Origin of the sequence: Micromonospora sp. NPDC048905 (genome assembly GCF_040649655.1) — a bacterium.
Lineage (GTDB): Bacteria > Actinomycetota > Actinomycetes > Mycobacteriales > Micromonosporaceae > Micromonospora.
On the sequence record NZ_JBEZFV010000006.1, the window covers coordinates 1 to 55,929 of the forward strand.

At 71.8% G+C, this 55,929-nt stretch carries 60 protein-coding genes (1 of these 60 only partly in view); 41 read left to right on the forward strand and 19 right to left on the reverse strand.

Going from position 1 to position 55,929, the window contains the following annotated elements:
* Positions 1-201: 201 nt before the first annotated feature.
* The 4 genes from AB0C01_RS16915 to AB0C01_RS16930 all read left to right on the forward strand — a co-directional run bounded on the left by AB0C01_RS16915 (position 202) and on the right by AB0C01_RS16930 (position 5,156).
* Positions 202-1,428, forward strand: a complete 1,227-nt coding sequence (locus tag AB0C01_RS16915) for a histidine kinase (protein ID WP_357242722.1) — start codon at positions 202-204, stop codon at positions 1,426-1,428.
* Positions 1,425-2,183 (forward strand): LytTR family DNA-binding domain-containing protein, encoded by a 759-nt coding sequence (locus tag AB0C01_RS16920; protein ID WP_357242725.1) that lies wholly within the window; start codon positions 1,425-1,427, stop codon positions 2,181-2,183. The genes AB0C01_RS16915 and AB0C01_RS16920 overlap by 4 nt, the downstream gene beginning before the upstream one ends.
* A gap of 78 nt (positions 2,184-2,261) precedes the next feature.
* Positions 2,262-2,918, forward strand: a complete 657-nt coding sequence (locus AB0C01_RS16925; RefSeq protein ID WP_357242728.1) for a DUF5701 family protein — start codon at positions 2,262-2,264, stop codon at positions 2,916-2,918.
* A 165-nt stretch (positions 2,919-3,083) separates the two neighbouring features.
* Complete coding sequence (locus AB0C01_RS16930) at positions 3,084-5,156, forward strand: carboxypeptidase-like regulatory domain-containing protein (protein ID WP_357242730.1); 2,073 nt, start codon at positions 3,084-3,086, stop codon at positions 5,154-5,156.
* 55 nt (positions 5,157-5,211) lie between these two features.
* Here the strand turns inward: AB0C01_RS16930 and AB0C01_RS16935 are convergent, their stop codons facing one another.
* Positions 5,212-5,763, reverse strand: a complete 552-nt coding sequence (locus tag AB0C01_RS16935) for a Uma2 family endonuclease (RefSeq protein ID WP_357242733.1) — start codon at positions 5,761-5,763, stop codon at positions 5,212-5,214.
* Between the two features lie 183 nt (positions 5,764-5,946).
* On the opposite strand from AB0C01_RS16935, the gene AB0C01_RS16940 reads away from it, so the two are divergent.
* Positions 5,947-6,624 carry a response regulator transcription factor gene (locus AB0C01_RS16940; protein WP_357242736.1) on the forward strand — a complete coding sequence of 226 codons (678 nt, stop codon included), beginning with the start codon at positions 5,947-5,949 and terminating at the stop codon, positions 6,622-6,624.
* 68 nt (positions 6,625-6,692) lie between these two features.
* Positions 6,693-7,694, forward strand: coding sequence for a HAMP domain-containing sensor histidine kinase (locus tag AB0C01_RS16945; protein ID WP_357244030.1), 1,002 nt, complete (start codon positions 6,693-6,695; stop codon positions 7,692-7,694).
* 91 nt (positions 7,695-7,785) lie between these two features.
* Here AB0C01_RS16945 and AB0C01_RS16950 read toward each other — a convergent pair whose 3' ends face one another.
* Entirely contained in the window at positions 7,786-8,328 is a 543-nt protein-coding gene (locus tag AB0C01_RS16950) for a hypothetical protein (protein ID WP_357242740.1), read from the reverse strand.
* A gap of 52 nt (positions 8,329-8,380) precedes the next feature.
* Between AB0C01_RS16950 and AB0C01_RS16955 the strand changes: the two genes are divergently transcribed.
* Genes AB0C01_RS16955 through AB0C01_RS16965 form a run of 3 tightly spaced genes read left to right on the forward strand, consistent with a single transcriptional unit; the run spans position 8,381 to position 11,712 of the window.
* Positions 8,381-9,613, forward strand: a complete 1,233-nt coding sequence (locus tag AB0C01_RS16955; RefSeq protein WP_357571564.1) for a DUF4173 domain-containing protein — start codon at positions 8,381-8,383, stop codon at positions 9,611-9,613.
* Between the two features lie 44 nt (positions 9,614-9,657).
* Positions 9,658-10,071, forward strand: a complete 414-nt coding sequence (locus tag AB0C01_RS16960; RefSeq protein ID WP_357242746.1) for a hypothetical protein — start codon at positions 9,658-9,660, stop codon at positions 10,069-10,071.
* Positions 10,072-11,712, forward strand: coding sequence for a cation acetate symporter (locus tag AB0C01_RS16965; protein WP_357571565.1), 1,641 nt, complete (start codon positions 10,072-10,074; stop codon positions 11,710-11,712). It abuts the gene before it with no gap.
* A gap of 25 nt (positions 11,713-11,737) precedes the next feature.
* Here the strand turns inward: AB0C01_RS16965 and AB0C01_RS16970 are convergent, their stop codons facing one another.
* Together AB0C01_RS16970 and AB0C01_RS16975 are read right to left on the reverse strand one after the other, a co-directional pair.
* Entirely contained in the window at positions 11,738-12,091 is a 354-nt protein-coding gene (locus AB0C01_RS16970; RefSeq protein WP_357242752.1) for a hypothetical protein, read from the reverse strand.
* Complete coding sequence (locus tag AB0C01_RS16975) at positions 12,088-12,549, reverse strand: hypothetical protein (RefSeq protein ID WP_357571737.1); 462 nt, start codon at positions 12,547-12,549, stop codon at positions 12,088-12,090. Before AB0C01_RS16975 ends, AB0C01_RS16970 begins: the two co-directional genes overlap by 4 nt.
* Before the next feature lie 121 nt (positions 12,550-12,670).
* On the opposite strand from AB0C01_RS16975, the gene AB0C01_RS16980 reads away from it, so the two are divergent.
* Positions 12,671-13,435, forward strand: coding sequence for an ABC transporter ATP-binding protein (locus AB0C01_RS16980; protein WP_357242754.1), 765 nt, complete (start codon positions 12,671-12,673; stop codon positions 13,433-13,435).
* Entirely contained in the window at positions 13,420-15,123 is a 1,704-nt protein-coding gene (locus AB0C01_RS16985; RefSeq protein ID WP_357571566.1) for an ABC transporter permease, read from the forward strand. The genes AB0C01_RS16980 and AB0C01_RS16985 overlap by 16 nt, the downstream gene beginning before the upstream one ends.
* On the opposite strand, the gene AB0C01_RS16990 is transcribed toward AB0C01_RS16985, so the two are convergent.
* Both AB0C01_RS16990 and AB0C01_RS16995 read right to left on the reverse strand, forming a co-directional pair.
* The gene (locus tag AB0C01_RS16990; RefSeq protein ID WP_357242760.1) at positions 15,120-15,326 is read right to left on the reverse strand and encodes a DUF397 domain-containing protein; all 207 of its coding nucleotides are present in this window, start codon (positions 15,324-15,326) and stop codon (positions 15,120-15,122) included. The two genes, AB0C01_RS16985 and AB0C01_RS16990, sit on opposite strands and share 4 nt — an antisense overlap.
* The gene (locus AB0C01_RS16995; RefSeq protein WP_357242763.1) at positions 15,323-16,108 is read right to left on the reverse strand and encodes a helix-turn-helix transcriptional regulator; all 786 of its coding nucleotides are present in this window, start codon (positions 16,106-16,108) and stop codon (positions 15,323-15,325) included. The genes AB0C01_RS16990 and AB0C01_RS16995 overlap by 4 nt, the downstream gene beginning before the upstream one ends.
* Positions 16,109-16,526: 418 nt before the next feature.
* Here AB0C01_RS16995 and AB0C01_RS17000 point away from each other — a divergent pair, with 418 nt between their 5' ends.
* From AB0C01_RS17000 to AB0C01_RS17055, 12 genes are all read left to right on the forward strand, one after another.
* Positions 16,527-17,279, forward strand: a complete 753-nt coding sequence (locus AB0C01_RS17000; protein ID WP_357571738.1) for a flavin reductase family protein — start codon at positions 16,527-16,529, stop codon at positions 17,277-17,279.
* Between the two features lie 174 nt (positions 17,280-17,453).
* Entirely contained in the window at positions 17,454-17,819 is a 366-nt protein-coding gene (locus AB0C01_RS17005; protein WP_088950720.1) for a DUF485 domain-containing protein, read from the forward strand.
* Complete coding sequence (locus AB0C01_RS17010; RefSeq protein WP_357242765.1) at positions 17,797-19,488, forward strand: cation acetate symporter; 1,692 nt, start codon at positions 17,797-17,799, stop codon at positions 19,486-19,488. The genes AB0C01_RS17005 and AB0C01_RS17010 overlap by 23 nt, the downstream gene beginning before the upstream one ends.
* An 84-nt stretch (positions 19,489-19,572) precedes the next feature.
* On the forward strand, positions 19,573-20,550 hold the full coding sequence (locus tag AB0C01_RS17015; RefSeq protein WP_357242768.1) for an NAD-dependent epimerase/dehydratase family protein: 978 nt from the start codon (positions 19,573-19,575) through the stop codon (positions 20,548-20,550).
* A gap of 75 nt (positions 20,551-20,625) precedes the next feature.
* Complete coding sequence (locus AB0C01_RS17020; RefSeq protein ID WP_357571567.1) at positions 20,626-21,852, forward strand: LCP family protein; 1,227 nt, start codon at positions 20,626-20,628, stop codon at positions 21,850-21,852.
* A 326-nt stretch (positions 21,853-22,178) separates the two neighbouring features.
* Positions 22,179-23,297 (forward strand): LCP family protein, encoded by a 1,119-nt coding sequence (locus AB0C01_RS17025; RefSeq protein WP_357242774.1) that lies wholly within the window; start codon positions 22,179-22,181, stop codon positions 23,295-23,297.
* Between the two features lie 182 nt (positions 23,298-23,479).
* Positions 23,480-24,442 carry an LCP family protein gene (locus tag AB0C01_RS17030; protein ID WP_357571568.1) on the forward strand — a complete coding sequence of 321 codons (963 nt, stop codon included), beginning with the start codon at positions 23,480-23,482 and terminating at the stop codon, positions 24,440-24,442.
* 58 nt (positions 24,443-24,500) lie between these two features.
* On the forward strand, positions 24,501-24,836 hold the full coding sequence (locus AB0C01_RS17035) for a rhodanese-like domain-containing protein (protein WP_357242780.1): 336 nt from the start codon (positions 24,501-24,503) through the stop codon (positions 24,834-24,836).
* 10 nt (positions 24,837-24,846) lie between these two features.
* Positions 24,847-25,635, forward strand: a complete 789-nt coding sequence (locus AB0C01_RS17040) for a glycerophosphodiester phosphodiesterase family protein (RefSeq protein ID WP_357242783.1) — start codon at positions 24,847-24,849, stop codon at positions 25,633-25,635.
* Between the two features lie 45 nt (positions 25,636-25,680).
* Positions 25,681-27,135: a PAS domain-containing sensor histidine kinase gene (locus tag AB0C01_RS17045; protein ID WP_357571569.1), complete on the forward strand. Its 1,455-nt coding sequence runs from the start codon at positions 25,681-25,683 to the stop codon at positions 27,133-27,135.
* A gap of 69 nt (positions 27,136-27,204) precedes the next feature.
* Complete coding sequence (locus AB0C01_RS17050; RefSeq protein ID WP_357571739.1) at positions 27,205-27,621, forward strand: ATP-binding protein; 417 nt, start codon at positions 27,205-27,207, stop codon at positions 27,619-27,621.
* Between the two features lie 59 nt (positions 27,622-27,680).
* Complete coding sequence (locus AB0C01_RS17055; RefSeq protein WP_357242789.1) at positions 27,681-28,568, forward strand: DUF5926 family protein; 888 nt, start codon at positions 27,681-27,683, stop codon at positions 28,566-28,568.
* 40 nt (positions 28,569-28,608) lie between these two features.
* On the opposite strand, the gene AB0C01_RS17060 is transcribed toward AB0C01_RS17055, so the two are convergent.
* Positions 28,609-29,814: an arginine deiminase gene (locus tag AB0C01_RS17060; protein ID WP_357242792.1), complete on the reverse strand. Its 1,206-nt coding sequence runs from the start codon at positions 29,812-29,814 to the stop codon at positions 28,609-28,611.
* 163 nt (positions 29,815-29,977) lie between these two features.
* On the opposite strand from AB0C01_RS17060, the gene AB0C01_RS17065 reads away from it, so the two are divergent.
* The 5 genes from AB0C01_RS17065 (at position 29,978) to pheA (ending at position 33,477) form a co-directional block, all read left to right on the forward strand.
* Positions 29,978-30,715, forward strand: a complete 738-nt coding sequence (locus tag AB0C01_RS17065) for a hypothetical protein (protein ID WP_357242795.1) — start codon at positions 29,978-29,980, stop codon at positions 30,713-30,715.
* A 168-nt stretch (positions 30,716-30,883) separates the two neighbouring features.
* The gene (locus tag AB0C01_RS17070; RefSeq protein ID WP_357242797.1) at positions 30,884-31,342 is read left to right on the forward strand and encodes a hypothetical protein; all 459 of its coding nucleotides are present in this window, start codon (positions 30,884-30,886) and stop codon (positions 31,340-31,342) included.
* Positions 31,343-31,408: 66 nt separating this feature from the next.
* Positions 31,409-31,798: an ACT domain-containing protein gene (locus AB0C01_RS17075; RefSeq protein WP_357242800.1), complete on the forward strand. Its 390-nt coding sequence runs from the start codon at positions 31,409-31,411 to the stop codon at positions 31,796-31,798.
* A 220-nt stretch (positions 31,799-32,018) separates the two neighbouring features.
* Positions 32,019-32,510 carry a hypothetical protein gene (locus AB0C01_RS17080; RefSeq protein ID WP_357571740.1) on the forward strand — a complete coding sequence of 164 codons (492 nt, stop codon included), beginning with the start codon at positions 32,019-32,021 and terminating at the stop codon, positions 32,508-32,510.
* A gap of 10 nt (positions 32,511-32,520) precedes the next feature.
* Positions 32,521-33,477, forward strand: coding sequence for a prephenate dehydratase (gene pheA / locus AB0C01_RS17085; RefSeq protein ID WP_357242803.1), 957 nt, complete (start codon positions 32,521-32,523; stop codon positions 33,475-33,477).
* A gap of 62 nt (positions 33,478-33,539) precedes the next feature.
* Here the strand turns inward: pheA and AB0C01_RS17090 are convergent, their stop codons facing one another.
* The 3 genes from AB0C01_RS17090 to AB0C01_RS17100 form a co-directional block, all read right to left on the reverse strand.
* Entirely contained in the window at positions 33,540-34,262 is a 723-nt protein-coding gene (locus AB0C01_RS17090; RefSeq protein ID WP_357242806.1) for an AIM24 family protein, read from the reverse strand.
* Between the two features lie 104 nt (positions 34,263-34,366).
* On the reverse strand, positions 34,367-34,714 hold the full coding sequence (locus tag AB0C01_RS17095; RefSeq protein WP_357244045.1) for a metallopeptidase family protein: 348 nt from the start codon (positions 34,712-34,714) through the stop codon (positions 34,367-34,369).
* Positions 34,715-34,882: 168 nt separating this feature from the next.
* Complete coding sequence (locus tag AB0C01_RS17100; RefSeq protein WP_110564777.1) at positions 34,883-35,314, reverse strand: OsmC family protein; 432 nt, start codon at positions 35,312-35,314, stop codon at positions 34,883-34,885.
* 130 nt (positions 35,315-35,444) lie between these two features.
* Between AB0C01_RS17100 and AB0C01_RS17105 the strand changes: the two genes are divergently transcribed.
* The 3 genes from AB0C01_RS17105 (at position 35,445) to AB0C01_RS17115 (ending at position 37,984) form a co-directional block, all read left to right on the forward strand.
* The gene (locus AB0C01_RS17105) at positions 35,445-36,185 is read left to right on the forward strand and encodes a hypothetical protein (protein WP_357242810.1); all 741 of its coding nucleotides are present in this window, start codon (positions 35,445-35,447) and stop codon (positions 36,183-36,185) included.
* 165 nt (positions 36,186-36,350) lie between these two features.
* Positions 36,351-37,172, forward strand: coding sequence for an HAD family hydrolase (locus tag AB0C01_RS17110; RefSeq protein ID WP_357242813.1), 822 nt, complete (start codon positions 36,351-36,353; stop codon positions 37,170-37,172).
* Positions 37,172-37,984: an HAD family hydrolase gene (locus tag AB0C01_RS17115; RefSeq protein ID WP_210787440.1), complete on the forward strand. Its 813-nt coding sequence runs from the start codon at positions 37,172-37,174 to the stop codon at positions 37,982-37,984. Before AB0C01_RS17110 ends, AB0C01_RS17115 begins: the two co-directional genes overlap by 1 nt.
* A gap of 5 nt (positions 37,985-37,989) precedes the next feature.
* Here the strand turns inward: AB0C01_RS17115 and AB0C01_RS17120 are convergent, their stop codons facing one another.
* Complete coding sequence (locus AB0C01_RS17120) at positions 37,990-38,592, reverse strand: bacterial proteasome activator family protein (RefSeq protein ID WP_357242817.1); 603 nt, start codon at positions 38,590-38,592, stop codon at positions 37,990-37,992.
* 83 nt (positions 38,593-38,675) lie between these two features.
* Here AB0C01_RS17120 and AB0C01_RS17125 point away from each other — a divergent pair, with 83 nt between their 5' ends.
* Together AB0C01_RS17125 and AB0C01_RS17130 are read left to right on the forward strand one after the other, a co-directional pair.
* Positions 38,676-39,473 carry an alpha/beta hydrolase gene (locus tag AB0C01_RS17125; protein ID WP_357571570.1) on the forward strand — a complete coding sequence of 266 codons (798 nt, stop codon included), beginning with the start codon at positions 38,676-38,678 and terminating at the stop codon, positions 39,471-39,473.
* Between the two features lie 79 nt (positions 39,474-39,552).
* Positions 39,553-40,740: an ABC transporter substrate-binding protein gene (locus AB0C01_RS17130; protein WP_357242823.1), complete on the forward strand. Its 1,188-nt coding sequence runs from the start codon at positions 39,553-39,555 to the stop codon at positions 40,738-40,740.
* Positions 40,741-40,807: 67 nt separating this feature from the next.
* On the opposite strand, the gene ddaH is transcribed toward AB0C01_RS17130, so the two are convergent.
* Positions 40,808-41,641, reverse strand: a complete 834-nt coding sequence (gene ddaH / locus AB0C01_RS17135) for a dimethylargininase (RefSeq protein WP_357242826.1) — start codon at positions 41,639-41,641, stop codon at positions 40,808-40,810.
* Between the two features lie 59 nt (positions 41,642-41,700).
* On the opposite strand from ddaH, the gene AB0C01_RS17140 reads away from it, so the two are divergent.
* Together AB0C01_RS17140 and AB0C01_RS17145 are read left to right on the forward strand one after the other, a co-directional pair.
* Positions 41,701-42,165, forward strand: a complete 465-nt coding sequence (locus AB0C01_RS17140; RefSeq protein WP_357065971.1) for an Lrp/AsnC family transcriptional regulator — start codon at positions 41,701-41,703, stop codon at positions 42,163-42,165.
* Positions 42,166-42,190: 25 nt separating this feature from the next.
* On the forward strand, positions 42,191-43,192 hold the full coding sequence (locus AB0C01_RS17145; RefSeq protein WP_357242829.1) for a zinc-binding dehydrogenase: 1,002 nt from the start codon (positions 42,191-42,193) through the stop codon (positions 43,190-43,192).
* 46 nt (positions 43,193-43,238) lie between these two features.
* On the opposite strand, the gene AB0C01_RS17150 is transcribed toward AB0C01_RS17145, so the two are convergent.
* The 3 genes from AB0C01_RS17150 to AB0C01_RS17160 form a co-directional block, all read right to left on the reverse strand.
* On the reverse strand, positions 43,239-44,345 hold the full coding sequence (locus tag AB0C01_RS17150) for a hypothetical protein (protein ID WP_357242832.1): 1,107 nt from the start codon (positions 44,343-44,345) through the stop codon (positions 43,239-43,241).
* 82 nt (positions 44,346-44,427) lie between these two features.
* Positions 44,428-44,694 (reverse strand): DUF6457 domain-containing protein, encoded by a 267-nt coding sequence (locus AB0C01_RS17155; RefSeq protein ID WP_357571571.1) that lies wholly within the window; start codon positions 44,692-44,694, stop codon positions 44,428-44,430.
* A complete protein-coding gene (locus AB0C01_RS17160; protein ID WP_357242838.1) occupies positions 44,691-45,320 on the reverse strand; it encodes an NTP transferase domain-containing protein in 630 nt (209 codons plus the stop codon). Before AB0C01_RS17160 ends, AB0C01_RS17155 begins: the two co-directional genes overlap by 4 nt.
* Positions 45,321-45,420: 100 nt before the next feature.
* Between AB0C01_RS17160 and fdhD the strand changes: the two genes are divergently transcribed.
* A complete protein-coding gene (gene fdhD, locus AB0C01_RS17165) occupies positions 45,421-46,287 on the forward strand; it encodes a formate dehydrogenase accessory sulfurtransferase FdhD (protein ID WP_357242841.1) in 867 nt (288 codons plus the stop codon).
* 3 nt (positions 46,288-46,290) lie between these two features.
* Here fdhD and AB0C01_RS17170 read toward each other — a convergent pair whose 3' ends face one another.
* Together AB0C01_RS17170 and AB0C01_RS17175 are read right to left on the reverse strand one after the other, a co-directional pair.
* Positions 46,291-46,998 (reverse strand): GAP family protein, encoded by a 708-nt coding sequence (locus AB0C01_RS17170; protein ID WP_357244048.1) that lies wholly within the window; start codon positions 46,996-46,998, stop codon positions 46,291-46,293.
* Between the two features lie 194 nt (positions 46,999-47,192).
* The gene (locus tag AB0C01_RS17175; protein WP_357571572.1) at positions 47,193-48,239 is read right to left on the reverse strand and encodes a DUF4192 domain-containing protein; all 1,047 of its coding nucleotides are present in this window, start codon (positions 48,237-48,239) and stop codon (positions 47,193-47,195) included.
* Between the two features lie 174 nt (positions 48,240-48,413).
* Between AB0C01_RS17175 and AB0C01_RS17180 the strand changes: the two genes are divergently transcribed.
* From AB0C01_RS17180 to AB0C01_RS17200, 5 genes are all read left to right on the forward strand, one after another.
* A complete protein-coding gene (locus AB0C01_RS17180) occupies positions 48,414-49,328 on the forward strand; it encodes a fructosamine kinase family protein (RefSeq protein ID WP_357571573.1) in 915 nt (304 codons plus the stop codon).
* Positions 49,325-50,338: a GTP 3',8-cyclase MoaA gene (gene moaA, locus AB0C01_RS17185; protein ID WP_357242851.1), complete on the forward strand. Its 1,014-nt coding sequence runs from the start codon at positions 49,325-49,327 to the stop codon at positions 50,336-50,338. Before AB0C01_RS17180 ends, moaA begins: the two co-directional genes overlap by 4 nt.
* Before the next feature lie 3 nt (positions 50,339-50,341).
* Complete coding sequence (locus AB0C01_RS17190; RefSeq protein WP_357571574.1) at positions 50,342-50,590, forward strand: MoaD/ThiS family protein; 249 nt, start codon at positions 50,342-50,344, stop codon at positions 50,588-50,590.
* A 10-nt stretch (positions 50,591-50,600) separates the two neighbouring features.
* A complete protein-coding gene (locus AB0C01_RS17195) occupies positions 50,601-51,848 on the forward strand; it encodes a metallophosphoesterase (RefSeq protein WP_357242857.1) in 1,248 nt (415 codons plus the stop codon).
* Positions 51,849-51,909: 61 nt separating this feature from the next.
* The gene (locus tag AB0C01_RS17200; protein WP_357571575.1) at positions 51,910-55,095 is read left to right on the forward strand and encodes a UvrD-helicase domain-containing protein; all 3,186 of its coding nucleotides are present in this window, start codon (positions 51,910-51,912) and stop codon (positions 55,093-55,095) included.
* 114 nt (positions 55,096-55,209) lie between these two features.
* Here AB0C01_RS17200 and AB0C01_RS17205 read toward each other — a convergent pair whose 3' ends face one another.
* The gene (locus AB0C01_RS17205) at positions 55,210-55,863 is read right to left on the reverse strand and encodes a prepilin peptidase (protein ID WP_357571576.1); all 654 of its coding nucleotides are present in this window, start codon (positions 55,861-55,863) and stop codon (positions 55,210-55,212) included.
* A 10-nt stretch (positions 55,864-55,873) separates the two neighbouring features.
* Positions 55,874-55,929, reverse strand: the 3' end of a protein-coding gene (locus AB0C01_RS17210) for an EamA family transporter (RefSeq protein ID WP_357571577.1). Its footprint extends 949 nt past the window's final position; only the last 56 of its 1,005 coding nucleotides appear in the window; the start codon falls outside the window, past its right edge; it ends in the stop codon at positions 55,874-55,876.

Here is a 55,929-nt window from a genome sequence, read left to right on the forward strand (position 1 = left end):
ATCCCGTTGAGGACCCGCCGGTCATCGACCCGAGGCCGACCACCGGTCACCACCGACGGCAGATACCGCGATAGCGCATCCCACTCGACGTCAGATAACTCGTAGCGACGACCCACGCCCTACATCATCCGACACCATGATCCTTTGAAGACACTGCCTAGGGGTCTTGGCGCACCGGCTCCCAGGGGCAAGGATCACTGCGTGGGCGCCAACCTCTCCGCCGTGGTCGGCGTCGTGTCACTCGTCACCGCGTTGACCGCCGCCCTGCTGGCGGTGCTGCGGCTGCGGGCCCGCCGGGGCATCGCCACCGCCACCCAACGAGCCACCTACGAGGTCCTGCACACCGCCGGTCTCGCCGCCGAGCCGCTGCGTGCGGGGCTGAGCGCGGCGGGCGCGGCGAAGGCCGTACGCCATCTGCGTGCCCTGGTGGGCGCGGTCGGGCTGGCCCTCACCGACGTCGACCGGCTGCTGGCCCTCGACGGGCGGGGCACACACCACGGCGACCAACTGCTCGCGGCGGCCCGGCGGACGGTGGACACCGGGCGGTCGGCGGTGCTCGGCGAGCAGGAGCTGCACTGCGACCGGGTCGACTGCCCGATCCGGGGGGCGGTGGTCGCGCCGTTACAGGGGGCGGACGGCCGGGTGGTCGGCGCGTTGGTGGCCATCGCCGACAGCCCGCCCGCCCCCGGGTTGGTGCAGGCCACCCTGGAGACGGCGCACTGGGCCGGCAACCAGCTCGCCCTGGCCGAGCTGGACTCGTCGCGGGAGCGGCTGGCCCGCGCCGAGATCCGCGCGTTGCGGGCGCAGATCAGCCCGCACTTCATCTACAACGCGCTGACGGCCATCGGTTCGTTCGTCCGCACCGACCCGGAGCGGGCCCGGGAGCTGATCCTGGAGTTCGCGGAGTTCACCAGGTACTCGTTCCGGGCGCACGGGGAGTTCACCACCCTCGCCGAGGAGCTGCGGTCGATCGACCGGTACCTGACCATCGAGCGGGCTCGATTCGGCGACCGGTTGCAGGTGCGGTTGCAGATCGCCCCGGAGGTGCTGCCGGTGACGCTGCCGTTCCTCTGCCTCCAGCCGCTGGTGGAGAACGCGGTTCGCCACGGGTTGTCCCGCAAGCCGGGCACGGGCATGGTGAGCATCGAGGCCCGGGACGCGGGCGCCGAATGCCACATCACGGTGGAGGACGACGGAGTGGGAATGGACCCGTCCACGCTGACCGCCGGCATCGCCGAGCTGGCCCGGGGCACCGGCGACCCGGGCGACGACCCGGGTCAGCACGTCGGCCTCTCGAACGTCGACGAGCGGCTGCGCTCGGTCTTCGGGGACCGGTTCGGCCTGGTGGTGGAGACCGGGCTGGGCTCGGGCACGAAGGTGAGCATGCGGATCCCGAAGTTCCACCCCGGCGTACGGGCAGGCTCGTGACTACTGGCTTTCTCCGGGTCCTGGCGGTGGACGACGAGCCACCCGCGCTCGACGAGTTGGCGTACCACCTGCGGGCCGATCCCCGGGTGGCCCGGCTGCACACGGCCGGGGATGCCACCGAGGCACTGCGGCTGCTGCGCGACGGCGACGTGGACGTGGTCTTCCTGGACATCCGGATGCCCGGCCTGGACGGGATGGAGTTGGCCCGGGTGCTGCGCCGCTTCGCCCGGCCACCGGCGATCGTGTTCGTCACCGCGTACGACGACGGCGCGGTGGACGCCTTCGACCTTGGTGCCACGGACTACGTGCGCAAACCGGTGCGCGCCGATCGGCTGGCCGAGTCGCTGCGGCGGGTGATCGGGTCGCGGGTGGTGCCGTCGCATCCGGCGGCGCTGGCCCGCACCGAGGAGGACCCGACAATTCCCATCGAGTTGGCCGGCACCACCCGGATGCTGCCCCGCTCGGCGGTGCGGTGGGTGGAGGCGCAGGGCGACTACGCCCGGCTGCACACGGCGGACGGGTCGCACCTGGTGCGGGTGTCGCTGGCCACGTTGGCGGAGCGGTGGGCCGATGCCGGCTTCGTCCGGGTGCACCGGTCGTACCTGGTGCAGCTGAAGCTGATCGCGGAGCTGCGGCTGGTCAACTCCGGTTATGTCGTGGTGATCGACGCCACCGAGCTGCCGGTGAGCCGGCGGCACACCCGGGAGTTGAAGGACAAGCTGGTCCGGGCGGCGAAGCAGGACTGGGGCCGCTGACCCCGGCTCTCCTCGTTGCGGCGGGAATAAGCGCGCCTCTCCGTACGTCGTACGGTACGTTGCTTACGACGAACGGAGATGCCCGTGTTCGACGCTGCCACCGAATTCGACCGCCAGGTCGACCACCTGGTGCACCTTGGCTACCCCGATCTGGCGGGGCAGTCCGAGAACGCCTTCCGCGACCTGGTCGCACCGCTACGGGCCAGGGCGATCGACGGCACCGCCGACCTGTCCGCCCCCACCGACGCCCGGGTGCCGTTCCTGCTGGTCATCACCCGGGACCTGATCGGGGTGCCGGAACGAGTCAGCCGCACCACCCTGGCCGGCAAGCGCAAGCCCGGCGTCGTCGACCGCAACTACGCCGACGACGACCTGCCGCGCTTCGATCCGATCAAGGAACTGGAGACGCCGGCCGGGCCGGCCTACCTGCTCTTCGACGTCGACCGGGGCGAGGAGTTCCGCAACCTGCCCCCGATCACCGCCATGGAGGGGATCACCGCCCAGGGCCGGCTGCCGCTCACCATCGACGAGGGTCTCGCCTTCGTCACACTGCACCCGGCCGCGCTGGCGAGCAACAGGTGCTTCTCGCTGATCGGATCCCGCTGCGGCGACAAGCGGGTGCCGGCGATCTGGATCAGCCAGGGGGCACCGAAGCTGGGTTGGTGCTGGTACGGCAACCCGCACACCTGGCTCGGCTCCGCCTCGGCCCGCCCGGAGCGCGTCGGCCTGGAGTGACAGTCCGCTGAGGAGGGATGACCGGTCGCGCGGATCCGCCCGACCGGCCCTGCCGGCGGATATCGCCGTTGGCCTATTCTTCTGCTACCGATTCCGGTACGGGGCGCAGGGTCGGGGTGGGCGAAGCCTGCGCGGGCGCCCCACCACCCTTACCTGGGGACGCCGATGCAACTATTCTCACCCCGCCGCGCCCTACTGGCCACCGCCGTCGTGGCCGCACTCGTACTGCCCGGGGCCACCCCGGCTCAGGCCGCGGCCACCGGCGCGGTCAGCGGACGACTGACCACCAGCACCGGCACCGCCGCCGCCGAGGTCCAGGTGCTGGTCTACGACCCCGACAGTTACTCCTACGTCGACCACACCAGCACCGACGCCGACGGCAACTTCACCCTCGCCGGGCTGCCCGCGGGCCCGTACCTGGTGGGCTACTTCCCGCTCGAGCAGCCTGGGCAGTACTACCGTCAGCACGCGACGATCTGGAACGCCGACCCGGTGACCGTCACCGCCGGTGGCACCGCCAGGGCCGACGACCAACTCTTCGCCATCGGCACCTTCACCGGTCAGATCGTCAACACCGCGGGCGACCCGATGCCGAACCTGTCCGTCAACGCCCGCGAGGTCGACACGGGTGCCGTGACCGGGGGCCAGACCGACGACCAGGGTCGATACACCTTCGCCACCCAGCCGGGCCGCTACGTCCTGAGCCTCCAGCCGATCGCGGGCGTCGACCAGGTGCAGTACGTGCCCGGGAAGCTCGATCGGGAGAGCGCCACCATCTTCGAGGTGAAGGCCGACGAGGCGACAGTGGTCAACGAGACCGCGCTGCCGGCGGGCACCCTCAGCGGCCGGTTCACCACCGCCGCCGGTGCCCCGCTCGCCGACGCGCAGGTCTCCATCGACACCGGCACCGGATCCAGCGGGGCGTACACGCAGACCGACGCGAACGGTGAGTTCTCCGTACAACTACTGCCGGCCTCCTACATCGTCAGCCTGTACGCCGGTGATCGCCAGCAGTACTACCGCGGCAAGTTGACCTCCGAGGACGCCGACCGCGTCGAGGTACGCGGCGGGCAGCAGACGAGGATCACGGACAGCCTGCTCGGCACCGGTTCGGTCACCGTGAGCGCGGTCGACTCGGTCAGCGGAGCGCCCATCGCCGACTTCTGCGCCCAGTCGGTCTGCAGCAACGGCACCGGCACGGTGACCGTCACCGGCCTGCCGCAGGGCAGCCACACCCTCTACCTGGACGTGGCAGACCGGCTCCACTTCAACCGCGAGGTGACCGGGGTACGGGTGAAGGCCAACCGCGACACCAAGCTGACCGTGAAGATGCGCCCCGGCGCGCTCATCAGCACCACCGTCCTCGACCGGCAGACCGGCCGGCCCGTGCCGGACGTCTGCCTGGACACCTTCCTACCGAAGCAGGCGAAGCTCGGGGACAGTTACGGCTACTGCAGCGACCAGACCGGCAAGATCACGGTGGGACCGTTCGCCGCCGGCAGCTACAAGCTCTTCGCGGTGCCGCGGGACAGCAACTACGGCCGCCAGTGGGTCGGCGTCAACGGCGGCAGCGGCGACGAGCGGGAGGCAGCCGTCGTCACCGCGACCGTCGGCCAGATCGCCACCGGGCCGCAGATCAGGCTGGACCGGGCCGGCACGGTCACCGGCACGGTCACCGATTCGGCCGGCAAGCCGGTGCGGGATGCCAACGTGTCGGTGCTGACCGCCCACCCCGGGGTCGGCGCGCAGGACGCCATCACCGACGAGCACGGCGTCTACACCCTCGAACGGCTCGGCCCGTACGCCTGGCCGGTGGTGGTCGGCGCCAACCCGTACGCGAGCGTGTGGTCCGGCGACAAGCCGAGCCGGTTCACCGCCACTCCGGTGCCGGTGACCGCCGGGGCGGCCGCCACCCACAACGTCCAACTCGACCAGGGCGTCCAACTGACCGGCACCTTCCGTACGCCCGACGGCACCCCCTTCACCAGTGGGTTCGTCATCGCCCGCAACGTCGACACCGGTGACATCGCGGGCAACACCTGGATGACCGACGGTCAGTTCACCATTCGCGTCAAGGGGCCCCAGCGGGTCTTCTTCACCTACAACGTGACGCTCGGTGAGAAGCAGTTCGAGGGTCGCTACCTGGCGACCCAGCCGGACGGCACCCGCAAGCTGGCACGGTTCACCGTCCCGGCCAGCGGCAGCATGTCCGTGGATCTGGTCGTCCCGACCAGCTGACGGTTCGACGAAGCGGGGCCGGTGGCACCACGCCACCGGCCCCGTTTCGCGTCGGTCAGAAGATGTCGGCCAGCGGCAGGGCGAGGGGGAACGGCTGCTCGGTGCGGTAGACCTCGTCGACCGGGAGAACGGCCTGCTCGCGGTAACCACCCGCGCCGTTCGCCAGCACGGTCAGAGTCTGCTTACGGGGCTCGACCAGCCAGTAGAGGGGAATGCCGACGGCCGCGTACTCGTGACGTTTGAGCACCAGGTCTCGGCCCGCGTTGCTCGGTGAGATCACCTCGACGACGAGGAGCACGTCGGCCGGGTCGAGCGCGGCACCGCCGCTGTCCAGTGCGCTCTCACCGGCGACGAAGAGATCCGGCACGAAGTACGACGAGCGCTTGGCACTGACACCGATGTCCTGACCGACGAGCACACCGGCCGGGGCCTGCCGGTCGAGGATCCGGCGGAGGCGGTTGGCGACGGCGCCGTGGAAGACGTCCGCATGGGGGGACACGAGCAGACTCCCGTCGAAGATCTCATAGACCTGGTCGTCCTCGGGGAGGCTCTGGAGGTCGTCCACCGTCCAGGCGTCGCCCCAGCCGGGCCGGGCAGGGTTCGTCACCGTCACACCTCCTCTCTACCGGACCACCCTGACAGCTCATCCGGTTGTCCACAACGAGCCTCGGGAGTTCACCCACGCCAGCCGGCCCGAGGGCGGAGTTATCCACAGGCGTGAACGGTTCTCCACAGGTTGTTCACAACGCACCCCACTGATCTCCACGGCGGCTCCCTACAGTCGTCACCCATGAGGGAACGCCGGATACTGGTCGTCGAGGACGAACGAACCATCGCCGACTCCATCGCCGCCCGTCTGCGGGCCGAGGGTTTCGCGGTGCAGGTCGCGGGGGACGGACCCAGCGCCGTCGAGCGGTTCCGCACCGGCCAACCGGATCTCGTCGTCCTCGACGTGATGCTGCCCGGCTTCGACGGCCTGGAGGTGTGCCGCCGGATCCAGGCCGACCGGCCGGTGCCGGTGCTGATGCTCACGGCCCGGGACGACGAGACCGACCTGCTGGTCGGGCTCGCGGTCGGGGCGGACGACTACCTCACCAAGCCCTTCTCGATGCGTGAGCTGGCCGCCCGGGTGCACGTCCTGCTGCGGCGGGTGGAGCGGGCCGCGGCACCGACGCCGCCCGCGATCCACCTCGGCGACATCGAGATCAACGAGGCCGAGCGGCGGGTCCGCCGGAACGGCGCCGACGTGCACCTCACCCCCACGGAGTTCGACCTCCTCCTCCACCTCGCCGGGCGACCACGCACGGTGCTCCCCCGGGAACGGCTGCTCGCCGACGTGTGGGGATGGGCCGACGGGAGTGGCACCCGCACGGTGGACAGCCACATCAAGGCGCTGCGCCGCAAGCTCGGCGCCGACCTGATCCGGACCGTGCACGGCGTCGGGTACGCCCTGGAGGTGCCCGCGTGACCGGTCGGCTGCTGGACTGGCTGGAACGGGTGTTACCGCGTCCACTGGACCCGGTCCGCTCGATCAAGATGAAGCTCGGCGTGCTGCTGGTCGCCGCCTGGGCGGTGGCCATCGGTTACTTCTGGTACGGCATCGGTTGGCTCCCGCCCGGCACGGCGGTCACCAGCATCTGCATCGCCCTTGTCACCTCGCAGGTGCTCGCCCACGGGATGACCTCGCCGCTGCGCGAGATGACTGCGGCCGCCGGCGCGATGGCCCGTGGCGACTACACCCGGCGGGTACGCGCCACCTCCCGCGACGAGGTCGGCGAGCTGGCTCAGGCGTTCAACAAGATGGCCGAGGATCTGCACGCCGCGGACCAGCGCCGACGTGAGTTGATCGCCAACGTCTCGCACGAGCTGCGGACGCCGATCACGGCGTTGCAGGGCGTGCTGGAGAACATGGTGGACGGGGTGGCCGACCCCGAACCGGCGGCGCTGCGCTCGGCGCTGTCCCAGACCGAACGGCTCGGGCACCTCGTCGCCGACCTGCTCGACCTTTCCCGCCTCGACGCCGGTGTCGTGCCGCTGCGCCGGGTCCGCATCGACGTGGGAGATTTCCTCGACGAGGCGGTCGAGCACGCCACCGCCAGCGCGTCCGGAGCGGCGCTCGACGTGCGCTTCCAGCTCCGCGAGCTGCCGGCGCCGCTGACCGTCCACGCCGACCCGTGGCGGCTGCACCAGGTCTTCGCGAACCTGCTCGACAACGCGGCCCGGCACAGCCCACCCGGGGGCACGGTGCGGCTGAGCGCCGAGGAACACGCCGACCAGCTCCGCTTCGAGGTCAGCGACGAAGGCCAGGGCATCTCACCCGGCGAACGGTCCCGGGTCTTCGAACGGTTCACCCGCGGCGATCGGTCCGCCGGCGGCGGGACCGGGCTCGGCCTGGCCATCGCCCGCTGGGTCGTCGAACTGCACGGTGGTCGGATCGCCGTCCTCGACCCCGTCAAACCGCACCGGGTCGATCGGCCCGGCTGCCGCATCCAGGTCACCATCCCGAGCGACGGGCCACATCGGAAAGAGGTCGCATGACCAGCCCTGGCACCACCCCGGTTCCGGCCACCGGACCGCAGGTCCTCCCGCCACCGGTCCGACCGGGTCCGGCCGCCGCACCGGCCGCCGGTCAGCCCCAACCGTGGCCGGGTGCGCCGCCCGTACCCAGGCCACCGTCGGCGATCGTGCGGCGCTGGCCGGGGCCGTCCGGCTCCGTCCGTCCGCTGGTCCTGGCGGCGTTGACGGCGGCGGCGGTCGTCGGCGCGGCCACGCTCACGATGGTTCGTCCCGGCCTCGGCTGGCTGGTGGCCACGCTGGCCGGCACCGCCGCCCTGGTCACCGCCGCGGTCGTGCGCCCCAGGCCGTCGCCCCCGGCGGTGGGCGGCACCGCGCCGGCCGCGCCCAGCGCCGCAGCGGCCGGACCGACGACGCCTACCGCCGCCACGCCGGCACCGACCACCACCGGGCCGGCACGGCCAACTGGGAGCACGCCACCGCCGACCACCATGCCGGCGACCGCCACCACGCCGGCCGGACGCACGCCGCCGAGCACCACGCCAACGGCCACCGCGACCACGCCGACCAGGAGCACGCCGCCGAGCACCACGCCGGCCGCGACCGCGACCACGCCGGCACGGCCGACTGCGGGGACGGCCACCCGTCCCGGTGCCACGGGGGCACCGGGGCGGGCGGCACAGATCGCCTGGGCCGTCGCGACGATCGCGTTGGTCGCCGTCGGCACGGTCCGCGCGGCCGGCTGGCTCTTCGCGCTCTGCCTGGTCGCGGCCGCGGCAACCGGGACGTTCGCGGTGACCGGCGGGCGAAGCCCGCTCGGGATGCTGGTCGCCGCGACGCTGCCGCCGGCCGCGACCGTACGTGCCCTCCCCTGGGCGGTACGCGGACTGCACGACACCCGCCCGGCCGGGGCGGGGATCGGGCTCGGGCGCGTCCTGAAGAGCGTGGCGATCTCCGCCGGTCTGTTGCTGCTGTTCGGCCTGCTCTTCTCCTCCGCCGACGCGGTCTTCGCCGACCTGGTCACGGGTCTCCTGCCCGACATCTCGCTGGACGGTGTCGTCGGCTGGCTGCTGCGTCTGGCGCTGATCGGCGGTGGCCTGCTCGGTGCCGCGTACCTGGTCAGTCGCCCACCCGACCTGGAAGGTCTGCGGCCGGGGCCGGCCCGACCGGCCCACCGGCTGGAGTGGACCCTGCCGTTGGTGTTGCTCGACACGCTGTTCGCCGCGTTCGTGCTGGTCCAGCTCACGGTGTTCTTCGGCGGCGCGGGGCACGTGCTGCGGACGGCTGGGCTCACCTACGCCCAGTACGCCCGGGGCGGCTTCTGGCAGTTGCTCACCGTCACCGCACTCACCCTGCTGGTCATCGCGATCGCCGCCCGCCGGGCACCGAAGGCCACCCGGGCCGATCGACTGCTGGTCCGCGTACTGCTCGGCACGCTCGCCGCACTCAGCCTGGTGGTGGTCGCCTCGGCGCTCTACCGGATGCAGGTCTACACCGACGCGTACGGCGCCACCCGCCTGCGGCTCTTCGTGACGACAGTCGAACTCTGGCTCGGGGTGCTCTTCGTCCTGGTCGGGGTGGCGGTGGTGCGGCTGCGGGCGGCCTGGCTGCCCCGGTTGGTGGTCGGCACGGCGGTGCTGGCGCTGCTCGGGTTGGCCATGGTCAACCCGGACCGGTTGATCGCCGAACGGAACGTCGACAGGTACCTGGAGACCGGCCGGTTGGACGTCAGCTACCTGTCCGGGCTGTCGGCGGACGCCGTACCGGCCCTTACCCGGTTGCCCGAGCCGATGCGCGCGTGTGCGCTGGGGCAGATCGCCGCCGAGCTGCCTCGGGACGGGCTCTGGGCGACGAACCTCGGCCGGGAGAGGGCGCGCCGGGACCTTGCCACGATCCCGACGACCACCGGGGTGACGGACTGCCTCGTCGCGCGAGGCTGGTGAGCGCCACCGCTTGACAATCGCGCGCGGCGGGCAAGACTGCCGGGGTGGCCAAGCAACTCCCTGACGTGGGGTCGGGCAGTGCGGTACCGCCGCCCCGGCGGGCCCGGATCGTGCTGGCCGAGATCAGCCGGCAGGACACCCGTGCCGAGCGGACCCGCGCCGAACTGGCCCAGCAGACCCAGGTCGGCGAGGCGCTGGTCCGCGGGCTGGTCCGGGCGCAACTGGCGCTGGCGCTGCGGCTCTCGCTGGTGGTGGCCATCGGGTTGGGTGGGCTGCCCCTGCTGTTCGCCATCGCGCCCTCGCTGGGCCGGACCACCGTGGCCGACGTCAACCTGCCGTGGCTGCTGCTCGGGGTGGCCTCGTTCCCGTTCCTGATCGGGGTGGGCTGGGCGTACGTGCGGTTGGCCGAGCGCAACGAGCAGGACTTCACCGATCTGGTGCAGCGGCCGGAGCGCTGAGTGGGCAACGACTTCGTGGTCCCGGCCATCGTCGCGGTCACCCTGGTCACCGTCGGGATCGGCTTCTACGGGCTGCGGTTGGCCCGGACCACGTCGGACTTCCTGGTGGCGTCCCGGGCGATCAGCCCGACGTGGAACGCCGCCGCCATCGGCGGGGAGTACCTGTCGGCGGCGAGCTTCCTCGGCATCGCGGGTCTGGTCCTCAAGTACGGCGTGGACGTGCTCTGGTATCCGGTCGGTTTCGCCGCCGGCTACCTGGCCCTGCTGCTCTTCGTGGCGGCGCCGCTGCGCCGCTCCGGCGCGTTCACCCTGCCCGACTTCTGCGAGCTGCGGCTGGGGTCCCGTCGGCTGCGCATCCTGGCCACCGCGTTCGTGATCTTCATTGGTTGGCTGTACCTGGTGCCGCAACTCCAGGGCGCGGGGCTGACCCTGGCCACCGTCGCCGGCTCCCCGTACCCGGTCGGTGCCCTGCTGGTGGCCGCTGTGGTCACCGCCAACGTGGCGCTGGGCGGGATGCGGGCCATCACCTTCGTGCAGGCGTTCCAGTACTGGCTCAAGTTGACCGCGCTCGCCGTACCGGTGATCTTCCTGGCGTTGCAGTGGCAGGCCGACGGCCGTCCGGCGGTGACGCCGCCGGACGGGCCGACGTTCCGGACCGCGACCACCGTCGTGGTCGAGCACCGCGCGACCCTCACCCTGCCCGACGGTGACATCCGCGAGGTACGCCCCGGCGACGAGCTGACCTTCGCGGCCGGCGACCCGGTGCCGGACGTGTCCGGGGTGGCCACCGCCGCCAGCGACTGGCTGCTGCCCAGCGCCGCGGGCAACGACGACCGGGGACTGTTCGCCACGTACTCGCTGATCCTGGCCACGTTCCTGGGCACCATGGGCCTGCCGCACGTACTGGTCCGCTTCTACACCAACCCGGACGGCGCGGCGGCCCGCCGGACCACGCTTGTCGTGCTGGCCCTGGTCGGCGTCTTCTACCTGCTGCCCACCCTGTACGGGGTGCTCGGCCGGATCTACACGCCGCAGTTGCTGGTCAGCGGCCAGACCGACGCGGTGGTGGTGTTGCTGCCCGGTGCGGCCCTCGGCGACGGGGCAACCGGGCGAATGCTCGCCGCGCTGGTCTCGGCGGGCGCGTTCGCGGCCTTCCTCTCCACCTCGTCCGGGCTGCTGACGAGCGTCGCCGGGGTGATCTCGACGGACGTGCTCGGCCGGGGTTCGGTGCGCGGCTTCCGGTTGGCGACGGTGATCGCCGGAGCGGTGCCGACGCTGCTGGCGCTGCACGTGTCCGGACTGGACGTGTCACAGGTGGTCGGGCTGGCCTTCGCGGTCGCCGCGTCGAGCTTCTGCCCGCTGCTGGTGCTCGGCATCTGGTGGCGTGGGCTCACCGACGTGGGCGCCGCCGCCGGCGTGGTGGCGGGCGGTGGTGCGGCGATCGGGGCGGTGCTGGTCACCGTGCTCGGGCCGCCGCTGTCCGGCTGGCCGGGCACGCTCACCACCCAGCCGGCCGCCTGGACGGTGCCGCTGGCCTTCACCGTGATGGTCGTGGTGTCGATGGCCACCCGGCGGCGGGCACCGGCCGACGTCGCGGCCACCATGCTCCGCCTGCACACCCCCGAAACCGTCCGCCTCTAGGTGCCTGCGGCTGAGCCAATCCTGGTCAGTCGGTCGCCCTCGGGTGGCCCGTGCCGGCGTGCTTCACCCAGCAGGTGCGGGTGTCGTGGTCGGGGAGGTACCAGATGCGACCGCCTGCGGTGACTTCGTACTGCCACTGCGGCAGCGTCTTGCCGTTGTGGGCGGCGGTGGCGAGAGTGCCCTTGAGGGGGTGCTGCCGGCTCGTCGGTGGGGAGGGGCAGGGGTCGGATTCGATGGCGTCGAACGCAGCCCGAGTGTTGGCTGCGGCCTGGCGGCACAGGTCCTCCCAACCCTTGGCCGCATCGTTCGTGGCGAATCGCAGGAGGTAGCCGCCAGGACGGGGTGGCGGCGCAGCCCGGTCGCCACGCTTGGCGCTCACTCGCCGGTCGGGCGCGCTACCGGCCCGAAGTCGTCAGAGCTCGGCGCGGCCAGGATCCGGTGCAGCTCGGGATCGGCGTGGATCTCGGCGGTGTGCCGCCACTCGGTGAGCAGCTGCGACACCGCCGCGGTGTTGCCCACCGCGGCAGCCGCCTCCGCCGTAGCGACGAACTCGCTGGCCATCTGCTCGACGTCTTCCGGCGGCAGAAACCGCACCCACGGCAGCACGGTCGGCAGCGCCTCACGCACCAGGGTCGGGTCCCGGTGTACGACACTGGCCAGCAGCCGGGCCGTCAGGTCCACCACCTCGCCCTCGGCCGCCGCCCGGTCGGCAGACATCAGCACCAGATCAGGCGCATCGCGGCGGCGCAGCCGCACGGCGCGAGCACGAGAGAGCCGCTCCGCCGTCTCGACCGGCTGGCGTAGCAACTCCGAGAACGGTACGGACTCCGATGGCATGGACACGACATCAACACTACTTCAGAAGTTGGCGATTTACGGTGACATCCACCTGCAGGATGGTCGCTTATCCGCCTGCCGCTGGACGGCGAGACTGGCGATCGACGGATAACGTCAGCGCATGACTGTTGCGCACCCCGCGCTCGCACTGCGTGGCCTGGCCAAACGCTTCGACGGCACGATCGCGGTGGCCGGCGTCGACCTGGACGTCCCCGCCGGCTCCTTCTACGGCCTGCTCGGCCCGAACGGCGCCGGCAAGACCACCACCCTGTCGATGGCGGTCGGGCTGTTACGACCGGACGCCGGCTCGGCCTGGGTGCTCGGACACGACGTCTGGCAGGACCCGGTGACCGCCAAGCGGCTGCTCGGCGTGATGCCCGACGGGGTTCGCCTGTTCGACCGGCTGACCGGGGCGGAGCTGCTGGCGTACAACGGGTTGTTGCGGGGGATGGACCCGGCGGTGGTCGACCAGCGGGCCGCGGAGTTGCTTGACGTGTTGGCGCTCGGCGATGCCGGCCGCACCCTCGTGGTGGACTACTCGGCGGGCATGAAGAAGAAGATCGGCCTGGCCTGCGCGCTGCTGCACGGCCCTCGGGTGTTGGTGCTGGACGAGCCGTTCGAGGCGGTCGACCCGGTCTCCGCCGCGCTGATCCGGGACATCCTCACCCGTTACGCGAGCGGTGGCGGCACGGTGATCTTCTCCAGTCACGTGATGGAGGTCGTCGAGCGGCTCTGCTCGCACGTGGCCATCCTGGCCGGCGGCACCATCAAGCGGGTCGGCACACTTTCCGAGGTGCGCGGGGACCGCTCGTTGGAGCAGGTCTTCGTCGAGGTGGTCGGCGGTCGCACCGCGACCGGTGAGGAGCTGTCGTGGCTCTCCCAGTGAGCGCCGCCGCCGAGCCGTCCGCGCCGGTGCGGCAGGTCTCGGCCCGGCACTTCGCGCGGCTCAAGCTGCGGGTGATGGGCAACAGTTTCCGGGGCCAGGGCTGGCGGATCGCCCTGTTCATCGGTGGTGCGGTGGTCGGGCTCTGGTTCGCCGTCAGCGGCTTCTTCCTCTTCGCCGCGCCCGGCCTGGCCGGCGACGGCACGTACGCGGTGCTCATCGCGGCGGCGGGCGGCGGGCTGCTGGTGCTCGGTTGGCTCCTCCTACCGCTTGTCTTCTTCGGGGTGGACGAAACCCTGGACCCGGCCCGGTTCGCGCTGCTGCCACTGCCCCGCCGGACGTTGGTGACCGGCCTGTTCGTCGCGGCCCTGATCAGCGTGCCGGTGCTGGCGGTGCTGATCGCGTCGTTCGGGCTGGTGCTCACCGCCCTGTCCCTGGGCGGTTGGTCGGCCGGTTTGGTCGCCGTCGTCGGCGCACTCGGCGGGCTACTGCTCTGCGTGGCCGCCAGTCGGGCGGTGACCAGCGCATTCGCCAGCATGTTGCGGTCCCGTCGGGTCCGCGACCTGGCGGCCGTGCTGCTGGCGGTGACCGCCGCGCTGCTCGGGCCGTTGCAGGTGTTCGGTCTCGCGGCGCTGCGCGAGGCGGACTGGGACCGGCTGAACGGGGTGGCGACGGTCATCGGCTGGACGCCGCTCGGGGCGCCGTGGACCGCAGGCATCGACGTGGCCCAGGGCCGGGTCTGGGCCGCACCGGTCAAGTTGCTGATCACGGGGGTGGCGATCGCTGCCCTGCTGCTCTGGTGGTCCCGTTCGCTGGAGTCGGCGATGGTGGGTGCGGTGAGCGCCGGCAAGGCGCCGGCGCGTCGCGCTGTCACCGGCGGCGCGGTCGAGCAACTGTTCCCCACGTTCGCCGGCTGGGCGCGGCGCGACCGGTTCGGTGCGCTGGTCGCCAGGGAGGCCCGCTACTGGTGGCGGGACGCCCGCCGCCGGGCCAACCTGATCACGATCGCGGTGGTCGGCATCTTCGTACCCGTGTTGATCAACGTGACGGGCGGGGACTTCGCGGGCGAGAGCGACGCGGGGTTGACCTCGGCTGCCGCCGACAGTTCACCGGTCGTGGTCACCATCTCCATGCTCCTAGTGGGCGTGCTCGCCTCGGTCACCCTGGCCAACCAGTTCGGCTTCGACGGCAGCGCGTACGCGGCGAACGTGGTGGCCGGCGTGCCCGGCCGGGTGGAGCTGCGCGCCCGCATGGTGGCCTTCTCGCTGTACGTGCTGCCGCTGCTGGGGTTCGTCGCGGTGGTGCTGTCGGCACTGCTCCGCCGACCGGAGTGGATCGGGCTCACCATCGGCGGCCTGGTCGCCACCTACGGTGCCGGGCTGGCGGTGAACAGTCTGATCTCGGTGCTGGGGGCGTACTCGCTGCCGGAGACGAGCAACCCGTTCGCGATGAACAGCGGTGCCGGCGTGGCGAAGGGGCTGCTCACCCTGGTGGCCATGCTCGCCTCGGTGGTCGCGGCGGTGCCGATGGTGGCCGCTGCGGCACTGCTCGGCGACGCGTGGCTCTGGCTGGCACTGCCGGTGGGGGCGGCGTACGGGTTGGGGGCGGCGCTGCTGGGCGCGTACCTGGCCGGCGACGTGCTGGACCGGCGTCAGCCGGAGCTGCTGGCCACGGTCACGCCGCGCCGTTAGCCGACGCGCCGGCCGGAGGCCTGGGAGGTGTCGGCGACGAAGCCCCGCCAGGCGGCCGGCGCGAAGGTGAGGGTCGGCCCGGAGCGATCCTTGCTGTCCCGAACCAACACGACACCGGGCAGATTGTCCGCCACCTCGACACACGCACCGCCGGTGTCGCCGGATCTGGTGGAGGTCCGCCAAAGCGGTTGAGCAACGGTCATGGCGTCACCTTCAGCTTCCGGATCAGATCCAGCGAGGCACTAGTGGACAGTGCTTCGCCGAGCAGACTATCCCATTTCCGACCAACCAGACGAACGACTTCCGGGTCGTCAATGACGTGTCCACGAGCAACGTCCTCGACATAGGTGACCCGTTCGCCATCCGGCAGTTCAGCGAGCAGGAAGCCGCCGGTCAGGCCGACGTGCGCCCCGATCTCGAGCGGCACCACGTGCAACCTGACGCTCGGCAGGACGGCGAGTTCCAGCAGCCGGCCGAGCTGGACGTCCAGCACCGCCGGCCCTCCCACCGGGCGCCGCAGGGCGGTCTCGTCCAGGACAAATACGCACTGCGGAGGCTCAGCGCGCTGCCAGACCTGCTGCCGATCCAATCGGACTGCTACCAGCTCGTTCACCACGTTGACCGGGTTCAGGCCGCCTGCGGAGATCACCGCTCGGGCATAGTCCTCGGTTTGCAGCAAACCGGGAATCAGGCACGGCTCGAATTCGCACAGCCGGATCGCCTCCTCCTCGTGGTGCCGCCACGGGACGAACCAGCTCGGCAGCCTCTGCCGATCGGCCGCCGTCAGCAGTTCGGCGAGGAGGCCGCCGGTGGCCAGGGCCTCGTCGGCGGCGACCGCGAACTCCATGGTCGGCCGACGCCGGCTGGTCTCGATGGCGGCCACCGTGGAGGGACTCCACTTGATCAGGGTCGCCAGTGCCTCCTGGGACACGTCGGCACCGGCCCGGGCGGCCTTCAACGCCCGTACCCACATCTCGATGTTCATCCTTACCTCTCCGGTAAGTACGTGATCGCGCTGTGTAGTAAGCCCTGGCATCCTCCCTTGTCCGCACCTCTCCGTCCAGGGTGGAAGGCACGCGGCCCGGCCGGTGGAGGCGACGTCCCGGCGTCCGGTCCTGCGTTCGGGCCGCCCCGGTCACCCCCCCGATCGGGGCGGCCCTCGTCGACCGGGAGGAGATTCGCCATGTCCGGGTTCATCCGAAGTGCGAAGCCGGCGGGCGCGCCCGCTCAGCCGTCCGTGCCGGACGCTCGTCGCCAAGATCTGCGCAACATCAGGGTTGTTGGTGTCTCCCGCGGGTCGGAGGCAGCAACATCGGCGAAGTTGCTCGGATCTTGGCGAGGGCTCGACGCCGGCGGGCCGTGCCGGAGCGGGGAGCGCTGAGGTGAGCCGGCGGCACCTGCCGATGCGCCCGCTCTGGCGGTGTCGCGGCTGCGGCGCGCTCTGGCCGTGCCAGCCGGCGCGGCTGACGCTGCTCGCCGAGTACCGGCACGACCGCGTGGCGCTGCTGATCTACCTGGGTGCCCTGATGACGGAGGCGGGTGATCAACTAGCCCAGCTCGGTGGCCGACCCAGCGACCTGCACGAGCGCTTCGTGGCCTGGGCGCGCGGTCGGGGCGGCACAATGTTTCACGTGAATCAAGAACCGGGTGCCGAGATCCACTCCACCGACCCGTTCGCGGTGCCGAGCGGGCAGCGGTCGCCGGTCCGCCGACTGCGCGGCCGCCTCGCCGCACCGGTGACGCTCTGGACGGCGCCCGGCCCGGCCGGACTGACGGTGTCGTCCACGCTTGTCGCCGAGGGGGAGCCGGACCGGCTGCTCGGGCTGATCGACGCGGAGTCCGACCTCTGGGCGGCGGCGGAGGAGGCGGGGCGGTTCGCGGTCACGCCGCTCGGCCCGCCGCACCGGCAGCTCGCGGACCGGTTCGCCGGCCTCTTCCCCGCTCCGGGCGGGCTGTTCGCCAGCGGTGCGTGGATCGACACGCCGTACGGGCCGGTGCCGGGGGACGCCGGCGGCTGGGCCGGATGCCGGCTGGACAACGCCCGGGAGTACGGCTGGGGCCTGCTGGTGGAGGCCACCATCGAGACGGTCGAGCTGACCGGGGAGGCGTCTCCGCTGCTGCACTACCGCGGTCGGTATCACGAGCTGCCGGCCTGAACGGACGCTCAACCCGACCGACCGGTCACCGTGGTGATCTGAGTCACTTGGCGCACGCAATCAACCGCTCGGCGCACTCGTCTACCGGCGTCGATCTCAGCCTTCCCTGTCGGGGAGCGCGCTCTTTACGGTGCGCGAAACTCCTCTGACGCCTGTGAAGGTGGTGATCCACAGATGTCCACGGACACACCCGCTCCGGCCGCTTCCCAGTCGGACAAGTACCTGGCCGTACAACGGTCGGACGAGTTCGCCGGGCTGCGGCGTGCGCTGCGCGGCTTCGTCTTCCCGATGACCGTCGCTTTCTTCCTGTGGTATGCGCTCTACGTCATTCTCTCCGCGTACGCCCGGGACTTCATGGGCACGAAGCTGTTCGGCAGCAACATCAACGTCGCGCTGGTCTTCGGCCTGCTCCAGTTCGTCTCCACGTTCCTGATCGCCTGGCTCTACTCCCGGTACGCGGACCGGAAGATCGACCCCATCGCGGACCGGATCCGCGCCGAGATCGGGGAGGTGACCCGTGAAGACGGTTCACGCGGTTGAGACGTTCCTCGCGGCCGAGGCGGGCAACCACACCGCCCGCAACCTGACCATCACGCTCTTCCTGGTCTTCGTCGCGGTGACCCTGGGCATCACCATCTGGGCCAGCCGGCAGACCAAGACGGCGACCGACTTCTACGCCGGCGGCCGGTCCTTCTCCGGCTTCCAGAACGGCATGGCGATCGGCGGCGACTACATGTCGGCCGCCTCGTTCCTCGGCATCGCCGGCATCATCGCGCTCTACGGCTACGACGGCTTCCTCTACTCGATCGGCTTCCTGGTCGCCTGGCTGGTGGCCCTGCTGCTGGTCGCGGAGCTGCTGCGGAACTCGGGCCGGTACACGATGGCGGACGTGCTGGCCTTCCGGATGCGTCAGCGTCCGGTGCGGACGGCGGCGGCGGTCTCCACCATCACGGTGTCGATCTTCTACCTGCTCGCGCAGATGGTGGGCGCCGGCGCGCTTGTCGCGTTGCTGCTCGGCATCAAGCCGGGGACGACCTTCCTCGGCATGGACGCGTCCACTGCGAAGATCGCCACCATCATCATGGTCGGTGCGCTGATGATCATCTACGTCACCGTGGGCGGCATGAAGGGCACCACCTACGTGCAGATCGTCAAGGCGTTCCTGCTCATGGGCGGCGCGCTGTTGATGACCATCCTGGTGCTGGCGAAGTTCAACTTCAACCTGTCGGCACTGCTGGGCCAGGCGGCCGAGGCATCCGGCAAGGGCGGCGCGTTCCTCGAACCCGGGTTGCGGTACGGCGTCGAGGTCGCCGGCAACTCGACACAGACCTTCTACAACAAGGTGGATCTGCTGTCCCTGGGTATCGCCCTGGTGCTCGGCACCGCCGGTCTGCCGCACATCCTGATCCGCTTCTACACGGTGCCGACCGCGAAGGCGGCCCGCAAGAGCGTGCTCTGGGCGATCGGCATCATCGGCACCTTCTACCTGCTCACCCTCGCCCTCGGCTTCGGTGCGGCGGCGCTGGTGGGCAGCCAGGCGATCACGGCGCAGGACAAGGCGGGCAACACCGCCGCGCCGCAGTTGGCCGAAGCGCTCGGCATCGACTTCTTCGGTGGCGAACTGGGAGGTGCGGCCCTGCTGGCGATCATCGCGGCGGTCGCCTTCGCCACCATTCTCGCGGTGGTCGCCGGGTTGACGCTGGCCTCGTCGTCCAGCCTGGCGCACGACTTCTACGCGAACGTGCTGAAGAAGGGTGAGACGTCGGAGCGGCAGGAGGTCCGGGTCGCCCGGATCTCCGCCCTGGTGATCGGCGCGATCTCCATCCTCCTGTCGATCTACGCGCAGAACCTCAACGTGGCGTTCCTGGTGGCGTTGGCCTTCGCGGTCGCCGCCTCGGGCAACCTGCCGGCGATCCTCTACAGCCTCTTCTGGCGGCGGTTCAACACCTCCGGCGCGGTGTGGGCGATCTACGGCGGTCTGCTCTCGGCAGTCCTGCTGGTGTTCTTCTCACCGGTGGTCTCCGGCGCGGCGACCTCGATGTTCCCGGATCACGACTGGCAGTGGTTCCCACTGTCCAACCCGGGCATCCTCTCCATCCCGTTCGGTTTCCTGTGCGGGTGGATCGGCACGGTCATCTCCAAGGAGCACGACGAGGACAAGTACGCGGAGCTGGAGGTGCGCGCCCTCACCGGCGCAGGCGCCCACTGATCCACGCACCGAGAGGTCCCCTGTTGACGCCACGCGTCGGCAGGGGGCCTCTCGCCGTAATCGGGGGTCGGTAGGCTGACCAGCATGAAGGTTGCTGAGCGCTTCGGTTCCGGTCATCGCGTTCTCGTCACCGGCGGTGCCGGTTTCGTCCCATCGCACCTGGTGGATGCCCTCATCGCCCGTGGGTGCACGGTGGTGGCGCTGGACAACTTCGTGACCGGCTCCAAGGAGAACGTCGCTCACCTGCTGGACCGGCCGGCCTTCACGCTCGTCGAGGCGGACATCTCCGAGGGTCTGCCGACCCACCACCCGGCGCTGGCCGAGCGGTTCGACGCGATCCTGCACATGGCCTCGCCGGCCAGCCCCACCGACTTCGCCCTGCTGCCGGTGGAGATCCTCCGCGTCGGCTCGGTGGGCACCCTGCACCTGCTGGAGCGCGCGGTCGCCGACGGCGCCCGGTTCCTGATGGCCTCCACCTCCGAGGCGTACGGGGACCCGAAGGAGCACCCGCAGCGCGAGACCTACTGGGGCAACGTCAACCCGATCGGCGTCCGCAGCGTCTACGACGAGGCGAAGCGCTTCTCCGAGGCCGCGACGATGGCGTACCACCGCTACCGCGGGCTCGACGGGGCCATCGTCCGGATCTTCAACACGTACGGCCCCCGGATGCGCCCGGACGACGGCCGCGCCATCCCCACCTTCATCTCCCAGGCGCTGCGCGGCGAGCCGATCACCGTGCACGGCACCGGCAACCAGACCCGGTCCATCTGCTTCGTCGAGGACCTGGTGCGGGGCATCCTGCTGCTGCTCGACTCGACCGAGACCGGCCCGGTCAACTGCGGCACCGAGCACGAGATGTCCATGCGGCAACTCGCCGAGTTGATCGTGTCACTCTCCGACAGCACTTCGTCGGTGACCTACGTCACGCGCAGCTCGGACGACCCGGAGATGCGTCGGCCCGATCTCACGCTCGCCCGCGAACTGCTCGGCTACGAGCCGACGGTGGCGCCCGAAGATGGCCTGCGACGCACGATCGCGTACTTCCGGGAGCGGCTGGGATAACCAGATCGTCGACGCCACCTGTCTCTGAGTGTCGGCTGAAGGCGGCGGTGGCTTGCGCTACGTACCCTGAGTGACATGTCTGCGACCTCGTCAGCCGGCGTCCCGCACCCGCACCTGCACCGCAGCGCCGGGCGCGCGTCGGTCCCCGGCCCCGACCGGGGCGCCTCCGGGCGCGCCCGTCCGACCGAGGCGCGCTTCTACCCGCCGTACGACGAGGAGCAGCCCAAGCCCGGCGGCCCGGTGGGGCCACGGGGACCCGGCGGGCCGGGCGGCCCCGGCAGTTCGGGGCGGCGTGGGCCGCGCCCCCGGTGGGGTCGGATCGCCCTCGTGTCCGGGGTCGCGGTGCTGGTGCTGGCGCTGCTCGGCAGCGTGGGCGCCTGGCTGTACGCCCGCAACCTCGACAACGACCTGGCCCGCACCGACCCGTTCGCGGAGATCACCGGCGGCCGTCCGGCCAAGACGGTGGATGGCGCGCTGAACATCCTGCTGGTCGGCAGCGACTCACGGGACCCGGACGCGCCGGTCGACAGCAAGAGCCAGTGGCGCGCCGACACGGTCATCGTGATGCACATCCCGGCCGACCACCAGGAGGCGTACCTGGTCTCCATCCCGCGTGACCTCTACGTGCCGATTCCGGAGAGCGCCGGTGCGGCCTGCGACTCCGGGCAGCGCGCGAAGATCAACGCCGCGTTCGCGTTCGGCGGGCTGCCGCTGGCGGTTCGCACCGTGGAGTGCTTCACCGACGTCCGGATCGACCACGTGATGGCGATCGACTTCGGCGGGTTCAAGGAGGTCACCGACGCCCTGGGCGGGGTGGACCTGAAGGTGGAGCGGACCATCACCTCGATCCACAAGCCGTACCGGACGTTCACCAAGGGCACCAACCACATGGACGGCGCGGAGGCGCTGGACTGGATCCGCCAGCGCAAGCAGTTCCCGGACGGGGACTTCGCCCGGATGCGGCACCAGCAGGAGTTCCTCCGCGCGCTGATGGACAAGGCGGCGAGCACCGGCACGCTGGCGAACCCGGGGAAGCTCAACAACTTCCTCAAGTCGGTGACCGCGGCCGTAACCGTCGACCAGGATTTCTCGGTTACTGATATGGCGTTGCAGTTCCGCAACCTGCGCGGCCAGAACCTCACCTTCGTGACCAGCCCGAACTCTGGCAGCGACACGATCAACGGCGAGTCGGTGGTGGTCTCGGACCGGGAGAAGGCGCTCGCGATGTACCGGGCCATGACCGCGGACACCATGGCGGACTGGGTCAAGGCCAACCCGCCGAAGGGCAAGGACGGCGGCTGACCGCACCCGGTCGGCCGGTGGTACGCCGGGTCGACGGTCACCCGCCGATCGGGTCATCGAGGCGCGCCGATCGACCTGTTTAGTGTGAATCGGCGTCGGGATTGACCCAGGATGAACTCGCCAAGACGATTTGATGTACGTACAGTGGTGCCGCCCCCTCCTGATCACGAGCTGGAGCACGCATGCCGGTTCAGGCCAGTCGCCGCCCTCCTACCCCCGGGTCCGCCGCCCCCAGCGGCCGTGTCTCTGCGGCCATACCGGCGCAGACACTCCCCTCACGTGGTGGGCCGGGCGGTCGCCCGCCCGGCAGCGGCGACGGTGGCCGGGTGGGTGGCGGAGGGTCGGCGAGGAAGCGGACCAAGCGCAAGGACCCGCTGTGGGCCCGATTGACCGTGGTGTTCGGGGCGGTGCTGATGCTCAGCAGCGGCGTGGGCATCGTCGGCGGCAAGGTGCTGATCGGCCAGGCCACCGGCGACATCGCGCAACGCAACCTGCTCGGTGACGCGAGCAAGTCCGACGCCGAGGGCGGGGCCAGCCTCGACGGCCCGATCGACATGCTGCTGCTCGGTGTGGACGCCCGGGAGCGCTGGGCCGCCGACAACGTCCGCTCGGACAGCATCATCATCCTGCACATCCCGGCCACGCACGACCAGGCGTACCTGATCTCCATCCCGCGGGACACCGAGGCGCAGATTCCGGCGTTCCCGAAGAGTCGTTACGCCGGCGGCACCGAGAAGATCAATGCCGCGTTCGAGGCCGGCGCCCGCAACGGCGGCGGCTGGGAGGGCGGTGCCCAGTTGATGGCCCAGACGATCAAGGGTCTCACCGGCATCAGCTTCGACGGTGCGGCAATCATCAACTTCGGCGGCTTCAAGAACGTCATCGACACCCTCGGCACCGTGCGGATCTGCGTGAGTCACGAGGTCAAGTCGAAGCACATGTCGATCGTCGACGGTAAGCCGATGTGGAACGCCGACGCCAAGAAGACCGGCAAGCCCCGCACCGCAGTGGTGCACAAGAAGGGCTGCCAGCAGATGGAGGGCTGGGCGGCGCTGGACTACTCCCGGCAGCGCTACGGGTTGCCCGGTGGCGACTACGACCGGCAGCAGAACCAGCAGCAACTGATCAAGGCGATGGCGAAGAAGGCCACCGATGGCGGGATGTTGACCAACCCGACCAAGCTCCAGCAGCTGATCAAGGCGGCCGGCAAGGCGTTCGTGCTGGACACCGGTGGCGCGTCGATCGAGAACTTCATCTTCACCATGCGCGGGGTGACCGCGAACGAGCTGACCATGCTCAAGACCAACAACGGCACCTACAACGGCTCCGGCAACGGCACCGAGGCGTTGAACGACGTGACGAAGGAAATGTTCCGGGCGGTCAAGCAGGACAAGCTCGCCGAGTTCGTCTTCAACCACCCCGAGGTGATCTCCACCCGCAAGTGAGGACGCTGGCCCGAAGTCCCGGAAAGCCGGCGACCGCGCGGTCACCGCCCGTAGCCTGACGTGAGCAGGTTTCACGTATCGGCGCCGGGGAGGCGGTCACGTCCAGGTGGGGACGGAACGTGGCGGGCCGGGCCGGAGCGGCCCCGCCCAGCCGAGCACGCCGCGCCCGAGGGTCCCGGATCATGCTGGGCATCGGCCTGGCCCTCGTCCTGCTGGCCGGGCTCGCCGTGGTCGGGCTCAAGACGCTCACCGACCGGTACGACCGCACGGTGACCAAGGAACAGTTGCTCGACCCCGACGCCCGCACCGACCGCACCGACCTGGACGGGCCGCTCAACTATCTCCTGGTCGGCTCCGACCGCCGCCCCGGCGGCAGCGGACCGGACCAACGCTCCGACACCATCCTCATCGTGCACGTGCCGGCCGGCCAACGGGAGGCGTACCTGGTCTCCGTCCCGCGTGACCTGCTGGTCGCCATCCCGCCCGCGAACGGCTTCGGTGGTGGTCAAGACAAGATCAATGCGGCGTACGAGCACGGCGGTGGCGGGCAGGCCGGCGCCCAACTGCTCTCCGCCACCCTCAACCGGCTCACCGGAATCCGGTTCGACGGTGCCGCGCTCATCGACTTCTCCGGCTTCCGGAAGGTCATCGACCTCCTCGGCGGGGTGCAGATGTGCGTGGACACCGAGGTCCGGTCCATCCACACCAACCGCGTCTTCCCCGTGGGCTGCCAACAGATGGACGGAGCGCAGGCCCTGGACTACGTCCGGCAGCGCTACGACCTGCCCGGGGGCGACTACGACCGGCAGCACCACCAGCAGCAACTGCTCCGCGCGATGCTGGACAGCGCCGGCAGGGCCGATCTGCGGAGCAACCCGGTCAAGTTGGACCAGGTGCTCCGGGCGGTGGGCGGCTCGTTGACCGTCGACACGAACGGCGTACCCCTGGCGGACCTGCTCCTCGCGCTCCGCGCGCTGCCGCCCGACGGGATGCGCGGCGTCCAGGTGCCGTCGTCCCCACAAACCATCGACGAGGTCTCGTACGTGGTGCTGGACAACGGGGGCAACGGGCTGTTCGAGGCGGTTCGAGGCCGCCAGATGCCGTCCTGGGCACAGGCCAACCCGCGCTGGGTGACCCGGTTGTGACGGTGCCGACGGCCAGGTCGGTGCGGAACCGGTCGACGAGGATCTAGTGTTGCTTCCTGTGTTCGGACCCCAGGTTCCCACCGTGCCCGTGACCGAGATCGCCGACGACACCTACCTGCTGGACGTGCGGGAGGCCGACGAATGGGCGGCCGGCCATGCGCCCACCGCCCACCACCTGCCGATGATGGAGCTGCCGGCCCGACTGGCCGAGGTGCCCACCGACCGGGAGGTGGCGGTCATCTGCCGCTCCGGGGGGCGTTCCGCCCAGGTCGTCGCCTACCTGGCCAACAACGGCTGGGAGCAGGTGCGCAACGCCGACGGCGGAATGCGCCAGTGGGCTGCCGTCGGCCGCCCGGTGGTCGACGCGAACGGGCAGCCCGGCCAGGTCATCTGAGGCGGCCGCGATGGGTGGTCCACTTGTCTTCGCGCACCGCGGCGCCTCGTACGACCTGCCCGAGCACACCCTCGCCGCGTACCTGCGGGCTCTCGACGAGGGTGCCGACGGCCTGGAGTGCGACGTCCGGCTGACCCGGGACGGGCACCTGGTCTGCGTGCACGACCGACGGCTCGACCGCACCAGCAACGGTCGCGGTCTGGTCAGCGCGCGTACCCTCGCCGAACTGGAGGCGCTGGACTTCGGCTCGTGGCATCCGGGCAGCGCGCCGGACGGGGACGTACCGTCGGACGACTCGCACACCCGGCTGCTGACCCTGACCCGGCTGCTGGACGCGGTGCTCGCCGCCGGGCGGCCGGTCCGGTTGCTGGTGGAGACGAAGCACCCGTCCCGCTACGGCTCGAACGTGGAACGGCGACTGATCACCCTGCTGCGCCGGTACGGACTGGCCGACCCGGCACCGGACGACCCGGTGCAGGTCACCGTCATGTCGTTCTCCCCGCTGGCGGTCCGCCGGGTGCACGAACTCGCTCCGAAGCTGCCCACCGTGCTGCTGCTCGAGGTGTTGCCCCGCTGGCCGCGGTTGGGTCGGCTGCCGTTCGGCACCCGGATCGCGGGGCCGGGCATCGGCCTGGTCCGGGCCCGCCCGCAGCTGCTGCCGGCACTGCGCACGGCCGGCAACCAGGTGTACGTCTGGACGGTCAACGAGCCGACCGACCTCGAGTTGGTGCTGGCGGCCGGCGCGGACGGGATCATCACCGACCGGCCGGGGTACGCCCTCGCCCGGCTGAACCGCTGACCTGGCAGAGGTGCCAAATCCCGGTCGGCGGGGCAGACTCGGCACATGCCGGAGCGTATCGATTTCCCCGCTCTCCTCACCGGTCACACAGTCATCATCGAGATGATCAACTCCGGGGAGGCGGGCCTTCCGGTCCTCACCCAACTGCTCCGGGTGGCCCAGCCGGCCCTCGGTGCGACCGGGATGGCCTTCGTCGAGTTCGGTCCGACAGGTGGGCGGGTGATCGCCGCGACCGGCGCGGCGGCCTGGGCGCTCGGCCGTCCGCTGGCGGTCGACGACCCGGACACGGTCTGCCTGCTCAACGGGCCACGGATACGCAACGTGCTGGTGGACCACCTCAACGGCAAGTTGGCCGGGGAACTGGCCGGCAGTGACCTGCGCTGGATGGTGGTCTCGCGGGCCGAGATCGGCGGCCACACCGTCGGCAGCCTGCACGCGCTCTACCTCGGCGACGACGAGCCGGACGCCGAGCGGCAGGGGGTGGTCGCCTACCTCGCGTCCTGCGTCGCCCACATGTACGGCGACCAGAGCGGCCTGCCGGTGCACGGTGACGGGCCGGTGGTGGCGGCCCTCGCCGACGGGCTGGCCGTGGTCGACCGAGACGGGCACGTCCGACTCTGGAACCCGGCCGCCGCCCAGGTCACCGGGCGTCCGGTCGAGCAGGCGCTGAGCCGTCCACTGCCGTTTCCGCTGCCGCCCTCCGGTCAGGTCCGGGACCACCGGATGCCGGACGGCCGCTGGCTGCGGATCACCTCCGGCGAGTTGCCCGGTCCCGGCGCGCTGCGGGTGGTCACCTTCCGCGACATCACCGACCAGCAGCGCCGCGACCATGACCGGGAGCTGTTCGTCGCGGTGACCAGCCACGAACTCCGTACGCCGGTCACCGTGATCAAGGGGTACGCGGACACCCTCACCGACCACTGGGACTCGCTGACCGAGGTCGACCGGCGGCAGGCGGCCCGGGTGATCGGGCAACGCGCCAACGAGCTGGCCCGGTTGGTCGACCGTCTCCTCAGCTCGGCGGCCGAGGCCGGGCCGGGTGACGATCCGCCCACCCCGTTCGACCTCGGCGAAGCACTGCGCTCCGCCGTCCTCGACCTGCCGACGGACCTGCGTCGCCGGTTGGTGCTCCGCCTCCCGGCCGACCTGCCCAAGGCGCTCGGCCACCGACCCAGCCTGGCCACCGTGCTGACCGAGCTGACGACCAACGCCGGCAAGTACTCCCCACCGGAGTCGCCGATCGAGATCGCCGCCGCGGTGGACGGTCAACTGGTGGCGTTCCGGGTCAGTGACCGGGGCATCGGCATCCGACCGGAGCATGTGGAACGGGCGTTCGACAGGTTCTGGCAGGGCGAGTCCGGCGACCGGCGCGGCTACCCGGGGGCCGGGCTCGGCCTCTATCTCGTCCGCCGGATCGTTGAACAACAGAATGGATGGGTATCCCTACGTCCGAGGACCGACGGCGGTACGGTCGCAGAGGTGCGGCTACCGCGCGGTTGACCCAGGTGGCGCGACGTGGAGGCGACGGTGGCAGCGGCAGCGGCAGCGGCGAGGGATCAGGCGTGGTGCGTGGTGGTTCCCCACCACCCGGCCGGGGCACGGCTGGCCCGGCACCGGCTGGCCGGTGAGCTGGCGGGCGTCGTACCCCCGATGCTCCTCGCGGACCTGATCGCGGTGCTCGCGGAACTGGTGGGCAACGCGGTGCGGCACGCCAGGCCACTGCCCGGCGGAGTGGTCCGCGTGGCCTGGCGGATGCGGCCCTCGACCCAGGGTCCACTGATCCAGCTCGGAGTCACCGACGGCGGCGCGAGCACCGCGCCACGGATCCGGACGGCCAGCGCGGACGCGGCGGACGGCCGGGGGCTGCACATCGTGGCCGGTCTGGCCACCCGCTGGGGTGTCGAGCAGGACGGCATGGGCCAGCGCGTCTGGGCGGAGTTCGCGCCGGCGCCGGCACCCCGATCCGACCTGGTGCCGGCGGGCTGAGCCGGGCTCGGGCGGGTCCGGCCCACGGTGGGCCGGCCGGGGCTCTAGGCTGTGACGCCGTGAGCAAGCGTCGAAAGAGCCAGCGCACCACCACCGACACCGCCCCCCGCCGCGACAAGGTACGCGACGTCTTCGTGCCGCGTCCGTTCGACGGTCTGGTCGACGAGGCCGAATGGATCGCGCTGCGCGAGTTGGTGCCCGCCGCCTCCGCGCCGCTGCGGCTGGCACCCGCCCTGGTCGAGGAGTTCGGCGACCGGTCGGCGACGCTCGCCACGGTGCTGCCGATGGCCGCTCCGGCGATCACCAAGCCGGACGGTCGGGTGCTCATCGGCCTCCAACGCCACCAGCAGTCCGGTGACGTCTCCCGGGACCTGGCCGAGGCACTGCTCTGCGCGCTGCGGACCGAACCGGGCGGCCAGGTGGCCGTGCCGCCGCTGCCCGGCCCCGGACCCCGTCTGCAGGACATCCTCGTGGACGGGCCACTGGACATCACCATGCACGAGGGCTTCGAGTTCTGGCTCGACCCCGGCGCCGCCGACGACCCGACCGTCCAGGCGTCACTGGAACGGGCGAACGCGGCCATCTACCCGACGGTGCGGCTGACCGCGGCGAAGGCCGCGTACTGGTGTCAGGTCCCGGAGAAGGCACACGTGCGTTGGGTGCTGCCGGACGACGAGGATGCCGCCCTGGACGCTCTGGCCCGCCTCGGTGCGGCCGGCTCGTTGACGCTCGGCGAGCAGACCAAGTTCGCCGGCATGTTCCGCGCGCACGGTCGGCTGGTGCCGGTCTGGGACCTGCCGGAGGCCACTCCGGCGGCCGACTGGGAGGAGCCGGTGGCGCAGTTCGCCAAGCGGTACGCCGAGGCGCTGACCGCCACCGACCCGCTCGACGCCGCCGGCCGGCGCTCCCGCCAGGGTCTGCTCGGCCGGCAGCTCACCCTGCGCTGAGCCGCGTTGGGGCGCCTTCTCCCGGAGACGGCGCCCGAACTCACAACGGGTCGCGGGTGATCGGGCAGGACATGCAGCGCGGCCCGCCCCGGCCGGAGCCCAACTCGGAGCCGGCGATCGGGATCACCTCGATGCCGGCGCGCTCCAACTGGGCGTTGGTCTCGGTGTTGCGCTCGTAACCGACGCAGAGCCGGGGCGCCAACGCGAGGGTGTTGTTGCCGTCGTCCCACTGTTCGCGTTCCGCGGTCACCGGGTCCAGCCCGGTGTCGATGACCCGCAGCAGGTCGAGGTCCATCGCGTCGGCGGCCGCCCGCAGGAACGGCGCGGGACCGTCCACCCGCGGGTCCTCGCCGTCCGCGCCGGCGATCACCGTGTACGCGGACAGCGTGCTCGCGATGTTGGGATACATCAGTACGGCGTCCACGTCGACCATCGTGCAGACCGTGTCGAGGTGCATGGTGGCGCGCTTCTGGGCGATCGGCACCACCAGCATGGTGTGCGCCAGGCCGGCGGCGAAGACCTGCCGGCCGAGTCGTTCGGCACCGGCCGGTGTGGTCCGCTCACCCACCCCGACCGCCAGCACTCCGGGCGCGAGCAGCAGCACGTCCCCGCCCTCCAGGTGCTCCAGGTTCGGGCGGTAGACGAACTCGGTGCCGGCGAAACGTGGGTGGTGACGGTAGATGGCGTCGGTCAGGGTGGTCTCGCGGCTGCGGGCCGGCATGGCCAGGCTGGTGACACCGACCCGGTCGCCGATCCACAGCGACGAGTCGCGGGTGAACAACAGGTTGGGCAACGGGTCGATGACGAAGTCGTGCCGGTCCATCAGTGTGTAGACCAGCCCGCCCGGCCGCTCCGAGCTGATCCGCAGCTCCTCGTGGGCCAGCCCGGCGGTCAGCACGTCGGCCAGGGCGGCCGGGTCGAGGTAGGCGAGGTGGTCGGCGACGCGGGCCCGCAGGGTGTCGCCGAGCCGCCGGGAGCGCAGCACCTGTTCGGTGAGCTCGGCCCGGGCGTCCGCGACGGCAAGCGTCTCGGTCAGCAGGGTGGCCAGGTAGAGCACCTCGACTCCACGGTCGCGCAGGGCGGCGGCGAACGCGTCGTGCTCCTCCTGGGCTCGTCCGACCCAGGGGATCGCGTCGAACAGGAGCGAGTCGTTGTTGCGTGGGGTGAGCCGGGCCAGTTCGGGGCCGGGCCGGTGCAGCAGTACGGTGCCGAGCCGGCCGACTTCACTGTCGACGTAGTGGGTCACTCCCGCAGCGTAGGGCAGGGTTTGGCGGCATCCGAGAAAAGAACTGTGGATGAATATGGCATTCATCCGTAGTCACTCCGGCGCTCCGGCTTGCCGAACACCGGTAGTGGCAACGTAGGGTAGTGAGGACATAACTTCGAGGGACCTTTTGCCGGAGGTCGCGATGACTGTCTTTCCCGCACGACGAGCCGTACCGTCCGCTCGGGCACTGCCGCCCGTCGCGGTGCCACACCCCCGCGTCGAGTCGCCCGGGGTTCTCGAACCGGTCCGTCCGACACCGCTCGAATGGGCGCGCCGCCGTCGTGCCGAGCGGGGTGCGCGCCGCCTGGAGGCGGCCGGAGCGCGGGCACTGGGTCAACTCGACCACCTCGGGCCGGCCTGGCACGTCATCGAGTGGCCGCGCACCGACGTCACCGACGTCCTCGACCGCGGTCAGGACGAGCGCGCCGGGTTCCTCGCCATCGGGCCGAGCGGCCTGTTCGCCGTGACCATCGCCGACCACGGCCGGGCCAGGGTGCTCGTCGCCGGGGACGTCGTGCAGATCAACGGCAAGCGTCCGCCGTACGTGGCGGAGTCCCGGCGGGACGCCAAGCGGGCCAGTAAGGCCCTCTCCGACGCGGTGGGGCTACCCGTCCCGGTCACGCCGGTGCTGACCTTCGTCGGCTCCGGCGTGATCAGTGTCTACGGCCTTCCGAAGGACTGTCTGATGGCCACCCACCGAGAGCTGGACCGGCTCCTCGTGGCCGGTGGCAGCCGGATCAGCCCGGCCACCGCCGAAAAGCTTTCCCGGGTCGCACAGCACCCCGGCACCTGGCTGAACGGCACGTACCGTCCACCAGCCGACTACCGGTGGTACGACGAGGGCCGAACGGCCGCTGACAAGCCGGCCCGCCGCCGGTAACGTCACCGACGACGCCACGCGGCTCCGGCCCCCCTTCGACCTCACCGGTTTCCGCGCCGTCACCGACCGCCCCGGTTCACGCTGCGCGGCTCGGTGACCCGGTGCGCTCGGTGATTCCGTCGGCGACCCGCTAGCGTGGACAGTCGATCGGTGCACATAGGAGGCGCGGTGGCCCACGTCGAACTTTCGCTCTCAGAAGCGTTCGTGCCGGCGGCGCGGGCCTTGACAGAGCCGGAGTCCGGCAACGTCGGCCAGTGGTCCTCGACGGTCTCCCGGGCCGACGAGCCGTGCCTGCTGATCGACGCCAACACCCTGGTGGTGGCGATCTCCACCGCCGGCTGCGAGCTGCTCTGCCTGGGCGAGCCGGGGGGCCTGATCGGGCGACCGCTGCTCGACGGCGGGCTACGCCTTCTCGACTTCACCGCCAACCGGGGCGAGCTGACCGAGGCCGAGATCGACAAGATCCCGCCCCTGCTGGCGCTCTCCTCCGGTCGACTCGCCCGCGGATTGCTCCGGGTGCAGGCCGCCTCGGCGAACAGCTCCGACGCGACAGTCGACGCGATCTCCACCCCGGTGCTCACCGACGGTGCCGTGGCCGGCTCGCTCACCTTCTTCTCCGAGGTCTGACCAGCGACAAAGCCGCACACGGCGTTGCTGGCTCAGCCGTGCGCGAGGAGGCCGTAAGGTGCCCTCATGCTCGATATCGCCGTGCTGCCAGGGGAATACGCTGTGTGCCGGCTGACCGCCGGCACCGCCCTGCCGTACGCGTTGTCGAGCGGGCTGAGCGGCACCGACGTGGTGACGGTGAGCTGGACCTCCGACGGGATCTCGGTGATCTGCCCAGCAGATCGGGTGCCGGCGCAAGCCGTGGTGGAAACCGTCTGGCGCTGCCTACGGGTCACCGCCCCGGTGCAGTTGGCAAGCACCGGCAGCCTGGCCGCGCTCGTCGACCCGCTCGCCGAGGCACGGGTCAGCGTGCTCACCTTCTCCACCTTCGACACCGACTATCTGCTGGTGCCGACCGTCCGGCTGACCGAGGGCACGGCCGCCCTCCAGCGCGCCGGGCACCGCGTCACCGGCTGACCTTCACCCGATCAGTCGCTGACCCTACGATGAGGCTCGGCCACCCCGGCCGCGACGAATTCTCCGATGTCCCGAGGATCGGCCCGTGCCGTTCGCCCCGCCCCGCCCCTCGTCCCCCCCACCACGGGCGACGCCCCACCTCCCACCGGCGCCTCGCGACCGGGCGTCCGTTCACGCCCCCGCGCGGCCCACGGTCCAGGTCCGACCGGTCGCGCTCGCGGTGCTCGCCGTCGCGGTGCTCGCCGGCTGTGGCGCCCCACCCGAGTTGTCCGAACCGACGGCCGCGCCCACCCGCACCGCAGCCCCGACGGCATCCGGCCCGAGCACCCCACCCACCACCCCGCCGGCCAGCGCGCCGCCACCCGGCGTGGCCACGCCCACCCCGGACGCCGGTCTGGTCGCGACGGCCTGCCGGAACGGCCCGACCGGTCAGCGGGTGGTGCAACTGCTGCGGGGCCGGGCCGGAGTGCTCCCGGCCAACGTCCGGGTCCAGGTCCGTACCGGGCCGCTCTGCGCCGGCGAGTGGCAGTACACCGTCCTGGAGGTGACCGGGCACGAGGAACTCCAGGTGGTCACCCGCGGCCAGGCCACCGCGCCGACCCTCGTCACCGCCGGCACCGACGTCTGCACCATCGAGGTACGCGCCACCGGCCCGGCCGGAATCCGAGCGCTCGCCTGCGACGCCGGTCCAGCCGTGCGGCCGAGTGCGTAGGCTGACCGACATGCCGGGAACACCGCCGACACGCTTCGTCTACCTCGGGCCGGAGGGCACCTTCGCCGAGCAGGCCCTGCGCACACTTCCCGCCGCCGAGCGCGGCACCCGTACTCCTGCCCGCAGCGTCGGAGAGGCGCTGGACAGCGTCCGGACCGGCGACGCCGACGCGGCGCTGGTGCCGCTGGAAAACTCGATCGGCGGCGCGGTGGGCGTCACCCTGGACGAGATGGCCGAGGGCGAGCCGTTGGTGATCACCCGAGAGGTGATCCTGCCGGTGGAGTTCGTGCTCGGTGCGCGGCCCGACACTCCGCTGACCTCGATCCGCACCGTGGCGGCCCATCCGCAGGCCTCCACCCAGTGCCGGGGCTGGCTGCGCGATCATCTGCCGGACGCCGTGGTGGTCGACGTGCTCTCCAACGGTGCCGCCGCGGCGGGCGCCGGTGCCGGCGAGTACGACGCGGCCATCTGCGCGCCGATCGGGGCGGCCCGGCACCGGCTCGCGACACTCGCCGACAAGATCGCCGATCACCCGGACGCGGTGACCCGGTTCGCGCTGGTGTCCCGTCCCGGGCCACCCCCGCCGTCGACCGGCGACGACCTCACCTCGCTCGCGGTCTACATCGCCCACGACCGGGTCGGCGCGCTGCTGTCCGTGCTGATGGAGTTGGCCGTCCGGGGCATCAACCTGACCCGGATCGAGTCCCGCCCCACCGGGGAGGCGCTGGGCCGGTACGTCTTCTTCCTGGACTGCACCGGGCACGTGGCCGACGTACGACTGGGCGAGGCGTTGCAGGGGCTGCGCCGGGTCTGCGCGGACGTGCGCTTCCTGGGCTCGTACCCCCGGCACCGGTGGGCCGAGGCAGCGGGCGATCGGCCGGTGCCCGCGCCGGCGGGCCTCACCGACTTCGACTACGTCGACGCGGCGGCCTGGCTGGCCCGACTGCGCACGGGCGAGCTGACCTGACCGGTGCGGGCGTCCTCCACCTGGGGGGCCGCCCGCACCGAAGTGGTCAGCTCAGCAGGTGGTCAGCTCAGCAGACCACCGAGCAGGCCGCCCTCCTGCTGCTGCTGGCCGCTGCCCATGATCGGCGGCTCCTCGGACGGCTGCACCACCACGAAGCCCTGGCCGGCGAAGCTCATCGTGAACGACTCGCCGGTGCGTCGGCCCAGCAGCGTGCCGAGGCCCAACTGCTCGGCACGGTGGTAGCCGGTCTGGAGGCTTGCCGACCAGCAGACCGCTGCCTGCGGGTCGACGTACGTGGGGGCGTCCACGTTGAGCACGACCGGGGTGCCCTTGGTGGTGATGGCGATCCGTCCGTGGCCGCTGAACACACAGTTGAACAGCCCGGACGACGAGGCCATCCCGGCGCCGCCGACCATCCTGATGTCGTACTGGAGGGTCGAGTCGAAGGCGAGCACGCTGGAGCCGTTGATGGAGAGGGCGTCGCCCGGCTCCAGGTCGATGATGTGCACGTCCTTGGCGAGTTCGGCGAGGAAGACGTCACCGTGGCCGGAGACCTTCATCAGAGGGACGCCCTCGCCGGTGAGCTTCTGCTTGAGGAACTTGCCGAGCCCGCCCGAGCCCAGCGCCTGGAACTGCACATTGCCCTGGTAGGCGACCATCGACCCGACCCGGGCCATCGCCTCGCCGTTGAGTTCGATCTTCAACATCTTGGAGTTCTGCAGCCGCATGCCGGGCTGCGCGGACTCCTTCTCCAGGTTCTCGGCGGAGAACAGCTCACTGCGCATGAAAGGGTGCCTCCTGACAGGGTTGCGTTCGCTGCACCGAAGGTAGGCGACCAGGGCAACCACGGGCCATCGGCCAAGCGGCGACCGCGCCGCCGCCGGTGGGCTCAGCCCCAGCCGAGCGCGTGCAGCCGTTCGTCATCGATGCCGAAGTGGTGGGCGATCTCGTGCACGACGGTCACCGCGACCTCGTCGACGACGTCGTCGTCGTTGTCGCAGATCCGCAGGATCGGGCGCCGGTAGATGAAGATCCGGTCCGGCAACACCCCCGAGTAGTCCCAGCCGCGGCTGGTGAGGGCGTGGCCCTCGTAGAGGCCGAGCAGGTCCGCCTCGCCCTGCGGCGGGTCATCCTCGACGAGGATGACCACGTTGCTCATCAGGCCGAGCAGTTCCTCGGGCACCTCGTCGAGGGCGTCGCCAACCAGCTCCTCGAAGCGCTCACGGGTCATCTCCACCGGCACGCCACCCATTCTGCCCGATGCCGGACCCGGCGGGTCCCTCGTGACGTGCCGTTGGCCGGCTCCGCAGGCTCACGGAGAGAGCAGACCGCCCAGGGGGTGGGCGGATGCTCTGTCCGTGAACGAGCGGTCGTGGGTCGACCGGGCTGTTTGTGGGTCGACCGCTCAGGAGGCCAGGCGCGCGCTGAGGGTGATCTCGGCACCCGGCGAGAGCAGGCGGGAGATCGGGCAGTTGGCCTTGGCGGCCTCGGCGAGCTTCTGGAACTCCGCGTCGTCGATGCCCGGGACCTGGCCGACGGTCTCCAGGTCGATCCGGGTAACGGTCATGCCGGCGTCGGTCTTGTCCAGGTGGACCTTGGCGGTGGTCTCGACCGACGTGGCCGTCGAGCCGGCGTCGGCGAGCGCCTTCGAGAACGCCATCGAGAAGCAGCCGGCGTGCGCGGCGGCGATCAGCTCCTCGGGGTTGGTGCCCTCGCCCTCCTCGAAGCGCGACTTGAAGGAGTAGTTGCCGGACAGGCCGCCCTTACCGGTGCGGACGGTGCCGGCACCCTCGGTGAGATTGCCCTGCCATTGTGCTGAAGCGGTACGGATAGGCATGAGGAGAACGCTAGCGGAAAGGTGACCGCCGAGCGACCGACCGGCACGGACGCCTACCGTGCGATCCCGGTCACCACGGGCTGGCTGTGTCATGATGCGACCAGGTCCGTGACCGGCGGAAGGATGGCCGATGCCCGACGAGCTTCCGATCCCGCGGCAGGGCGACCGGTCCGACGGGCCGGCCGTGATCGAGTGGGGTGCCGTCGACCCGGCTCCACGACGCCGCTTCGGCCTGTCCCTGGGCGGCCTCGCGCAGGACCCTCGCCTGCCTCTGCTGCTCGCCGGTCTGGGCGCGGTGGCCGGGGTCGCCTCGCTTGTGGGCGAATGGCTGGTGATGAGCCTGCCGAACAGCGGACCGGACGGTGAGAGCACGATCGAGGTGCCGGTCGGCGTTTCCGAGGTCGGCGGCTTCGGCGTCGGCTACCTGGTCGGGCTCCTCGGTCTCCTCTGCACCGTGGCGCTGGCCCTGCGGGGCACGGCGGCCGTGCGGCCGAACGCCCGGCTCGCCGGCCTCACCCTCGCCGGTGCCCTGCTGGCGCTGCTGGTCGCCGCCGCGACCACCCTCGACAACCCCGCTCAGCGCAGTTTCTTCTACTCGCCGCAGGATGGATTCCGAGCCGAGTACGGCCGCGGTGTGGTGATGGCGATCGCCGCGTGCGTGCTGTTCGCGGTTGCCCTGCGGCTGTCGCCCGCCGCATCCCCTGGCGCGTTCGCCGGGCCACCGGACGAGGACCGGCCCGCCGACGCGCCAGCATCGCGACCCTGGCGCCGCCGCCGCAACCCCGACCCGGTCGAGTACGGCCCACCCGCCCCAGCCGACCTGACCGTCACCCCCGCCGCCCCCTTCGCCCATCCCGACGCCCAGCCCTGACCCCAGCCCTCAGCGGGGGGCGGGGGACGGTTGTTCGCGTTCGATTCGCCTGGAAGCCAGAGATGCGGCCCGTTCCGCGAGGTACGGTTGCTGCCCGCCACGACGCCAGGGTCTCCTCACCAGAAGGGGACGGCAGGCGCGACGGCGGTGGGCGAAGGAGGAACGATGACCCGCCCGGGACTGCCCAAGCTGATCGCGACCGACCTCGACGGGACACTGGTCCGCAGCGATGACACCGTCTCCGCGTACACCCATGGGGTGCTCGACCGGGTGCGGGCCGCCGGAATTCCGGTGGTCGGCGCGACCGGCCGCGGCCCTCGGCTGACCGAGCTGACCCGCAACGACATCCGGGCCGCCGACTTCCTGGTGATGGCCGGCGGCGGCCGGGTGGTCGACCAGAGCGACCCGGCCGGCCCCGTGGTGCTCCGCGACGAGCGGCTGCCCGCCGAGGTGCTGGCCCGGCTGCTCGCCGACCTGGAGGCCGAGGTCGGCCCGCTGACGGTGATGGTCGAGGCGTCCGACGAGCACGACGCCCCGCTGTGGGGCGACTATCACGAGAGCTGGCCCTACCAGGACCGGTTCGAGGCCCGCACTCGCGACGAGTGCCTCGCCTGCGACGTGATCAAGGCGTTCGCCCGCACCGCCGACCACCACGTGGACGAACTGCTGGCGGTGGCCCGGCGGATCATCCCGCCGCAGGTGGCCACGCTCACCCAGGCCGGGCTCGGCTTCATCGAGATCTGCCCGCCGGGCGTGGACAAGGCGACCGGGCTGACGGTGGTGGCACAGAGCCTCGGGGTGGACCCGGCCGACGTCCTGGTCTTCGGCGACATGCCCAACGACCTGCCGATGTTCGAGTGGGCCGGTTGGTCCCGGGTGGCGGTGGCCAACGCGCACCCCGCCCTGCGCGCCGCCGCCGACGAGGTGACCCTGCGCAATGACGACGACGGGGTGGCGGTGTATCTGGACCGGCTACTGTCCCGGTAATGGGAGACACACCCCGCCTCATCGCCACCGACATCGACGGCACGCTGATCCGCGACGACCACACCGTCAGCCCACGCACCGCCGACCTGCTCGCGCGGATCTCCGCGCGAGGCACGCCTGTCGTCCTGGTCACCGGCCGTCCGGTCCGCTGGCTCAAGATGGTGTACGACCAGCTCGCCCGACCGCTGCCGGCGGTCTGCGCCAACGGCGCGGTCGTCTACGACCCGTTCGAGGACGAGGTGGTGCGGGCTGACCCGCTCGCCCCGCACCACCTGGCGGAGGTGGCCCGCAGGCTACGGGCCGAGGTGCCCGGGATCAGCTTCGCCGTGGAGATCCTGGACAGCCGGGAGATGCGACACGAGGCGCACTACCCGCTGCGCTGGGACGCCGACGCCAACGGCATCCGGCCGATCGAGACGCCGGAGGAGTTGCTCTCGGTCCCAGCGGTGAAGCTCCTCGCCCGAGCCGGCGAGCAGGACCCGGATGCCTTCGCCGAGCTGATCGCCACGGCGGTGGCGGGGTTGGCCGAGGCCACCCACTCGTCGTCCTCCGGGCTGGTGGAGATCTCGGCGGCCGGGGTGACCAAGGCGGCAGGGCTGGCCTGGTACTGCGACCAGCTCGGGGTGGCCGCTGCGGACGTGCTGGCCTTCGGCGACATGCCCAACGACGTGCCGATGCTGACCTGGGCCGGGCGTGGTGTGGCGGTGGCCAACGCGCACCGCGCCGTCCTGGCGGTCGCCGACGACGTGACGACGGCGAACACCGAGGACGGCGTGGCGGCGTACCTGGAGAAGATCTTCGGGGTGGACTGAGCCGGTCAGAGGTACTGGCCGGTGTTGTGGCCCTCGCCGCCGCCCGGTTGGCCGATGCCCGACATCCCGGGGACGATTCCGCCGGGACCACTGGGCAGCGCCTGCCGGCCGCCGCGCATCTGCTCCAGTTGCACCCGGGCGGCCATCTGCTGGGCCACCAGGGCCGCCTGGATGCCGTGGAACAAGCCCTCCAGCCAACCGACGAGCTGGGCGTGCGCGATCCGCAACTCGCCCTCGCTGGGGGCCTTGTCCTCGGTGAAGGGCAGCGAGATGCGCTCCAACTCGTCGCGCAGCTCGGGGGCGAGGCCCTCCTTGAGCTCGACGATCGACCGCTCGTGGATCTCCCGCATCCGGTTGCGGCTCGCGTCGTCGAGAGGTGCGGCTTTCACCTCCTCCAGCAACTGCTTGATCATGCTGCCGATCCGCATCACCTTGGCCGGCTGTTCGACCAGGCGGGTCGGGTCCTCACCCGGGCCCTCGTCGGTCTGCATCGTCCCGATCGGCCGGCCGTCCGGACCGACCACCACAACAGTGCCGGAGTGGCCGGAGTCGTCGGTGCCCGGCTCGTCGTCGTGTCCCGCTGAGCGCGCTTCGGTCATGGGGTCCATCTTTACCCAGCGGACGGGACCCATGGCATCCGGGACCGACTACCGGGCCCGAACCACCCGCGCGAGCGCGCTACCGTCGCGCCATGCCTGCCGACCCGCGCGCCGTGTTGACCCGGCCCGCACCGGAGCCCGACCGGACGGTGGCGTACGGCGACCACCCGGACCAGGTGGCCGACCTGCGGTTCCCGGCGCGAGCTGTCCCGGCGGGGCCGCTTGTCGTCGTCCTGCACGGCGGTTTCTGGCGGGACGAGTACGACCGGCGGCACACCGACCCGCTGGCTGCCGCACTCGCCGCGGCTGGCTTCCCGGTGGCACAGCTGGAGTACCGGCGGACGGGGCAGCCGGGAGGTGGTTGGCCGGGCACGTTCACCGACGTGCTGACCGGGGTGGCCGAGCTGCCCGTACTGGCCGCCGAGGCGTTGCCCGGCCGGGTCAGCGGGGACGCGCCGATTCTGGTCGGGCACTCCGCCGGCGGCCACCTGGCGCTGTACGTGGCGGCCACCGCCCCGGCGACGGTGGGTGGGGTGCTCGCCCTGGCGCCGGTGGCCGACCTGGTCGAGGCGTACCGGCGGGACCTGGACGCGGGCGCGGTGGCCGCGTTGCTCGGCGGCGGCCCGGCCGAGGTTCCGGACCGGTACGCGGTGACGGATCCACGATTGTTGGTACCCACCCGAACACGCACGGTAGTTCTGCACGGCTCCGAGGATCAGCAGGTCCCGGTGGAGATGAGCCGGGGATTTGTGGCGGCAGCAACCACCGCAGGATCCGATATCTCCCTTCTGGAACTGCTCGGATGCGAGCATTTCGGGCTGATCGACCCGGAGTCCGCCGCGTGGCCTCAGGTCCTTGATTCGTTGCGGTCCCTGCACGTTGATCACTAGCCATTGACGCAGCGTCGCGGACCAGGTAGAACGCCGGAGGGCGGAGTTCAGCCCTGCAACGCTCCTTGGAAGGAACTCGGTGTCACAGATGAATCGCAGGCGCGCGCTCCAACTGTTGGCCGCGCTCGGTACCACCGGGTTCGTCGCGGGGTGTGGCTCCGACACAGACGCCCAGCCGACCGTGAACCGCGGCCCGATCAAGATCGGGCTGATCACGCCCCAGGCCGGCGGCCTCAAGAGCATCGGCGATGACATCACCAACGGCTTCCAGCTCTTCCTCGACCTGCACGACAAGCGGCTGGGCGGCCACCCGGTGGAGCTGCTGACCGCCGACGAGGGCGACACCGCGAAGACCGGCAAGGCCGCCGTCGACGGGCTGCTCAAGCAGGGCGTGCTGGCGCTCACCGGCGTGGTCAACTCGGCGGTGATGGTCGGCATCCGCGACACCGTCGAGCAGGCCAAGGTCCCGCTGATCGGCTCCAACGCCTCGCCGAGCAGCCTGCAGAGCGTCTTCTACATCTGGCGGACGTCGTACGTGCTGGACGAGGCCGGCAAGGCGCTGGGCCGCTACCTGCGTGACCAACTGCCGACCAACGGCCGCGTCGCGATCATCATGCCGGAGAACGTCGGCAGCCCGGACGTGGTGCGTGGCTTCCGGCAGGAGTTCGGCCTCACCGACCCGCGCATCAGCGACCCGGTCACCTACACCAGCGCCAACCCCAACCCCGGCAAGACCACCTACACCGCCGACATCACCAGGGCGCTGACCAAGGAGCCCTCGGCGGTCTTCTGCAACTTCGCCGGCGCGGCCGCGGTGGAGTTCATCAAGCAGTTGCGGGAGAAGTTCCGCGGGCCGGTCTACGCGCCCGGCTTCCTCACCGAGGGCAACGTGCTGGAAAGCCTCAAGGACAACGCGCTGGGCATCCAGACCGCGCTGAACTACTCGGCCGACCTGAACAACACGTCGAACCGGGTCTTCGCCTCGGCGTACCGCAAGAAGTACCAGGTCACCCCCACCACGTACGCGATGGCGTCGTACGACGCGGCGCAGGTGCTCGACCAGGCGATCCAGTTGACCGGCGGCTCACCCAACCCGCAGCAGGTCAACCTGGCGCTCGGCCGGATCGGCCAGATCGACAGCCCGCGCGGCATCTGGCAGTTCAACCAGCCGCGAACCCCCCAGCAGAAGTGGTACCTGCGGGAGGTGCAGCGCGACGGCCAGGTCATGTCGAACGTGCTGATCAACGAGCTGGCGACGCTCGGCTGAACGCCCACCCGCGGCACGACTCGGGGCCGGTCTCCCACTGGGAGACCGGCCCCGGAGCATTCACCGATCAGTGCCGCAGCTCGGCGATGCAGCACTTCACACTGCCGCCGCCCTTCTTCAGCTCGGCCAGCTCGACGGGGACCGGGGTGTAACCGGCCGCCTTCAACTTGCCGGCCAACCGGGTCGCCTCGCTGTTGAGCACCACGTTCGCGCCGTCGCTGACCAGGTTCAGCCCGAAGGCCAGAGCGTCCTCGTCGTCGGCGATCACCGCCTCCGGGAACAGTTGGGTGAGCACCCGCTGGCTGGCCGCCGAGAACGCGCCGGGGAAGTAGACGACGTTCGAGTCGTCGATGGCCGCCAGCGCCACGTCCAGGTGGTAGAAGCGGGGGTCGACCAGGCGCAGCGACACCACCGGGCGGCCCAGCGCCTCCTGCGCCTCGGCGTGCGCCGGCAGTTCGGTGCGGAAGCCGTGCCCGGCGAGGATCAGGCCGCCGTGCGCCTCCGGCACGTACGCGAAGTCGCCCTCGCCCTCGTTGGTCTCGCTCGGCGCGACGAACCGCCAGCCCTGCGACTCGTAGAAGGCGTGGTGGATCGCGGCCTCGGCGGCCCGCTGCTCGTGCTTGAACCGGGCGCCGTAGACGCCGCCGTCCACCACGAAGGCGCCGTTGGCGGCGTAGACCAGGTCCGGGAGTCCCTGCTCGGGCGTCAGCAGGTGCACCTCGTGACCGAGGCTGACAAGCGTCTCGCGCAGCCGGTCCCACTGTTTGACGGCCAGGTCCCGGTCGACCGGGGTGGTCACGTCCATCCACGGGTTGATCGCGTACTCGACCGCGAAGTGCGCGGGCGGGCACATGAGATATGTCCGCTTTCGCGGGACTCGCTGCTGGTTCACGGTCACCAACAGTAGGTACCGTGGAACTTTGGTAACAGCCACAACCGTTGCTTCTCAGAGGCGGAACGTTGCAGATAGACGCGGTAGACCAGCGGATCATTGCGTTACTCGTCGCGGACGCCCGGGCGTCGTACGCCGACATCGGCACCCGCGTTTCACTCTCCGCCCCGGCCGTCAAGCGTCGCGTCGACCGACTGCGGGCCACCGGGGTGATCAGGGGATTCACGGCCGTCGTTGACCCGGCCGCCGTCGGCTGGACCACTGAGGCGTTCGTCGAGCTGTTCTGCGCCGGCCGGACCACCCCGGCGCAGATCGGCGTGGCCGCCCGGCGGCACCCGGAGGTGGTCGGCGCGTACACCGTCTCCGGGGAGGCGGACGCGCTCGTGCACCTGCGCGCCGCCGACATCGCCCACCTGGAGGCGGCGCTGGAACGGTTGCGCGCCGAGTCCTTCGTGACCTCGACCCGCAGCACGATTGTGCTGTCCCGCCTGGCCGAGTCCCCCGGTGTCGGCCCGTCCCCCCGTACCGCTTGACCTCAACCCCGGTTGAGGAGATGGAGTGGTCGGAAGCGTGGGCGTGCCGCCCACCGCAGCCGAGGGGGATGGAATGCGGGCGGTCTGGTTACGTGAGTTCGGTGGACCCGAGGTGCTGGTGCCCGGCCCCGCGACCGACCCGACGCCCGGCCCCGGCCAGGTGCTGATCGACGTCGCGTACGCGAACATCACGTTCGTCGAGACGCAGCAGCGTTCCGGCCGCCCCGGGCCGTTTGCGGTCACCCCACCCCTGATTCCCGGCAACGGCGTGGGCGGGGTGATCGCCGCCGTCGGCCCGGACGTCGACCCGGCACTGATCGGGCGGCCGGTGGTCAGCGCCACCGGCGGCTCCGGCGGATACGCCGAACGCGCGGCGGTGGACGCCGCCGCGCCGATCGAGGTGCCCGACGGGTTGGCCGTGGACGAGGCGGTGGCACTGCTGGCCGACGGGCGTACCGCCAGCATGCTGATCGAGGCCGTCGGCGTCCGCCCCGGCGACCGGGTGCTGGTGGAAGCCGCCGCAGGTGGCGTCGGCAGCCTGTTGGTGCAGCTCGCCGCCCGGGCCGGCGCCCTGGTGATCGGCGTCGCCGGTGGGCCGCGCAAGGTGGGCCTGCTGCCCGGCCTCGGCGCCGACCATGCCGTCGACTACCTCCAACCCGACTGGGCCGACCGCATCCGGGCCACGACCGGCGGTGTCGATGTGGTGCTCGACGGGGTCGGCGGGGCGGTGGCCCGAGCGGCCTTCGACCTGCTGGACCCCGGCGGTCGCATGATCAGCTACGGCTTGGCGAGCGGGGAGTGGTCCTCGGTGTCGCCGGACGCCGCCACGGCACGGCAGGTCACCCTGGCCCGGCCGAACACGTCACCCGAGCGGCTGCGGGCGTACACCCGGCAGGCCCTGGCGGACGCCGCGGCCGGCCGCCTACGACCGCTGATCGGCCAGCGGTTCCCACTGGAACGCGCCGCCGACGCGCACGCCGCCATCGAGGCGCGCGCGACGGTCGGCAAGACCCTGCTGGAACTCTAGGGCCTGTGTCACGAGGGCGGCCGGCCAGTTCTTCTGAAACCAGGCCCTACAGATACATGCCGGTGCGGTGCTCCGACTCGTCGCGCCGAACCGGCTTGTCGCCCTCACCGAAGAACCGCTTGCCGCCGAACTCGCCGTGCAGCCGGTCGTCCAACTCGTCGGCCAGACCGGTCATCACCTGCACCGCCAGCATGAGGTGCGTGGCCTGGAAGTTGCGGCCGAAGACCGGGATGGACGCCCAGACCGTGTCGTCGGCGCAGTAGAGGCGGCCGATCGGCATCCGGTTCGTCAACTCGGAAAGCCGGACGTAGAGCCGCTCGGTCGGCTCCACCTCGGTGAGCACCGGCGAGAACACGTCCACCAGCGGGGGATTGTCGCGCACCCGCACGAAGACCATCGCCGAGCCGGCCCGGATGGTGATGTCGCCGTCCGAGTCGACCTGCAACCGGTCCGTGTCCGACTTCAGCATCGTGGAGACGACGGTCCGGACCCGATCGGCCAGGTCGAGCACGTCTTCCCGCTCGACCTGCGCGGAGGCCGCCTCGGCCAGCGCCTCCTCCAGGTCGGCCTCGACGTCGGCGTCCGGGCCGAACTCGCTGCGCGCCGTGCCCAACGGGTCCACGGCCAGCGGCTCACCCTCGCCGTCCTGCACCAGGTAGACGAGGAACGCCGGGTGCGGGGCGCCGTAGACGTCACGCAGCGTCCGGGAGAGCAGCGCGGCGATCCGGGTCGACTCGCTCGTCCGGTCGTCCAACCCGAAGAAGCCGCCGGAGCCGGCGACCACCCCCGGCGGCGACCAGCCGAGCGCGACCATCTCCGCCACCGCACCGCGGTCCAGCCGGTAGCCCGCCGGCAGCGTGGCGTTTCCGACCGCCCGCGCGGACAACCCGCCGCCGTCGCGTACGTCCACGCTGACCGAGTAGACGGCGTCCCCGGTGCCGGAGGCGGTCGGGTCCAGGGTCACCTCCAGGTGCGCGCCGACGGGAAGCTCCCGCAGCCGGAGGGCGAGCGCACGGGCGAACTCCTGCCAGGCCTCGGTCACCTTCGCCCGCAGGTCGGTCGTGCTGGGTTCGTCGAGCAGGATCGATTCCGCCGGCTCAGTCGTAGCGCCGGGTAGGTCATCGAGCGGCGCCGAGGGGTGGTCAGCCGTCATGATCGCCTCCGTCCGTCACGATCACCCTACCCACGCCGCTTGAGTGCCCCGTCAGCCCGGACCGGGATCGGACAACGGGCGGTCAGGGGGCCGTCGGGTTCGCGGGATCCGCGCCCAGGTCGACCGGCCAGGTGCCGGCCAGGGCGCTGAGCCGGGCTGCGGCGTCCGCCGGGTCGGCACCCCGGCCGACCGCAAGCCCCAGCAGGTACGCGGTGACCGGCGCGCCCGGCCGCAGCACCTGGTGGGCGACGTCGCGAGCCAGGTCCAGCACCGCCGGCACGGGCACCCCGGCGGGGTCCAGCTTCAGCTCGGTGCACGCCGCCGTCACCCAGTCGTCCATCACCGTCATCGCGTCCACTCCTCCGCCCGGCGTACGTCCTCGTCAGTGTCGCAGTCGAACCACGGCGGTGGGCCGTCGCCGGACCAGGGGACCTCCCGCACGACGAGCCCGGCCAGCAGCGCCCGGACCGGGGCTCCGGACAGGCTGCCGCCCCGCTCGGCGGTTAGTCGGTCCAACCCGGCCCGCAGCGCCGCGACCCGCCAGACACCGCAGAGCGACTGCCGCCGCCCGTTCCCGTCGACGAAGCACGCGCCGTCCGGCCGTCCGCTCCCGACCGGGCCGCCGTCGGCCGTCTCCCCGGCGAGGTGGGTCAGCAGGTCGCCGATCGCGGCGCGAGTGAGCAGCGGCAGGTCGGCGGCGAGCAGCGCGACAACCGCGGTGTCCGGATCGAGCAGCGCCAGCCCGGCAGCCGCCGCGGCGACCGGACCCCCGCCCGGCGGGTCCTCCCGGGTGACCCGCACGCCCTCCGGGAAGACGTCGACCGGACCGACGAGCACCCGTGGGCTGGCGTCGCTGACGGCGGCCAGCACCCGGGCACGCATCGGCCGGCCACCGACCGGGAGCGCGGGCTTGTCCACCCCGCCCATCCGTCGGGCGGACCCACCTGCGAGCACCACTGCGGCATACGTGACCACCCCGTCACGGTAGCCGTGTCGACCCCCGTTGGCGCCGCGCCCGGGTGCCGGCTACCCGGTGGCCGTGCGGGCGTGCCGGCGGGAGGTGGAGGATGACGGGATGGGACGGGCAACAGATCGGCGGGGCGTACTTCGGATCGACCTGGACGCGGCGACCGTCGGGCGCGGGTCCATTCGTCGACAGGACACACTCGCGGTGGAGGAACCGCTGGAGATCCGGGTCGGCGCGGCCGGCCCGGGCCGGCGAAAGCCCCTCGCCGTGACCATGCGTACCCCCGGTGACGACCTCGATCTGGCCATCGGGTTCCTGCTGACCGAGGGGTTGATCCGGTCGACCGACGACGTGTTGACCGCGCAGCTCTGTGCTGGCGCGGAGACACCGAACACGTACAACGTGGTGGACGTGACCCTCGCCCCGGGCGTGCCGGAACCGACTGCCGACCCGTCCCGGAACTTCTACACGACAAGTTCCTGCGGCGTCTGCGGCAAGGCCAGCATCGACGCCATCCGCACCCGGTCCCTGTTCCCGGTCGCCGCCGATCCGCTCAGCGTGCCGGCCGCGCTCCTCGCCGAACTGCCCGACCGACTGCGTGCCGCCCAGCGTGGTTTCGACCGGACCGGCGGGCTGCACGCGGCCGGTCTGTTCACCCCCGACGGAGAGCTGGTGGTGCTGCGGGAGGACGTGGGCCGGCACAACGCGGTGGACAAGGTGATCGGCTGGGCGGTGCGCGAACGTCGGCTGCCACTGGCCGGGCACCTGCTGCTGGTCTCCGGCCGGGCCAGCTTCGAGCTGACCCAGAAGGCGTGGATGGCCGGGTTGCCGCTGCTGGCCGCGGTGTCCGCACCGAGCACGCTCGCCGCCGAACTGGCCGACGAGGCGGGGATGACGCTCGTCGGTTTCCTGCGCGGCCGGACCATGAACGTCTACACCGGGCCGCACCGGATCACACTGGAACAGCCGGCCTGACGCTCAGCGACCGATCAGGTCGATCAGCTCCAGCCGCGCGGCGGCGTCGCGGGCGATCAGGAAGCCGGCGATGCCGAGGATCCAGCCCAACGCGCCGCCCGCCTTCGCGACGATCCAGGCGTTCAGGCGGGCCAGCACCGGCTCGACCAGAGCCGGACGGGCCACCCTGGCAGCCAGCAACACCACCGCCGGCAACACCATGACCAGGCAGTATCCGGCGAGCAGCGCCACCACGGCCACCGCGCCGACCCCCGAGGTGGCCAACAGACCCACGGCACCGAGGTACGGAAGCATGGTCGCCACCTCGGCGAGCGCGGCGAGCAACGCGAGCCCGGCCAGCCAGCGGGCCGAGGAGTCGCCGGCGGTGGCCCGGTCCCGCCACCGCAGCACACCACCGCCACGGGGACGCCGTTTGCCGTCGTAGCGAAAGCTGAGCGCCAGCATCGCCACGCCCAGGACGAGTTGCGCCCAGAGCACAGCCCGGTTGTCCAGGGCACCGCCCAGCGCGTCCGCCAACCTGCTGCCGCCCCACACCAGCAGCAGCCCCACCGCGAGGTAGAACGCCGCGATGGTGGCGAGGTAGCCCAGGATCCGCCGGGCGTTGACCGGCCCGGGGGCGAGCAGCAGCCAGATCGGGATGAAGAGGGTGCCGATGCTGGTGCTGTCGATCAACGCCAGCCCGGCCAGCGAGAGCAGCAGTTCGGGGGTCACTCGATCATTGTCGACCGGCGCCCGCCCCGCCGAGTCGGCCGCGATCAGGAGAAACGCGTACATCGTTCGACGGAGGTCATGCGCGCGGACCGTTGATCGACTCGGTTTTGTTGATACCGGGGTGTCCGGGTAGCGGTGATACCCCGACTTTCAGGAAGCCGAGAGGAAAGCGGCGGCGACCGGAGGCTGGCTCGTCAGCGGCGGCCACGTCGCCCCCGCTTGCGCGGACGGACGACCCCTGGCATTCCGACCGACGGCCAGCCGTCCAGCTCGGACGGGGGCACGCCACGCCGGAGCATGTCGTCCAGCAGCACGGCGAGCGTGTAGTCCGGGTGCTGGCTCAGCGTGCGCTCCAGCGCCACCGCCGCCAACGCCCCCTGGCCGGCGCGCCAGGCCGCGAACGCCAGCAGCGTGCCGGGCGCGGCGGCCAGCTTCGGCTCGGCCCGGCGCAGCACGTCGGTCCAGAGGGCGATGTCCCGGTCCCGACCGTCGGTGCGTTCCCAGGCGTGATCGCGGATCGGCAGGTGGACCATCAGCAGGCTCAACCAGGCCACCTCGTCGTCGTCGAGCCGCTCACCGCGGCGCTGCCGACGCTGGGCCTCGCGGACCGCCGCGACCCCGGCGGCGCACGTCGTCCGGCTGCCGAGCAGGTCGCTCGACGGCGCCTGCTCCAGCAGCTCGGCCAGGCGCAGCTCGGCGCGGGCGGTGGCGGCCCGTAGCGCGTCCCGGGCCGGGCCGTCCACCGGTGCCACCTGCGCCACGAGGGCGGCCCGGTCGGGGAGCGCGACCTGGCCGGCGAAGACCGCCGAGGCGGTCACCGGGTTGGCGGACGGGTCGTAACGCCGGCCCTCGGGCGGGCAGCAGTCGGGCTCGGTGCAGAGGTAGGACCACCACCGGCCCTCGGTCACCCGCAGCGCGTCGAGCACCTCCAACCCGGCGGCGGTCAGTGCGGCGCGCACCGCGTCCACGGTCGGCGTCACCCGATCGGGTGGTCCGTAACCGACCACGGTGGCGGCCTCCGCGCCCTGCCGACTGATCACGCCGACCAGGTGCCGGACCCGCTCGACCAGATCAGCCGACGGGTCGGGGAGGTCCGCGCGAGCGGCGAAGATGATCTGCCGCCCGCGCAACGCCACCGCGACCACGCTGTCGGTGGGATGGAAGCCGAGCAGGTACGGCACTGCGGCGATCAGGTCGGCGGGCGAGCGGACGGCGAGCTGGGGGCGGTCGGTCGAGGTCATGTCGGAAGCCTGCGGCGGCTCTGCCCGGCCTCAACAGCCCCTGTGGATGACACGCGGTTTATCCACAGTTACTGAACGTGTTTATGCTGCTCACCGCTTATCCATGAGTGCCGAAAGAGGCCCGATCTCCTCGGGCGGCACCGTGGCGTCACAGGGAGCGGTTACCGTGCGCTGATGGACCTGGCGTACCTGCGCGCGCACCCGGCACACCTGCCGACCTTCCGGACCCACCAGCGGATCCGGGAGACGCCGGTCGCCGGTGGGCACATCTGCGCCGCCGCCCGCCTCACCCTCGACGACGGCCACTCCGTCTTCGCCAAGTCCTGGCCCGAGGGGGCCGGCCGGCAGGCGCCGGAGGGCTTCTTCGCCGCCGAGGCGGCCGGGCTGCGCTGGCTGCGGGAGGCCGGGGCGATCGGCGTACCCGAGGTGATCGTGGCATTGCCGGGCCTGCTCGCGCTCGACTGGGTGGAGCCCGGCGAGCCGACGCCGGAGGCCGCGGACCGCTTCGGCCGGGAGTTGGCCGACCTGCACCGGGCGGGCGCACCCACCTTCGGTGCGGCCTGGCCGGGTTTCATCGGGTCGCTCCCCCAGGACAACACCCCCACCGACGGGCCGTGGTCGACGTGGTTCGCCGAGCGACGCCTCGTCCCCTACCTGCGACGCTCGGTCGACGGTGGCGCGCTGACCAACGCCGACGCCACCCTGGTCGAGCAGGTGATCGATCGGCTCGACGGGCTCGGCGGCGACGAGCCACCGGCGCGCGTCCACGGCGACCTGTGGCCGGGCAACGTGCTCTGGGGTGCCGCCGACCAGGCCTGGCTGATCGACCCGGCGGCGCACGGCGGGCATCGGGAGACGGATCTGGCCCAGCTCGCTCTCTTCGGCGGCATCCCCTACCTGGACCGGATGCTGGCCGCCTATCAAGAGAGTTGGCCGCTGCCGGACGGGTGGCGCGAGCGGGTGCCGCTGCATCAACTGCATCTGCTGCTCGTGCACACCGCGCTCTTCGGCGGCGGCTACCGAGACGCGGTCCTTCAGGCCGCCCGCGCCGTCCCCGTTCGGGTCGAACGCGCTACGGTCGACAGGTGAGCGCCGCCCCGGGGACCGATGGCGTCCTCGTCGACCGGTACGGCCGCGTCGCCCGTGACCTGCGCGTGTCCCTCACCGACAAGTGCAACCTGCGCTGCACCTACTGCATGCCTGCGGAAGGGCTGCCCTGGCTGTCCGGCCCGGATCTGCTGACCGACGAGGAGATCGTCCGGCTGGTCCGGGTGGCCGTCGAGCGGCTCGGTGTGACCGAGGTGCGGTTCACCGGCGGCGAGCCGCTGATCCGGCCCGGCCTGGTCGGCATCGTGGCCGCGGTGGCCGCCCTGCGCCCCCGCCCCCGGGTCTCGCTGACCACCAACGGCATCGGGCTCGACCGGCTGGCCCCGGCGCTGGGCACGGCCGGCCTGGATCGGGTGAACGTCTCACTGGACACCCTGGACCCGGACCGGTTCACCCGCCTCACCCGCCGTCCCCGCCTCGACGCGGTGCTGGCCGGGCTCGCCGGGGCGGCCGCCGCCGGGCTCAAACCCGTGAAGATCAATTCTGTGCTGATGCGCGGTGTCAACGAGGACGAGGCGCCCGCCCTGCTCCGCTTCGCCGTCGATCACGACTACCAGTTGCGGATCATCGAGCAGATGCCGTTGGACGCTCAGCACGGCTGGGACCGCGACACCATGGTCACCGCCGAGGAGATCCTGGCCTCTCTGCGTACCGTCTTCGATCTCAGCCCCGACCCGACCGAGCGCGGCGCGGCACCGGCCGAGACCTGGCTCGTCGACGGGGGTCCCGCCCGGGTTGGCGTGATCGCCAGCGTCACCCGACCCTTCTGCGGCGACTGCGACCGCACCCGGCTGACGGCGGACGGCCAGGTCCGCGCCTGCCTCTTCGCCACCGAGGAGTCCGACCTGCGCGCGGCGCTGCGCACCGGCGCGGACGACGACGAGTTGGCCCGACGCTGGCGCGTCGCGATGCGGGGCAAGCGCGCCGGGCACGGCATCGACGACCCGACCTTCCTTCAACCGACCCGGCCGATGTCCGCGATCGGGGGCTGAGGCGTGACCCCACTGACCGTCCGCTACTTCGCGGGTGCCCGTGCCGCTGTCGGGCACGCCGAGGAGGTCCTGCCCGCCGGCCGGTCGCTCGACGACCTCACCGCCGAGCTGGTGCGGCGACACGGCGATCGCCTCGCCGCCGTGCTGCGAGCGGCGAGTTTCCTGGTCGATGGCGTCACCTGTCATGATCGTGAAGCACCCCTGCCGGCCGGGGCCACGATCGACGTTCTGCCCCCGTTCGCGGGCGGCTGAGGAGGCGCACATGTTGGCGGTTCTGGGATTCGTGGGCGTCCTGGCGCTGACCACCGGGCTCATCCACCTCTACCTGTGGAAGCGGCTCGTTCGGGACACCACCAACCCGGGCCGTTGGCGGCGGGTCGGTGGGATCGCCGCCCTGGTGCTGGCGCTGCTCGTGCCGGCCACCCTCATCGGGACGCAGGCCGGGCTCTACTGGCTCGCCTGGCCGGGCTACCTCTGGCTCGCCCTGATGTTCTACCTGCTCGTGGTACTCGCCGTCCTCGAAGTGCCGATGTTCGTCACCCGTCTCGTGCTGCGCCGCCGGCTCGCCACCGCCGAGCCGACCACCGCCGCGCCCGAGCCGGTGCTCGTCGGCGCCGCCGGGCCGCCCGAGCCGCCTGCGGCCGACGCCGTCACGGCCCCGGACCACGACCCGGCCCGCCGGCTGCTGCTGGCCCGTGGGGCGGCCATCTTCGCCGGCCTCACCGCAACGGGCATCACCGGGTACGGCGTGCGAACCGCCCTCGGCCCGCCCCGCCTCGACCGGGTGCAGATCCCCCTCGCCAAGCTCCCCCGCAGCATGGACGGCCTGCGCATCGCTACCGTCTCCGACATCCACCTCGGTCCACTGCGCGGCCGGGCACACACCGAGCGGATCGTCGCCGCGATCAACCGGCTCGACGCCGACCTGGTCGCGGTGGTCGGCGACCTGGTCGACGGCTCGGTCGCCGAACTCGGCCCGGCCGCCGCGCCGCTGCGTGACCTGCGCTCCCGGTACGGCAGCTTCTTCGTCACCGGCAACCACGAGTACTACTCCGGCGTGGAGGAGTGGGTCCAGGAGGTCGACCGGCTCGGCCTGCGGGTGCTGCAGAACCAGCGGCAGGAGATCCGGGCCCGGGGCGGCGTGCTCGACCTGGCCGGCGTGAACGACCTGGACGCCACCGGGGGCAGCGGCCTCGCCGCCGGGCCCGACTTCGCCGCCGCTCTCGGCGACCGCGACCCGAGCCGTCCGGTGGTGCTGCTCGCCCACCAGCCGCTGGCAGCGGTCGAGGCCGCCCGGTACGACGTCGACCTGCAACTGTCCGGGCACACCCACGGTGGGCAGGTGGTGCCGTTCAACCTGGTCGTCCGGCTGGCGCAGCCGGTGGTCAGTGGCCTCGGCGAGGTCGACGGCACCAAGGTCTACGTGACGAACGGCGCCGGCTTCTGGGGGCCGCCGGTCCGGGTCGGGGCGGAGCCGCAGATCAGTCTCGTGGAGTTGCGCTCGGCATAGCGGACGTCACGTCCGCGCGTGGCGGCCGGCGACCGGCGCGGCGGGCGTGACAGGATGCGGCGTGCCCCCGTTCAGTGCCGTACCCTCCGGTGGCCTCTCGCCATTCGTCGCGGACCTGCACATCCACTCGAAATACTCGCGCGCGTGCAGCCGCGACCTCACGCTGCCGAACCTCGGGTGGTGGGCGCGTCGTAAGGGCATCGGTCTGCTCGGCACCGGCGACTTCACCCACCCCGCCTGGTACGACCACCTGCGGGAGACCCTGCGCCCGGCGGAGCCGGGGCTGTACCGGCTCGACGCCGAGGCGGAGCGGGACATCGCCCGGCGGCTGCCGCCCCGTCTCGCCGGCGCGGCGGAGGCGGACCCGGTCCGGTTCATGCTCAGCGTGGAGATCTCCACGATCTACAAGCGGGACGACCGGACCCGCAAGGTGCACCACCTGATCTACCTGCCGGATCTGGACGCGGTGGCCCGGTTCAACACCGCCCTCGGCCGGATCGGCAACCTCGGCTCGGACGGCCGGCCGATCCTCGGTCTGGACTCCCGCGACCTGCTGGAGATCACCCTGGAGGCCAGCCCGGACGGCTTCCTGGTGCCGGCGCACATCTGGACGCCGTGGTTCTCCGCGCTGGGCTCGAAGTCCGGCTTCGACGCTATCGCGGACTGTTATGCCGATCTGGCCGACCACATCTTCGCCGTGGAGACCGGCCTCTCCTCCGACCCGGCGATGAACTGGCGGGTCGGCAGCCTGGACGGCTACCAACTGGTGTCCAACTCGGACGCGCACTCGCCACCGGCATTGGGCCGGGAGGCGACAGTGCTGACCGCCGAGCGGGACTATTTCGCCGTCCGGGAGGCGCTGCGGACCGGTGACGGCCTGGCCGGCACCATCGAGTTCTTCCCGGAGGAGGGCAAGTACCACGCGGACGGGCACCGGCTGTGTGGGGTCAACTGGTCCCCGGAGCGCACCCGGGCCGCCGACGGGCGCTGCCCCGAGTGCGGCAAGCCGCTCACGGTGGGCGTCCTCAGCCGGATCGAGGAGCTGGCCGACCGGCCGACGGGGCACCGGCCGGCACACGCCCGGGACGTCACGCACCTGGTTCCGCTGGCCGAGATCCTTGGTGAGATCAACAAGGTGGGCGCACGCTCGAAGAAGGTCGAGGGGCGACTCAACGAGTTGCTCGCCGCGCTCGGGCCGGAGCTGGAGATCCTGACCACGACGCCGCTCGCCGACATCGCGCAGGCCGGTGGTGAGCTGCTCGCCGAGGGCATCGGGCGGCTGCGACGAGGCGACGTGCGCCGGGTGCCGGGCTACGACGGCGAGTACGGGGTGATCACGCTCTTCGACCCGGCGGAGCTGGGCGGCGAGGGCCCGGCACAGGAGACGCTGTTCGACGTACCGGTGCCGGCGCAGCGCCGACCCCCGGAGCCGGCGGCCCGGTCGACGGCCAAGCGCCCGGCGGCGAAGGCGGAGCCGAAGCGTAAGCCGGTCCCGGCGCCCGCACCGCCGATCGCGTCGCCGCCGTCCCCGCACGAGCCGTTCGAGCCGATGCTCTCCGGCATGGAGGAGGTCGGCACCGGCCTGCTGGACCGGCTGGACGCGATGCAGCGGGTGGCTGCCTCCGCGCCGGGAGGGCCGCTGCTGATCGTGGCCGGGCCGGGCACCGGCAAGACCAGGACGCTCACGCACCGGATCGCGTACCTCTGCGCGGAACTGAACGTCTTTCCCGAGCACTGCCTCGCGATCACGTTCACCCGCCGGGCGGCCGAGGAGCTGCGGCACCGCCTCGACGGCCTGCTCGGTCCGGTCGCCGAGGACGTCACCGTAGGCACGTTCCACGCGCTGGGGATGGCCATCCTGCGGGAGAACGCGGACGCGGCGGGTCTGCCGGCCGACTTCCGCATCGCCGACGACGCCGAGCGGGCAGCGGCTCGCGCCGCGGCGGGCGACGACAGCGCCAGCTACACGGCACTGTTGCGTAAGCAGGACCTGGTCGACCTGGACGAGCTGGTGAGCCTGCCGGTGGAGGTGCTGCGAGCCGACCGGAAGCTGGTCGAACGCTACCGGGACCGCTGGCGGTGGATCTTCGTCGACGAGTACCAGGACGTGGACGAGACGCAGTACGAGCTGCTGCGGCTACTCAGCCCGGCGGACGGCAACCTCTGCGCGATCGGTGACCCGGACCAGGCGATCTACTCGTTCCGGGGTGCCGACGTCGGCTACTTCCTGCGTTTCTCCGAGGACTTCACCGACGCCCGGTTGGTGCGGCTCAACCGCAACTACCGCTCGTCCGCGCCAATCCTGGCCGCCGCCGTGCAGGCCATCGCGCCGTCCTCGCTGGTTCGGGGCCGGCGACTGGACCCGGCCCGACTCGACCCGGAGGCCCCACTGGTGGGGCGTTTTCCGGCGTCGTCGATCGTCGAGGAAGCCGACTTCGTGGTGCGGACGGTCGACGACCTGGTCGGCGGGCTGTCCCACCGGTCGCTGGACTCGGGCCGGATCGACGGCCGGTCCACCTCGCTGTCCTTCTCCGACATCGCCGTGCTGTACCGCACCGACGCGCAGGCCGCGCCGATCGTCGACGCCCTGACCCGGGCCAACATCCCGGTGCAGAAGCGGTCCCACGACCGGCTGCGGGACCGGCCCGGGGTGGCGGCCATCGCCCGTGAGCTGCGGCACGCCGACGGGTTGGCCGGCTCACTGGCCGCTCGGGTGCGGTTGGCGGGCCAGGTGGTCGCCGAGCGGTTCGCGGTGCCCACCCTGGATGGCACCGGCGCGGTCCGCCCGGAGGACGTCCGCTCGGCAGTGGATCTGCTGACCCCACTGGCCCGGCGCTGCGGCGACGACCTGGAGGCGTTCCTGTCGCAGTTGGCCACCGGAGCGGAGGTGGATGCGCTCGACCCGCGCGCGGAGGCGGTCACGCTACTCACCCTGCACGCCGCGAAGGGCCTGGAGTTCCCGGTGGTCTTCCTGGTCGGCGTCGAGGACGGGCTGCTGCCGCTGCGCTGGCCGGGCTCGACGCCCGACGAGGACGCGGTCGCCGAGGAGCGCCGGCTCTTCTTCGTCGGCCTGACCCGGGCCCAGGACCGGCTGTACGTCAGTCACGCCGCCCGTCGCACCCGCCACGGCGCCGAACGCGACAGCGCCCCCTCACCCTTCCTCGGCAGCATCGACCCCGGCCTGTTCGAACGTTTCGGCGAAGCCGAGCCCCGCCGCCCCAAGGACCGCCAACTCCGCCTGATCTGACCCTCAGTCCCGCACACCCCACACCCCGTCGATCTTGCACTTTCGGTCGCCGTTGTGCGTGGGATGCACCTTTTGTCGCGGCAGAAACTGCAAGATCGACAAAGCCGGGGGCGGTCAGGCTTGCAGCACAGCTAGCCAGGCGCCCACCAGCAGGGCCGGGCCGAGCGGCAGGAGGGTGTGCCGACGGACCCGCCGCGCGGCAAGGAGACCGAGCACCAGAGCGCCGTGCAGCACGTGCGGCAGGAGCAGCCCGGTGAGCAGGGCATCCCGACCCAACCAGCCGAGCGGCAGGCCGAGGACGGCGGCGAGTTTCACGTCTCCGAAGCCCAGTCGTGAGCCGGGCAGCAGGGCCAGCAGCACGTACGCCGCGCCCGCGACCGCCGCACCTCCCAGCGCGCCGAGCAGCCGGCCAGGAGTGCCGGACAGCAGCGCCGCCGCGGTCAGCCCGCCGAGGGCCAGCAACCCGGCGACCAGGACCAGCGGGTCGGGCAACCGCAGGCAGGCCAGGTCTACCCGCGCCAGCACCAGACCGACCGCCGCGACCCCGAGGAAGACCAGCAGCGCCGGGTCGTCACCCACAGCGACGGCAAGGCCGACGAAGGCGCTGGCCGCCACCATCGGATCGACCCAGGACCGTCGGACCGGGTGCGGTCCTGGAAACGCCCACGGCCGGGCGTCCGCCGTGGCGAAGCGCCGCGACACCAGCGGTACGACGAGGCCGACCAGCGCGCCGAGCAGCGCGATCGACACCAGCGCGGCGGCCGACATGGGCCGGACGTTACTGGCGGTCGCGCACCAGCGTGTCCCCCGATCGTGATCCCGTGCCCACCCGGC

Coding starts and splice junctions, on each gene's coding strand:
- AB0C01_RS16925 (WP_357242728.1), top strand. CDS start 2,262: ATGCCCGTGTTCGACGCTGCCACCGAATTCGACCGCCAGGTCGACCAC.
- AB0C01_RS16930 (WP_357242730.1), top strand. CDS start 3,084: ATGCAACTATTCTCACCCCGCCGCGCCCTACTGGCCACCGCCGTCGTG.
- AB0C01_RS16940 (WP_357242736.1), top strand. CDS start 5,947: ATGAGGGAACGCCGGATACTGGTCGTCGAGGACGAACGAACCATCGCC.
- AB0C01_RS16945 (WP_357244030.1), top strand. CDS start 6,693: ATGAAGCTCGGCGTGCTGCTGGTCGCCGCCTGGGCGGTGGCCATCGGT.
- AB0C01_RS16975 (WP_357571737.1), bottom strand. CDS start 12,549: ATGCCATCGGAGTCCGTACCGTTCTCGGAGTTGCTACGCCAGCCGGTC.
- AB0C01_RS16980 (WP_357242754.1), top strand. CDS start 12,671: ATGACTGTTGCGCACCCCGCGCTCGCACTGCGTGGCCTGGCCAAACGC.
- AB0C01_RS16990 (WP_357242760.1), bottom strand. CDS start 15,326: ATGACCGTTGCTCAACCGCTTTGGCGGACCTCCACCAGATCCGGCGAC.
- AB0C01_RS16995 (WP_357242763.1), bottom strand. CDS start 16,108: ATGAACATCGAGATGTGGGTACGGGCGTTGAAGGCCGCCCGGGCCGGT.
- AB0C01_RS17000 (WP_357571738.1), top strand. CDS start 16,527: ATGCGCCCGCTCTGGCGGTGTCGCGGCTGCGGCGCGCTCTGGCCGTGC.
- AB0C01_RS17005 (WP_088950720.1), top strand. CDS start 17,454: ATGTCCACGGACACACCCGCTCCGGCCGCTTCCCAGTCGGACAAGTAC.
- AB0C01_RS17015 (WP_357242768.1), top strand. CDS start 19,573: ATGAAGGTTGCTGAGCGCTTCGGTTCCGGTCATCGCGTTCTCGTCACC.
- AB0C01_RS17020 (WP_357571567.1), top strand. CDS start 20,626: ATGTCTGCGACCTCGTCAGCCGGCGTCCCGCACCCGCACCTGCACCGC.
- AB0C01_RS17030 (WP_357571568.1), top strand. CDS start 23,480: ATGCTGGGCATCGGCCTGGCCCTCGTCCTGCTGGCCGGGCTCGCCGTG.
- AB0C01_RS17040 (WP_357242783.1), top strand. CDS start 24,847: ATGGGTGGTCCACTTGTCTTCGCGCACCGCGGCGCCTCGTACGACCTG.
- AB0C01_RS17045 (WP_357571569.1), top strand. CDS start 25,681: ATGCCGGAGCGTATCGATTTCCCCGCTCTCCTCACCGGTCACACAGTC.
- AB0C01_RS17065 (WP_357242795.1), top strand. CDS start 29,978: ATGACTGTCTTTCCCGCACGACGAGCCGTACCGTCCGCTCGGGCACTG.
- AB0C01_RS17075 (WP_357242800.1), top strand. CDS start 31,409: ATGCTCGATATCGCCGTGCTGCCAGGGGAATACGCTGTGTGCCGGCTG.
- pheA (WP_357242803.1), top strand. CDS start 32,521: ATGCCGGGAACACCGCCGACACGCTTCGTCTACCTCGGGCCGGAGGGC.
- AB0C01_RS17090 (WP_357242806.1), bottom strand. CDS start 34,262: ATGCGCAGTGAGCTGTTCTCCGCCGAGAACCTGGAGAAGGAGTCCGCG.
- AB0C01_RS17100 (WP_110564777.1), bottom strand. CDS start 35,314: ATGCCTATCCGTACCGCTTCAGCACAATGGCAGGGCAATCTCACCGAG.
- AB0C01_RS17105 (WP_357242810.1), top strand. CDS start 35,445: ATGCCCGACGAGCTTCCGATCCCGCGGCAGGGCGACCGGTCCGACGGG.
- AB0C01_RS17110 (WP_357242813.1), top strand. CDS start 36,351: ATGACCCGCCCGGGACTGCCCAAGCTGATCGCGACCGACCTCGACGGG.
- AB0C01_RS17115 (WP_210787440.1), top strand. CDS start 37,172: ATGGGAGACACACCCCGCCTCATCGCCACCGACATCGACGGCACGCTG.
- AB0C01_RS17120 (WP_357242817.1), bottom strand. CDS start 38,592: ATGGACCCCATGACCGAAGCGCGCTCAGCGGGACACGACGACGAGCCG.
- AB0C01_RS17125 (WP_357571570.1), top strand. CDS start 38,676: ATGCCTGCCGACCCGCGCGCCGTGTTGACCCGGCCCGCACCGGAGCCC.
- AB0C01_RS17150 (WP_357242832.1), bottom strand. CDS start 44,345: ATGACGGCTGACCACCCCTCGGCGCCGCTCGATGACCTACCCGGCGCT.
- AB0C01_RS17155 (WP_357571571.1), bottom strand. CDS start 44,694: ATGACGGTGATGGACGACTGGGTGACGGCGGCGTGCACCGAGCTGAAG.
- fdhD (WP_357242841.1), top strand. CDS start 45,421: ATGGGACGGGCAACAGATCGGCGGGGCGTACTTCGGATCGACCTGGAC.
- AB0C01_RS17175 (WP_357571572.1), bottom strand. CDS start 48,239: ATGACCTCGACCGACCGCCCCCAGCTCGCCGTCCGCTCGCCCGCCGAC.
- AB0C01_RS17180 (WP_357571573.1), top strand. CDS start 48,414: ATGGACCTGGCGTACCTGCGCGCGCACCCGGCACACCTGCCGACCTTC.
- AB0C01_RS17195 (WP_357242857.1), top strand. CDS start 50,601: ATGTTGGCGGTTCTGGGATTCGTGGGCGTCCTGGCGCTGACCACCGGG.
- AB0C01_RS17205 (WP_357571576.1), bottom strand. CDS start 55,863: ATGTCGGCCGCCGCGCTGGTGTCGATCGCGCTGCTCGGCGCGCTGGTC.